The 57671-nt window shown below is 45.1% G+C and carries 50 protein-coding genes (1 of these 50 running past the window's edge); 14 read left to right on the forward strand and 36 right to left on the reverse strand.

Annotated features, from left to right (window positions below):
* Nucleotides 1-315 precede the first annotated feature (315 nt).
* The gene (gene motA / locus FJU10_RS16500) at nucleotides 316-1080 is read left to right on the forward strand and encodes a flagellar motor stator protein MotA (protein ID WP_005232810.1); all 765 of its coding nucleotides are present in this window, start codon (nucleotides 316-318) and stop codon (nucleotides 1078-1080) included.
* A gap of 13 nt (nucleotides 1081-1093) precedes the next feature.
* The gene (locus FJU10_RS16505) at nucleotides 1094-1864 is read left to right on the forward strand and encodes a flagellar motor protein MotB (protein ID WP_077453142.1); all 771 of its coding nucleotides are present in this window, start codon (nucleotides 1094-1096) and stop codon (nucleotides 1862-1864) included.
* A gap of 202 nt (nucleotides 1865-2066) precedes the next feature.
* Here the strand turns inward: FJU10_RS16505 and FJU10_RS16510 are convergent, their stop codons facing one another.
* From FJU10_RS16510 to FJU10_RS16525, 4 genes are all read right to left on the reverse strand, one after another.
* A complete protein-coding gene (locus FJU10_RS16510) occupies nucleotides 2067-2660 on the reverse strand; it encodes a DUF1989 domain-containing protein (protein WP_140966422.1) in 594 nt (197 codons plus the stop codon).
* A gap of 78 nt (nucleotides 2661-2738) precedes the next feature.
* Nucleotides 2739-2933 (reverse strand): hypothetical protein, encoded by a 195-nt coding sequence (locus FJU10_RS16515; protein ID WP_140966423.1) that lies wholly within the window; start codon nucleotides 2931-2933, stop codon nucleotides 2739-2741.
* A gap of 268 nt (nucleotides 2934-3201) precedes the next feature.
* Nucleotides 3202-5247 (reverse strand): methyl-accepting chemotaxis protein, encoded by a 2046-nt coding sequence (locus FJU10_RS16520; RefSeq protein ID WP_074535596.1) that lies wholly within the window; start codon nucleotides 5245-5247, stop codon nucleotides 3202-3204.
* Between the two features lie 283 nt (nucleotides 5248-5530).
* Entirely contained in the window at nucleotides 5531-6340 is an 810-nt protein-coding gene (locus FJU10_RS16525; protein WP_140966424.1) for an aldo/keto reductase family protein, read from the reverse strand.
* Between the two features lie 156 nt (nucleotides 6341-6496).
* On the opposite strand from FJU10_RS16525, the gene FJU10_RS16530 reads away from it, so the two are divergent.
* Nucleotides 6497-6904, forward strand: a complete 408-nt coding sequence (locus FJU10_RS16530; protein ID WP_140966449.1) for a YbaN family protein — start codon at nucleotides 6497-6499, stop codon at nucleotides 6902-6904.
* Nucleotides 6905-6986: 82 nt separating this feature from the next.
* Here FJU10_RS16530 and ppdK read toward each other — a convergent pair whose 3' ends face one another.
* A complete protein-coding gene (gene ppdK, locus FJU10_RS16535) occupies nucleotides 6987-9620 on the reverse strand; it encodes a pyruvate, phosphate dikinase (protein WP_140966425.1) in 2634 nt (877 codons plus the stop codon).
* Between the two features lie 190 nt (nucleotides 9621-9810).
* Here ppdK and FJU10_RS16540 point away from each other — a divergent pair, with 190 nt between their 5' ends.
* Genes FJU10_RS16540 through FJU10_RS16550 form a run of 3 tightly spaced genes read left to right on the forward strand, consistent with a single transcriptional unit; the run spans nucleotide 9811 to nucleotide 13138 of the window.
* Nucleotides 9811-10446, forward strand: a complete 636-nt coding sequence (locus FJU10_RS16540; RefSeq protein WP_077453152.1) for a helix-turn-helix transcriptional regulator — start codon at nucleotides 9811-9813, stop codon at nucleotides 10444-10446.
* Nucleotides 10447-10458: 12 nt separating this feature from the next.
* Nucleotides 10459-11277 (forward strand): pyruvate, water dikinase regulatory protein, encoded by an 819-nt coding sequence (locus FJU10_RS16545; protein ID WP_005226564.1) that lies wholly within the window; start codon nucleotides 10459-10461, stop codon nucleotides 11275-11277.
* On the forward strand, nucleotides 11267-13138 hold the full coding sequence (locus tag FJU10_RS16550; RefSeq protein WP_140966426.1) for a fructose-1,6-bisphosphatase: 1872 nt from the start codon (nucleotides 11267-11269) through the stop codon (nucleotides 13136-13138). The genes FJU10_RS16545 and FJU10_RS16550 overlap by 11 nt, the downstream gene beginning before the upstream one ends.
* A 4-nt stretch (nucleotides 13139-13142) precedes the next feature.
* Here the strand turns inward: FJU10_RS16550 and FJU10_RS16555 are convergent, their stop codons facing one another.
* From FJU10_RS16555 to FJU10_RS16590, 7 genes are all read right to left on the reverse strand, one after another.
* Nucleotides 13143-13583 carry a phosphate-starvation-inducible PsiE family protein gene (locus tag FJU10_RS16555; protein ID WP_140966427.1) on the reverse strand — a complete coding sequence of 147 codons (441 nt, stop codon included), beginning with the start codon at nucleotides 13581-13583 and terminating at the stop codon, nucleotides 13143-13145.
* A 299-nt stretch (nucleotides 13584-13882) separates the two neighbouring features.
* Nucleotides 13883-14449 carry a hypothetical protein gene (locus tag FJU10_RS16560; protein ID WP_086293544.1) on the reverse strand — a complete coding sequence of 189 codons (567 nt, stop codon included), beginning with the start codon at nucleotides 14447-14449 and terminating at the stop codon, nucleotides 13883-13885.
* A gap of 266 nt (nucleotides 14450-14715) precedes the next feature.
* Nucleotides 14716-15219, reverse strand: a complete 504-nt coding sequence (locus FJU10_RS16570; protein WP_008376644.1) for a general stress protein — start codon at nucleotides 15217-15219, stop codon at nucleotides 14716-14718.
* Between the two features lie 241 nt (nucleotides 15220-15460).
* The gene (locus tag FJU10_RS16575) at nucleotides 15461-17569 is read right to left on the reverse strand and encodes an SH3 domain-containing protein (protein ID WP_140966429.1); all 2109 of its coding nucleotides are present in this window, start codon (nucleotides 17567-17569) and stop codon (nucleotides 15461-15463) included.
* A gap of 221 nt (nucleotides 17570-17790) precedes the next feature.
* Nucleotides 17791-19020 carry an OFA family MFS transporter gene (locus FJU10_RS16580; RefSeq protein WP_140966430.1) on the reverse strand — a complete coding sequence of 410 codons (1230 nt, stop codon included), beginning with the start codon at nucleotides 19018-19020 and terminating at the stop codon, nucleotides 17791-17793.
* 90 nt (nucleotides 19021-19110) lie between these two features.
* Nucleotides 19111-21537, reverse strand: a complete 2427-nt coding sequence (locus FJU10_RS16585; RefSeq protein WP_096742030.1) for a flavocytochrome c — start codon at nucleotides 21535-21537, stop codon at nucleotides 19111-19113.
* A gap of 18 nt (nucleotides 21538-21555) precedes the next feature.
* Nucleotides 21556-22161 (reverse strand): NADPH-dependent FMN reductase, encoded by a 606-nt coding sequence (locus FJU10_RS16590; protein ID WP_008376652.1) that lies wholly within the window; start codon nucleotides 22159-22161, stop codon nucleotides 21556-21558.
* 263 nt (nucleotides 22162-22424) lie between these two features.
* On the opposite strand from FJU10_RS16590, the gene FJU10_RS16595 reads away from it, so the two are divergent.
* A complete protein-coding gene (locus FJU10_RS16595) occupies nucleotides 22425-23339 on the forward strand; it encodes a LysR family transcriptional regulator (protein WP_140966431.1) in 915 nt (304 codons plus the stop codon).
* 63 nt (nucleotides 23340-23402) lie between these two features.
* On the opposite strand, the gene FJU10_RS16600 is transcribed toward FJU10_RS16595, so the two are convergent.
* The 3 genes from FJU10_RS16600 to FJU10_RS16610 all read right to left on the reverse strand — a co-directional run bounded on the left by FJU10_RS16600 (nucleotide 23403) and on the right by FJU10_RS16610 (nucleotide 26623).
* Nucleotides 23403-24344 carry an FAD:protein FMN transferase gene (locus FJU10_RS16600; protein ID WP_140966432.1) on the reverse strand — a complete coding sequence of 314 codons (942 nt, stop codon included), beginning with the start codon at nucleotides 24342-24344 and terminating at the stop codon, nucleotides 23403-23405.
* Nucleotides 24345-24480: 136 nt separating this feature from the next.
* On the reverse strand, nucleotides 24481-25689 hold the full coding sequence (locus FJU10_RS16605) for an NAD(P)/FAD-dependent oxidoreductase (protein WP_140966433.1): 1209 nt from the start codon (nucleotides 25687-25689) through the stop codon (nucleotides 24481-24483).
* Nucleotides 25690-25720: 31 nt separating this feature from the next.
* Nucleotides 25721-26623, reverse strand: coding sequence for a prenyltransferase (locus FJU10_RS16610; RefSeq protein WP_086293533.1), 903 nt, complete (start codon nucleotides 26621-26623; stop codon nucleotides 25721-25723).
* A 93-nt stretch (nucleotides 26624-26716) separates the two neighbouring features.
* Here FJU10_RS16610 and FJU10_RS16615 point away from each other — a divergent pair, with 93 nt between their 5' ends.
* Entirely contained in the window at nucleotides 26717-27697 is a 981-nt protein-coding gene (locus tag FJU10_RS16615) for a polyprenyl synthetase family protein (RefSeq protein ID WP_005226544.1), read from the forward strand.
* A 54-nt stretch (nucleotides 27698-27751) separates the two neighbouring features.
* Here FJU10_RS16615 and cydC read toward each other — a convergent pair whose 3' ends face one another.
* From cydC to FJU10_RS16640, 5 genes are all read right to left on the reverse strand, one after another.
* Nucleotides 27752-29509, reverse strand: a complete 1758-nt coding sequence (gene cydC, locus FJU10_RS16620) for a thiol reductant ABC exporter subunit CydC (protein ID WP_140966434.1) — start codon at nucleotides 29507-29509, stop codon at nucleotides 27752-27754.
* Nucleotides 29502-31223, reverse strand: coding sequence for a thiol reductant ABC exporter subunit CydD (cydD, locus tag FJU10_RS16625; protein ID WP_015508716.1), 1722 nt, complete (start codon nucleotides 31221-31223; stop codon nucleotides 29502-29504). The genes cydC and cydD overlap by 8 nt, the downstream gene beginning before the upstream one ends.
* Nucleotides 31220-32239, reverse strand: coding sequence for a cytochrome d ubiquinol oxidase subunit II (gene cydB, locus FJU10_RS16630; protein ID WP_140966435.1), 1020 nt, complete (start codon nucleotides 32237-32239; stop codon nucleotides 31220-31222). Before cydB ends, cydD begins: the two co-directional genes overlap by 4 nt.
* The gene (locus FJU10_RS16635; RefSeq protein ID WP_005226527.1) at nucleotides 32236-33666 is read right to left on the reverse strand and encodes a cytochrome ubiquinol oxidase subunit I; all 1431 of its coding nucleotides are present in this window, start codon (nucleotides 33664-33666) and stop codon (nucleotides 32236-32238) included. Before FJU10_RS16635 ends, cydB begins: the two co-directional genes overlap by 4 nt.
* A 182-nt stretch (nucleotides 33667-33848) precedes the next feature.
* Entirely contained in the window at nucleotides 33849-34814 is a 966-nt protein-coding gene (locus FJU10_RS16640) for a helix-turn-helix domain-containing protein (RefSeq protein WP_140966436.1), read from the reverse strand.
* Nucleotides 34815-34909: 95 nt separating this feature from the next.
* Between FJU10_RS16640 and FJU10_RS16645 the strand changes: the two genes are divergently transcribed.
* From FJU10_RS16645 to FJU10_RS16655, 3 genes are read left to right on the forward strand one after another with little or no spacing between them, the layout of a single operon-like run.
* Entirely contained in the window at nucleotides 34910-35851 is a 942-nt protein-coding gene (locus FJU10_RS16645) for an ATP-binding cassette domain-containing protein (protein WP_140966437.1), read from the forward strand.
* The gene (locus FJU10_RS16650; protein WP_140966438.1) at nucleotides 35848-36600 is read left to right on the forward strand and encodes an ABC transporter permease; all 753 of its coding nucleotides are present in this window, start codon (nucleotides 35848-35850) and stop codon (nucleotides 36598-36600) included. The genes FJU10_RS16645 and FJU10_RS16650 overlap by 4 nt, the downstream gene beginning before the upstream one ends.
* Nucleotides 36601-36660: 60 nt before the next feature.
* Nucleotides 36661-37017, forward strand: coding sequence for an MmcQ/YjbR family DNA-binding protein (locus FJU10_RS16655; RefSeq protein ID WP_140966439.1), 357 nt, complete (start codon nucleotides 36661-36663; stop codon nucleotides 37015-37017).
* Nucleotides 37018-37124: 107 nt separating this feature from the next.
* Here the strand turns inward: FJU10_RS16655 and FJU10_RS16660 are convergent, their stop codons facing one another.
* The 16 genes from FJU10_RS16660 to FJU10_RS16730 form a co-directional block, all read right to left on the reverse strand.
* Entirely contained in the window at nucleotides 37125-38567 is a 1443-nt protein-coding gene (locus tag FJU10_RS16660) for a glycoside hydrolase family 1 protein (RefSeq protein ID WP_005226517.1), read from the reverse strand.
* Nucleotides 38568-38788: 221 nt separating this feature from the next.
* Nucleotides 38789-40102 carry a PTS sugar transporter subunit IIC gene (locus tag FJU10_RS16665; protein WP_074934325.1) on the reverse strand — a complete coding sequence of 438 codons (1314 nt, stop codon included), beginning with the start codon at nucleotides 40100-40102 and terminating at the stop codon, nucleotides 38789-38791.
* A gap of 5 nt (nucleotides 40103-40107) precedes the next feature.
* On the reverse strand, nucleotides 40108-41388 hold the full coding sequence (locus tag FJU10_RS16670) for a DUF4038 domain-containing protein (RefSeq protein ID WP_140966440.1): 1281 nt from the start codon (nucleotides 41386-41388) through the stop codon (nucleotides 40108-40110).
* Nucleotides 41389-41434: 46 nt separating this feature from the next.
* Entirely contained in the window at nucleotides 41435-42292 is an 858-nt protein-coding gene (locus FJU10_RS16675) for an alpha/beta hydrolase (protein ID WP_140966441.1), read from the reverse strand.
* 12 nt (nucleotides 42293-42304) lie between these two features.
* A complete protein-coding gene (locus tag FJU10_RS19495) occupies nucleotides 42305-42820 on the reverse strand; it encodes an FGGY-family carbohydrate kinase (RefSeq protein ID WP_223273108.1) in 516 nt (171 codons plus the stop codon).
* Nucleotides 42799-43752 carry an FGGY family carbohydrate kinase gene (locus tag FJU10_RS16680; RefSeq protein WP_223273109.1) on the reverse strand — a complete coding sequence of 318 codons (954 nt, stop codon included), beginning with the start codon at nucleotides 43750-43752 and terminating at the stop codon, nucleotides 42799-42801. The genes FJU10_RS19495 and FJU10_RS16680 overlap by 22 nt, the downstream gene beginning before the upstream one ends.
* 1 nt (nucleotide 43753) lies before the next feature.
* A complete protein-coding gene (locus FJU10_RS16685) occupies nucleotides 43754-44695 on the reverse strand; it encodes a transketolase family protein (protein ID WP_140966442.1) in 942 nt (313 codons plus the stop codon).
* Entirely contained in the window at nucleotides 44682-45518 is an 837-nt protein-coding gene (locus tag FJU10_RS16690) for a transketolase (RefSeq protein WP_140966443.1), read from the reverse strand. Before FJU10_RS16690 ends, FJU10_RS16685 begins: the two co-directional genes overlap by 14 nt.
* Nucleotides 45509-46927 (reverse strand): L-fucose/L-arabinose isomerase family protein, encoded by a 1419-nt coding sequence (locus tag FJU10_RS16695; protein ID WP_060791682.1) that lies wholly within the window; start codon nucleotides 46925-46927, stop codon nucleotides 45509-45511. Before FJU10_RS16695 ends, FJU10_RS16690 begins: the two co-directional genes overlap by 10 nt.
* A 31-nt stretch (nucleotides 46928-46958) precedes the next feature.
* Nucleotides 46959-47246 carry a PTS cellbiose transporter subunit IIB gene (locus FJU10_RS16700; RefSeq protein ID WP_086293506.1) on the reverse strand — a complete coding sequence of 96 codons (288 nt, stop codon included), beginning with the start codon at nucleotides 47244-47246 and terminating at the stop codon, nucleotides 46959-46961.
* A gap of 157 nt (nucleotides 47247-47403) precedes the next feature.
* Complete coding sequence (locus FJU10_RS16705; RefSeq protein WP_086293504.1) at nucleotides 47404-48411, reverse strand: LacI family DNA-binding transcriptional regulator; 1008 nt, start codon at nucleotides 48409-48411, stop codon at nucleotides 47404-47406.
* A 117-nt stretch (nucleotides 48412-48528) separates the two neighbouring features.
* Nucleotides 48529-50550: a type I pullulanase gene (pulA, locus tag FJU10_RS16710; RefSeq protein WP_140966444.1), complete on the reverse strand. Its 2022-nt coding sequence runs from the start codon at nucleotides 50548-50550 to the stop codon at nucleotides 48529-48531.
* 40 nt (nucleotides 50551-50590) lie between these two features.
* Complete coding sequence (locus tag FJU10_RS16715) at nucleotides 50591-51229, reverse strand: DUF624 domain-containing protein (RefSeq protein ID WP_140966445.1); 639 nt, start codon at nucleotides 51227-51229, stop codon at nucleotides 50591-50593.
* A 6-nt stretch (nucleotides 51230-51235) separates the two neighbouring features.
* Complete coding sequence (locus tag FJU10_RS16720; RefSeq protein ID WP_140966446.1) at nucleotides 51236-52123, reverse strand: carbohydrate ABC transporter permease; 888 nt, start codon at nucleotides 52121-52123, stop codon at nucleotides 51236-51238.
* 16 nt (nucleotides 52124-52139) lie between these two features.
* Nucleotides 52140-53072: an ABC transporter permease gene (locus tag FJU10_RS16725; protein WP_005232878.1), complete on the reverse strand. Its 933-nt coding sequence runs from the start codon at nucleotides 53070-53072 to the stop codon at nucleotides 52140-52142.
* Between the two features lie 148 nt (nucleotides 53073-53220).
* Entirely contained in the window at nucleotides 53221-54891 is a 1671-nt protein-coding gene (locus FJU10_RS16730; RefSeq protein WP_081117616.1) for an extracellular solute-binding protein, read from the reverse strand.
* Nucleotides 54892-55095: 204 nt separating this feature from the next.
* Between FJU10_RS16730 and FJU10_RS16740 the strand changes: the two genes are divergently transcribed.
* The 3 genes in view from FJU10_RS16740 to FJU10_RS19505 are tightly spaced (each overlapping or abutting the next) and all read left to right on the forward strand, a layout consistent with a single transcriptional unit that may run on beyond the window.
* Entirely contained in the window at nucleotides 55096-56601 is a 1506-nt protein-coding gene (locus FJU10_RS16740) for a response regulator transcription factor (protein WP_140966447.1), read from the forward strand.
* Nucleotides 56595-57512: a hypothetical protein gene (locus FJU10_RS19500; RefSeq protein WP_223273110.1), complete on the forward strand. Its 918-nt coding sequence runs from the start codon at nucleotides 56595-56597 to the stop codon at nucleotides 57510-57512. The genes FJU10_RS16740 and FJU10_RS19500 overlap by 7 nt, the downstream gene beginning before the upstream one ends.
* Nucleotides 57488-57671: the beginning of a sensor histidine kinase gene (locus FJU10_RS19505; RefSeq protein ID WP_223273111.1), read on the forward strand. It continues 623 nt past the right edge of the window; 184 of the gene's 807 nt are visible here — the first part of the coding sequence; its start codon is at nucleotides 57488-57490; its stop codon lies off the right edge, out of view. The genes FJU10_RS19500 and FJU10_RS19505 overlap by 25 nt, the downstream gene beginning before the upstream one ends.

Consider the following 57671-nt stretch of genomic DNA (forward strand, 5'->3'; position numbering starts at 1 on the left):
ATAAAAAAACAAGACATTATTCGAAAAATTGATTAAAACATTTTCATTTGTGTTTGATGGTATGACAAAACCCTGAGAAATACTTCACGAAAAAAAAACGGTACCATCTATAAATATTCACAAAAATTGCAAGCTGTACCATTTCAAAGAATTTGAACGAAACTTGTCAAAAAAAGAACAAAAAAAAGAGAAAGCTGAAAATTTGTTTTAGTTATTTTTTGGATTATTTTTTTTGCTATTAAGAATGATTTTAATTCACCGATAAAATAAATGAGGGTTTAAACCCTGGAAATAGAATTTAGGAGGACGCAACAAATGGATTTTTTCTTGCTGATCGGTATTATTTTAGGATTGATATCTGTGGTGGTTGGGATGATTGTAAAAGGTGCCAATGTGGCCGTTTTGATCAATCCGGCAGCCGCGATCATCATTTTCGTTGGTGTGATCGCAGCCGTTATCAATTCATTTCCCAGCAGTGATATCAAAAAAATCCCGAAGATCTTCGGCGTTCTGCTGAAAAATAAAGAATACGACTTAAAAACAACCATCAATACCATCGTTGAATTAGCCAACCAAGCCCGGCGCGATGGCTTGTTATCTCTTGAAGGTGCCATCCAAAACTTAGAAGATCCTTTTTTAAAAAAGGGCTTGGAAATGGTGGTGGATGGCATCGCTGCCGAACAGATCCAAGAAATCATGGAAAATGAGATCTATGGGATCGAAGAACGGCATCGCATCGGCTCGGCTATTTTTAAAACCGCCGGCACGAGTTCCCCGACCTTAGGGGTGTTAGGAGCCGTGATCGGACTGATTGGGGCGCTAGGCAATTTAGAGGATGTAGAAGCACTGGGTCATATGATCTCGGCGGCTTTCGTGGCGACCCTTTACGGTATTTTCTTCGGTTATGTGCTGTTCATTCCCTTTAGTTCACGACTGACCTTAAAATCGGAGCAAGAGGTCCAAATGATGTCGATCATCGTGGAAGGGGTCTTAGCGATCCAAGCCGGACAATCACCGAAAAGCATTGAGAAAAAATTATACAGCTTGATCGATCCGAAAAAACGGCAAGAACAATTATAAAGGGTGAAGCGACATGAAACGAAAAAAGAAACATGAAGAACATGTAGACGAAGCGTGGCTTTTGCCTTACTCGGATATGTTGACCTTACTGCTGGCTTTGTTCATCGTCATGTTTGCCATGGCGAAAGTCGATGATGAGAAGTTCCAAGAAATCCGAAGCGAATTCGGCACCATCCTTTCCAGCCACCACAGCAATGCCTCCGTCATCGGGTCAGTGATCGATATGGGCGAGACCACGCCGCGAAAAAAAGCCGCCACTTCTGCCGAAGCACAAGCGCAAGAAGCAGCAGTTCGGACTCAACTGGAAAATCAACAGCTAGAAAAAATCAGCGACCAGCTGTCACAAGAACTCGCCGCTTCTGGCTTAAAAGACCAGACAGAAGTTCGCTTGGAATCTGATGGCTTGCATATCACGTTAGCTAGCAGTATTTTGTTTGCCTCTGGCAGCGCCGAGATCACGGACACCACTCGTCAGTCACTGGATCTACTCTCGGACTCACTGAAAAAACTAAAAGCTAACAAAATCGTGATCGCCGGGCATACCGATAACGTACCGGAAAAAGGCAATGGCCGCTACCAATCTAACTGGGATCTTAGTTCCGCTCGTGCCATTACCGTTATGGAATACTTCATCAGCAAAGGCGCTGTTTTAGAAAAAAATGCTGCCATTCAAGCCTTTGCCGATACCGAACCGAAAGCCGATAACAACACCCCCCAAGGCCGCTCGGAAAACCGCCGCGTGGAGATGATCATCCAGCGAACCGAAGCGGCAGTTACTCAATGAATGGACTTATTTAAACAAAAAAACGATCCCTTATAAATAATAGGGGATCGTTTTTCCTGAGGTAGCTGGTGCAGCAATCAAACCAAGAACCATTCAGTCCCGACATCCTGCCAATCACTCTAAGAGAATGTCGGCTCTCTTAGAAATATAGCAAAAAGTATACTATTAGCGTAGGCGCTGCACACTCATTACCTATGACCAATCATTCTTCAATGACCAGTTTAATCGGGGTACATTCTCCCCCATTGCAACTACTTTCAGAAACACTGCAAGCGGCAACTGCAAGTAACACATCCATTTCTGCTACTAAGACGATTTTATCTCCCGCTTTTGACAAAGGTGTCTCGACGGAAAGTTTGCCATTAGGTAATATTTTTGTATACATAAAAATATTAAACGGCGTGATTTCATCTCGTTGGTGTCCTAAAACATCCATCAGTGATCGATTGATATTTGCCAAGCAGCTAGGGTGATTTTTCCCAGTATCATAAAAAAAGTCATACATCTCTGGACGGCAACATGGGTGCAACAAGTCATGTTCCTTCACATCATCTTCAACGATCGTAAACATTTTCTTGTACTGATTGGTATAGAGACAATCCCCTGTGCTGACCTTCAAACTTTCATTACAATCAATAGTGACTCCAGCAGACAAGTATTCTTTAGGGTCTGTTGGATTAACCGCAAAAAAATCAACTACTTGTTGTCCTTCTACATCGATAATCTCAATCTTACTACCACTCTTAACCAATACTGCAGCACCACTTTGTGCTTCAATCATATATTCTTCCGCCATTTTTTCCCCTCCTAAACAATGAAAATCCCTTTTCTCTACTTTTCTTAATAGGAACAGTAGTTGTTTCCTAGCCAAATACTACTCCTTGAAAAACAAATTGCAATATCCATAAAAAATGAGGACAATGCTCACCAATGTGGAATGGTCAATAAAAGGAATGTCAAAAACCATTGAAAGCAACCCATTTAAGCCTAAAATGATGATACCCATAACCAATATCAACCAAGAAGCGAGACGAATCAATTGGTATTCTTTTCCAAAGATCTTCAGCAACTATCTTCCCCCTTTTCTCCTCTATCTTTTATGCGCTTTCATAATGATCAACCATACGTCACCTTTTAAAGTTTTTATTTGGCAAAAGATCCCCACTGGTTGCTGCTTTTTTCATTATAACAGATGTTTCACGCCTTGCCCCGCGGTTTTCTGACAAACCTTTTTAGCCCATTTGACGGCTTTTTTTGACTATCTCCATCGAAAAACCCCCATTACCAACGAATTTATTGGTAATGGGGGGGTTAATCAGCTTTCGCTAGACAATCAATTATTTCTCCACTTCAAAACGATTGGTCAATCGCTTCAACTCTTCTGCAATGTCTCTGAGGTCTGCCACATGGTTGGTAAATTCATCCATGGTTGCCAAGACTTCTTCTGCATTTGCGGAAACTTCTTGTGTACCAGCGGCATTTTCTTCCGTTGATGCGGAAATGTTTTCTAAGTTTTCCAGTACACTGTTTTGAATATTTTCGATACGGGCACTGGCTGCTTCAATATGATGGATGCCTTCGATCATATAGCTGCTGCGTTGGAAAACTTCTTTTGAAGACGAGATCGCTTCTTTGATCAAGTTGGTTTGGCGAACGCCACCTTTGACAGACGCCGACGTTTGTTTAACCATTTGACTAGATTGCTCACGAATTTCTTCAATGATCGCTTCGATCTCTTTGGTAGAGGCTTTGCTTTGTTCCGCCAATTTTCGGATCTCAGCAGCCACGACGGCAAAGCCTTTGCCCGACTCGCCAGCACTTGCGGCTTCGATCGATGCATTCAAGGCTAGCAAGTTGGTTTGGTAAGAAATATCGTTGATGACCCCAATGATCGAGTTGATATTTTGGATACTATCATTCATTCCCGTCATATTCGACATCAAGCGCTCCATCTGTGCCAACTCTTGTCGCCAACTGTCATCGACTTGATCCATGATCGTTAAGTTTTCTTGATTGATCTTCGTAGATTCTTGCGACTTGCTGCTCATGCCGCCAACATTTTCTCGTAATTCTTTCACGACTTGCGAAAGGTTTTGCATTTGGGACACGCTGTATTCTGTTTCTTGGGCTTGAGCACCGGTCACTTCAGCAATACCCGTAATGGTTTGAGAGACTTCTTCTGTCGCAATATTGGTTTGTTTTGACAATTCTAATAAAGAATCCGACATTCCTGCGACACTGTTGCTTTCTTTTTGGACTTTTTGGATCAATGCACCCGTGCCTTCGATCATCACATTGTAATTGTCCGCCATTTGCTGGATCTCATTGCCTGCTTTGTCTGGATAAACAACTCGACGTGCCCATTGATCCCATGTCCATTTTTCGCCTTTGGCTCTTTTGGTTTTGCTCATCTTCTCTAGTTTGCCTTCACCGACTTTTCTAAAGTAGCGATTGAAGCAATCGATGATCGCTGCGACTACTTTGATCGCGGCATACGAAACCAGTCCTACAAAGAGCAACATCAAGATCGTAACGATAATCGTGGTGCGGACTAACGCTCCTAATTCTTTGTCTAGATCACTAGCTTTGACTTCAGAATACGCCCAAACATTGGAATCAGCAGACTTGTCATACAACACATCGTTGACTTTATTCGAGTCGCCTAAGCCAACCATGCCTGTCGGGTTTTTAGCTTCTTTGATTTTTTGGAATACTTCTTCTTCTTTGATATTCTTACCGATTTGTTTGGTGTTTTTTGAGGTCACGATGACCCCAGATTCTGAAACTAAGGTGACATTCCCAGTCCGCCCTACGGTAAAGGAAGACAAGATGTTTTGAATGCTTTCATAGGAAACATCGACGCTTAAAACCCCCACTTGATTATGGGAATTTTTGACCCTGATCGAAGCCGACGTCACAAATTGATTCGACACCGTATCTAAATAAGGTGCTGTCCAATACACTTCTCCTTCGGCTTTTACGGCCCCTTTGTACCATGGCCGAATCGTAGGCTTATAATCATCTGGTAAGGGGTTGAAGGTCACATATTCATCATCTTCTGTCCCAAAAGTCACCGCTAAGAAGCTGTTGCTTCCAGCAATCGCTAAAGAAAGATCTGAACGGATGCGCCCCATGCTGAATTCTGTTTTCATCGCTGGCAGTTCAGCCATTGATTTCAATTTGCTTTCCGTCGATCGGCGCAAACTCTTTTCTTCCGCCAAGATCAAATTGACGGCACTTTCTTTGTTCAAATCATTTCGTTCAATCAATAAGTTCTTGGTGGTTAAATAGGAACTTGTCAGCATGACAATGATCGGGATCCCCGCAACCAGCATCAAAGTGATCATCACATAAATTCCTATCGTCTTTTTTCTTTTTTTCACAACTGTGCCACTCCTTCATTTCCATTTTCACACGATCCAATGAAGACTCGTCCATAGACGACCCTTAGTAAGGATAATCGGTTATTTCTTTGAATGATTAAGAGGGTTCATTGGCAGAAACGGCTGCAAGCGCATTTTCTTTTTTGCTAAGTCTTACGGTTGCTGTTGTAACGAATAGAAAAGCTCCTCAGTGATCAAGGAGCGTTGCGACTGCATAAAAATAGCCAGCACGGAAGTTTCCGCACTGGCTGTAGGGTCCCTTTAATAGGACCGCTTCTATTGCCTATAATTCTTTGATGATAGCTTTTTCTTCCGCCGTCAAAGCGAAATCAAAGAGCGCTAAATTTTCGGCTTGATGTTTTTCTGAATGGGATTTCGGAATCACGATCACCCCACGCTCGATTTGGTAACGCAAGACCACTTGGCTCCAGGTTTTTTGATACGCTTCACCGATTTGGGTCAAGGTTTCCCGTGCCGCTTCTGAAATCCGGGAAAGTGGACCCCAGGCTTCTGGCACTACCTGATTGGCTAAGGAATAGGCGATGATCGCATCATTCCACTTGCCTGGATGCGATTCGATCTGATTGACCGCTGGTTTGATCCGACTGTTTGCCAATAAATAGCTAAGTTCTTCTTCTTGGAAATTGGACACCCCGATCGCTTTTAAGACTCCTTTATCGACATAAGCCTCAAGAACCGCCCAGACAGCGGCAATCTCTGCCAAGTTGTCCCACGGATGATGGATCAAATAAAGATCGATCGATTCCGTCTGCAAGGCTGCTAAACTCGCTTCAACAGACGCTTTCACGGCAGCTGCATCTTGCGTATACTCCGGTTTGCCAGGAATCTTAGAAGTCAGGAAAAATTCGCTGCGGTCGATCCCGCTTTCCTTGATGGCTTTGCCTACCACGGCTTCGTTGCGATAAGAAATCGCCGTATCAAAATGCCGATACCCAAGCTTGATGGCAGTCAATAGCTCTGTCGTATCATCATTGATCGCACCTTGGTATTCTCGGTTTTCTTTCCCAAATGTATTCGTCCCACTGCCGATCACTGGAATCTGAATGCCGGTATTCAATTCAATCGTTTCCATGCTGCTTCCCCCTTTGTGTTGTTTCTAGTCTATCAAAAAAGCAGGAGTAAGGGGAAGAAAAACTCTTATTGCCGCTAAAAAACGGGGAAAAGCACAAAACGCATGTTCAAGCTGCCCCTCCTCCGTTATACTGAGGTTAAGACACGAAACACCCAAATAAGGAGGGTTACTTTTGAAAAAACACTGTTTTTTCTTTGTGGATCACTGACATTCGGTTTAGGTACGTTAGGAATCTTTTTGCCTTTCTTACCTACAACGGTCTTTTACTTGCTGACGGCTTATTTCTGGCTGCAGAGTTCCGATACCTCTTATCAACGCTTGGTTCAATCAGAAAATTATCAAAAATACATTGAAAAACCACTCGTACAAAAACAGCTGAGCACTAAGGGAATGGTTCGGATGTTTGCCATGATGCTGGTAGTCTTTGCAATTCCTGCACTATTGATCCCCAATCTGCTGGTACGTTTCGTCCTCGCTGCCATCTACCTCGCCCATGTCATTGGGATCACTTGGTATTTAAAAGGACGCAAACCTGCGATCCAAAAAACGGATCAGCCCCTGTAAGTACGACGCTAAACGAACACGCCGTAATCCACCAAGCAAGCGAACCTTGCTAGTGGACTGCGGTGTATTTTTTTCTCCTATTTTAGCGGGTGCTCACTGACGCCTCTTCGATGATGGGGGCTGATTGGGCGATCGCTAACCAAGCAGCAGGGATCCGGTATGGGGAACAAGAAACATAGTCGATGCCGATCTCTCGCAAAAATGCAATAGAATAGGGATCGCTGCCGACTTCGCCACAAACACCGATCGAGTGCTCTGGCTGACAATCTCTTACGCCAGCGATCGCTTGACGCATCAATGTGCCAACGCCCGCCTGATCTAAGTGCTGGTAAGGATCTTCTTGTAAGATCCCCGACTGCAAATAGGCTTGAATAAAGCTGCCGGCATCATCCCGCGAAAAGCCAAAGGTCATTTGGGTCAAGTCATTGGTACCAAAACTAAAGAACGCCGCATCTTCAGCACACTCCCCAGCAATCAAGCACGCTCTAGGTGTCTCGATCATCATGCCGATCTCGATGCGCAACGGTTGCTGCAGGGTGGCTTCTGCTTGAGCGATCACCTGTGTCAACGTCTCTTTCAACACCTGCAGCTCTGCAGGCAAACTGATCAGGGGCAATAAGATCGCCGCCTCTACCTCGACTCCTTGCTGCCGCAACTCCACAGCCGCTTCACAAATCGCCGCTGTTTGCATTTCATAAATTTCTGGATAGCTCAGTCCTAAGCGGCTGCCGCGATGCCCCATCATGGGATTGACCTCTTGCAGTTCGTCAATTCGCCGCTCGATCTCCGCCAATGATTTTTGACTACGGCGGGCCATCTCAAGACGTTCATGCTCATGGGGCAAGAATTCATGGAGTGGCGGATCTAATAAACGGATCGTGCACTTCTTTCCTTGCGCGGCCTGCAGCATTTCTTGGAAATCGGCTTTTTGATACGCCTTGATCTCAGCCAACGCCTTCAATCGTTCCGCCTTTGTTTCTGCCAAGATGACTTCCCGCATTTTCCACAAACGCGCTTCCCCAAAAAACATATGCTCCGTCCGTGCTAAGCCGATGCCCGCTGCACCAAAGGCCAGCGCAGCCTCAATGTCATTTTTCGTTTCCGCATTTGCGTAAACCTTTAGATCTGCCTGGGCTTGTGCCCACGTCAAAAGCTGATCCAGCAAGACTCGCTCCTGCACACTGGTCATAGGCAGCTGCCCTTGATACAGTTTGCCAGTGCTGCCGTCTACCGAAAGTACGTCACCTTCTTCAATCAGCAGCTCGCCGCAGCGGGCCTGTTTCAAAAATACATCGACACTTAATGCCTCGCATCCTACCACACAACAGACCCCCAGACCACGGGCGACCACCGCCGCATGCGAAGTCATCCCCCCACGAGCGGTAATGATCGCTTCACTCACCACCATACCTTCAATATCTTCAGGTGAGGTTTCCTGCCGCAGCAGCAAGACTTTTTCTCCTGCGCGGCTGGCTTTTTCCGCTGCCTCTGCAGTGAAATAGACATGTCCTGAAGCCGCCCCTGGGCTAGCCGGCAAGCCCTGCGCAAAAGCTTTGGCTTGCTGTAAGGCTTCGGGGGCAAATAACGGGTGCAGCAATTGATCGATCATTTCTGGTGTGATGCGATCTAGTGCCTGTCTGATAGTGATCCGACCTTCTGCGACCATATCCGTTGCGATTTGCGCTGCGGCAGCGGCGGTTCGTTTGCCGTTTCTTGTTTGCAAGACAAACAACTGGCCGTCATCGATGGTAAATTCAATGTCTTGCATGTCTTGATAGTGATCCTCCAAACCCTCAGCCAGTTGCTTTAGTTCCTGATAGATCATGGGATGCTGCTGTGCCAACGCTTGGATCGGTTGTGGTGTACGAATCCCTGCAACCACATCTTCCCCTTGGGCACACACTAGAAATTCGCCGAAAAGTCCCGGTTCCCCGGTTGCTGGATTGCGGGTAAAGGCGACACCCGTCCCACTATTTATCCCACTGTTGCCAAAAACCATTTCTTGAATCGTTACGGCAGTTCCTAGATCGTCAGGGATCCGATGGAGGGAACGGTAGGTCTTTGCCCGTGGGTTGTTCCATGAGCGAAAAACCGCCGTGATGGCTGCCAACAATTGCTGAAACGGGTCTTGCGGAAACGCTTCTTGAGTATGTTCCATATAAATACTTTGAAACACGCGGCAGATCATTTGCCAATCATTGCCGGTCATCATTTGGTCTGACGCATAATTCTGCCGTTTCTTATAATCTGTCAAATAGGCTTCAAAGTGTTCTTTTGCTACACCTTTCACCACATCCCCATACATCTGGATCAAACGGCGGTAACAATCATAAGCAAAGACGGGGTCCCCCGTCTGCTGAGCCAACCCTTGGACGGTTTCATCATTCAACCCAAGGTTTAAGATCGTATCCATCATCCCTGGCATGGAAAACTTGGCCCCACTGCGGACAGAAACCAACAACGGCGACTGCAGTCCGCCAAATGTTTTGTTCCTGCGGACTGCCAATTCTTCGATGGCAGCTTTGACTTGCTTGATGATCGCCTCAGGAAGAACCTGTTCTTCTAAATAGGTCAGGCAAATGGTGGCCGGGACGATAAATCCTTGAGGAACAGGCAAACCCAAATTGGTCATCTCCGCAAGATTTGCCCCTTTCCCGCCTAATAATGCTTTTTGCTCTTTCGTGCCTTCTGAAAACCATACGACTGCTTTTTCCATCATGTTCCTCCTTTTAAATGTTATATACTATTTCGATTAATTAGCAGTATATAGTATGACACATTTAATCGTCAAGCCAAAAAAAGAAAACTTTTAAGGGATTTATCCTTTTTAAAAGAGAAGGATTGCCTTTTCATTCGGAAAATCATATAATCAATAGCATAACACATAAAAGAAAGAAGGTGACACATTGGAATTAAGCCAAAGACAAATGAAAATCATTGAGATCGTCAAAGAGCATCAGCCCATCAGTGGGGAGACCATTGCGAAGCAGTTGGGTTTGAGCCGCGCAACCTTGCGGAATGACTTATCGATTTTAACCATGACCGGTTTATTAGACGCCCGACCGAAAGTCGGCTATTTCTACACAGGACAAACCGTTGAGCCTTTGCTTTTCGAAAAACTCTACCATACCAAAGTTGCAGAAGTCATGATCCCACCGTTGCTGATCTCACAAACGGTCTCCGTTTATGAAGCAGTCACGACTTTGTTTATGTACGATGTCGGTTCCCTCTATGTCAAAAATGACCAAGACGAACTGATCGGGGTACTCTCCCGCAAAGATCTGCTGCGCTTTGCGATCAGCAATGCCGCACCGGAAAAAACACCTGTAGCGATGATCATGACTCGCATGCCAAACATCGTGACCATCACACCGGCAGAAACGATCTTGACGGCTGGTACGTTGTTAGGACGACATGAAGTCGATACCTTGCCTGTGGTCGATCCGCAGGAACCAAAAAAAGTCATCGGCAAAATCACGAAGACACGGCTGATGAATTACTTTATTCAAGCAGGTAATGACAGTGACAACACACACTTTTAGGGGGCAAAAACAATGAAGAACGTTCGAATATATTTGATTTCAGATTCCGTAGGCGAAACGGCACAAAAGCTGATCGCCGCCGTTTCCGCGCAGTTTCCCACGATCGACCTTTCAGATATCCAGCTCTTTCCCTTTACTAATGATGAAGAGAGCTTAGGCGAGATCCTCAAAGATGCCTTGCTAGACAAATCGATCGTCGTTACCACCTTAGTCAATAAAGAATTAGTCGCTTTTGTTGATGCCTTTGCCAAACGGACTGGTTTGCAGTATGTCGATTTTATGTCGCCTTTGACCACGATGCTAGAAAAAACATTCGGTGTAGAAGCCGTCCAAGAGCCTGGTGCCTTGCATCGCTTGAACCAAGCATATTTCAGCCGGGTGGCAGCGATGGAATTTGCCGTAAAATACGACGACGGCAAAGACCCACGGGGATTTCTCGATGCTGACTTTGTCCTCTTAGGGGTTTCGCGAACCTCAAAAACCCCATTGAGCCTATACATGGCAAATCGTGGCTACAAAGTGGCGAATCTGCCTTTGATTCCTGAAGTCGCTTTGCCTGCCGAAGTGCACCAAGTAGACCCACGGAAAATGGTCGGTTTGACTACGAATCCAGAATCCCTTACGGAAATCCGGCGGTCCCGGATGCATTCATTGGGCTTGAAAGAAGAGACCCATTACACCAATTGTGAACGAATCGAAGCAGAATTAGCCTACGCGAATGAATGGTTCAAAAAGCTGAACATTCCGGTGATCGATGTCAGCAAACGCTCCATTGAAGAAAGCGCGATGCTGATTGAAGAACAAGCCAAAGAACAGGCCCATGTTCAATAAAGACGCCTTGGCAAACCTGACCGAGATCATCAACTTGGAAGCCATCCAGCAGCTGCCGAAAGCCACCGAGCACTTTGTCAGCGATCTGCATGGCGAATACGATGCCTTTGACCATATTTTGCGGAATGGCTCTGGTAGTATTCGAGAAAAAGTCGAGACTTTGTTTACCGGCGTCTTGACGAAAGAAGAACAGACCGAACTTTGTTTTGTCATTTATTATCCAGAGGAGCTATTACAAGAACAGGCATGGACCCCTGCCGATTGGCGCTTGAAGATGGCACAGCTAGTGAAAGTTGCCCGCTTTACTTCCAGTAAATACACACGCTCCAAGGTACGCAAAGCATTACCGACTTCTTTTGCTTACATCTTAGAAGAACTGTTGTACCAATATGATGCCGACTTCAACAAAGAAGCTTACTATCAGGCGATTTTTGATAAGATCATCGAATTAGAGGCAGCCTCGCTTTTTTGCCAAGAGCTGGCGTACTTGATTCAACGCTTCGTAGTGGACCATCTCCATGTCTTAGGCGATATCTATGATCGAGGACCGGCGCCAGACAAAATCGTCGATCGCTTGATGACTTTGCCTTCACTGGATATTCAGCTAGGCAACCATGATATCTTGTGGATCGGTAGCTTTTGCGGCTCGCTGCCCTGTTTGGCCAATACGATTCGCATCGCTGCTCGCTACGGCAATCTGGCATTATTACAAGATGGTTATGGGATCGATCTATCAAAAGCACTGGCTTTTAGCCAAAAATATTACACAGAAAATGAAGGCTTTTATCCGCAAAAAACAGTGGATCCTTTATCAAGCCAGCAAAAAAAAGCCGCTATGCTTTTGCAGCAGGCATTTGCCATCATCCAATTCAAAGTCGAAGCAGCCGTGATCCAGCGGCGACCGGCATTTGCGATGGCAGAGCGCTGCTTGTTGCATCGCTTGTCTCAAGATCGGCAACAAATCCAGCTAGACCAGACCTATCCTTTGATCAACGGCTGTTTTCAACTAGTAGATACCGATGATCCTTACCGTTTGACAGCCGAAGAACATGAGGTACTGCAAGATTTGTTGAGCCAATTTCAACGCTCACCCCGCTTAGCTGCGCATATGCGCTTTTTGGTCGAGCATGGCACATTGTACCAGCGCTTCAACGACAACCTGCTGTATCACGGCTGCCTACCTTGTCAGGAAAACGGCGATTTCCTGGCCTTTACTTTCCAGCAGCAGCCCTTAGCAGGCAAAGCGTTGATGGACTTTTTTCAGCAATGTTTGCAGGAAAGCTTTGCCCAACCAGAAAACCAAACAGACCTTGCCACCGATATGATCTGGTATCTTTGGTGTGGCGAAGGTTCTTCCCTCTTCGGCAAAAAAGCCATGAAAACCTTTGAGCGCTACTTTATAGCAGATCGCAACACCCATAAAGAACAAAAAAATGCCTATTATTCTTTAAGGGAAAACGAAGACTTCTGCTGCCGTGTCCTAGCTGCCTTCGGTCTGCCGCCGACAGGCCACATCATCAATGGCCACACCCCTGTCAAAGTGCGTAAAGGCGAGACGCCCATCAAGGCAAATGGTCGTTTATTGGTAATTGATGGCGGACTTTCCCGCTCCTACCAATCCGTCACAGGCATTGCTGGTTACACGCTGTTGTCAAATTCCTTCGGCATGACCTTAGCAGCCCATCAACCCTTTACAGATCGCCAGCAAGCCATCCAGCAGCGACGTGACATCGTCACTCAGAAAAAAATCGTCGTGCGGCAAACGGAAAGAACAACGGTAGGGCAAACAGATATCGGCAAGCGGCTGCAGCAAGAAAGCCGCGTGCTTTTTGAAGAATTAAAAAATCATCCGATCCCTTGACGAGTCATTCGTCAACCAATCGGATGATTTTTTTACAGTCCTTTGGAACTATGAAAGGCTTTGAGTTTTCCAACGCCTGCAGCACAATGATCAAGACCAAGATCGCTAAGGCTAAAAAGAGCGTTTCTAACCCTTTTCCCTGCGCTAAAAGCAACTCCCTTAAAATCGCTGTGATACTGATCAAAATCAAGTAGCGCACCGGAATATGGTGACCTTCTTTTACGTAACGCAATAACATCAAAATAATTTCCAGTAAAATAAACAATGTTGCGATCTCTTCGATCAATAAAGAAAGATCGCTAACTTCATGCAGTGGGATCACATGGACAACGATTTTATAGATCGCTTCCGCCATCACCACCAAAACCAACAGAACCAACAGTCCTAACATAATATCAACCACAACACTAATCAATTTTTCGAAGTGCTTAAAATACTTTCCCATAACACCCCTCCTCGCACTTATTATAGCGAAACTACTAAGAATCACTTTATGATATGCTTGCAAGTGCAGCTTTTTTTATGGAGGCAGTGAATAAAAACGTAAGACGGCTCTTTTCTGTTCCAGCAATCCGCCAACAAAACCTTCCTCTTTGCTATTTTTTGATGTCTCAGAGTGAGAAATCGCGCATCTTTCGTTCACTTGGTGTGTTCATGGCTCTGAACATAAGCAAATAAAAAAGCTAGGCACAAGGCCTAGCTGAAATGGTCCCTTTAAGATGAGATTGATTTTTACAGTCAGGCTCAGTGAGCCCCTTCGACTGTTAGATCAACATTTTCACTCGTATCTTCCGCGGCTTCCTCGTCGCTATTGGAGGTTTCTGAAGACGGCTCAGTCGTTTCACTGCTGGAGCTGCTTGTTGTAGTACTGGTCGAACTCGTACTGGAAGAGCTTGAAGAACTGCTACTAGCGCTACTGCTAGAAGTATCGCTGGTGGTGGTTGATCCGCCACTGGGCGCGGTACTCGAACTGCTTTCGCTACTTGCTGAAGTGCTGACGCTAGGCTCTGTCTCTGCTTCACTTACGGAAACAGACGTGCCTTCATTTGTCGACGCTTCGATCGAGCGACTAGTCGTTGAAGACGGTGTATACGAACTAACACTGGCTTCATAAAAAATCTGACTGGAATCAGAGGTTTCTTCGATACTGCTGCTTGCTGTCTGGTAAGGTGGCTCAGAGGAACTACTGGAAGAATCTCGTACAAAGGGCGCGGCAACAAAGGCATTGGCGTCTTGATTGATCGCCACACTCAAAAAAACCGCAACAAAACAACTGACTAATGCCGACTGCATATTGAACTTGAATTTCATCGCACTCCCCATCCTTTCCCCAAAAAAGTGGTTGGACCTTCCGACAACGATCTATCTCATTCTTATATTATACAAAAAAAAGCAACCGTCAACAAATTAAGTTTTATTTTCAAAGATGACAAAGACATGATTGTCCGTTGCACAAAAAAAGCCCGAGGACAACTGCCGATCACCTGCGGGCCCATCCCTTTACTAAGGGTTGGCAGGTGCGACGGATGCTCGTTCCTCTGGCTTTAATGGTTCCTTTACTTAAGAAATCCTTCTACTTATAAGTTTCGCAGATGATTCGGGTCATGGATCGGTGCTTCAATATCACTGTCTCCCATGCGCGGTGTTGGATGAACGGACTCATCTGGCATCGCTGTTTCACCTGGTAACGGTTGATCGATGATCGGACCAGTATCTGCATCACGATCGGTTATTTTGTCCATCGGCTGATAATCGTAGACGCCGACAACGAGTTTGTCTCGTTCAAGGTCATCACGATAACCATATAACGGATCATGCTCATCATGCCTATGATCGGAATCGCCGAAAGAAAAAGCATCTTTGATTTTTTCCCAAAGCGAACGATCTTCATCCTCACTAGCTGCCTGCTCCACTTCCACATCATCGATGGATTCTAACCCAAATTGATCGATGACTGTTTGATTCGCAAACAGCACGATATCCTCTTTGCCATAGCCTTCGTTTGTCAATTGCTCAATAACCGGTAATACTTCTGTTCGAGTGTCGTAACTGCCAATAATCGTTAGGTTTCTGTTGTGCATGTGAAATCCTCCTTATTTTGTGTACGCTTCGATTGTTCTGGTTCTGAAGCAATTCTTTTAAGACTAGCAATTTCTATTGCTTCTTTCATTCTAACGCAGGGTTCTATGATTGACCAAATAGTTTGATTGCGCTTACGAAAAACAAGTAGTTTCTTGATAAACCGCTAGCAGCTTAGTGAACGCTTGATCCAGCATAAAAAAAACGCGTGAGCCAATGGCTTGCACGCGGTTTTTTTGCTTGTTACTTGGAAACGATCAGTTTTTGTCCGACAAAGATCGTATAGCTGCTGTTGATGTTGTTCCATGATGCGAGTTGACTGATACTGGTGTTGTATTTTTGTGCCAGTGACCATAAGCTGTCACCTGATTTCACCGTATGCGTCTTCGTTGAACTACTGCTGCTGGTATTCGTATTAGAAGCCCCACTGCTAGCAGCTGTTAAGTAGGCACCGCTGACCCAACCTTTCCCAGAAACATAATACCATTTGTTCGTGCCATTGACGGTCGTCCCGGTTTTTGTTGCGGTAACCGTGACGGTTGCCCCTTTGCTTAAAGAACCAGTAATACTGCTGCTGGTAGAAGCATCGGAACGAACATTTAAAATCTCGGTGGTTTTCATTTGCTGATTTGTGGTTGTTGAACCGTTATTATTGGAAGAGCTGCTGGTTGTTGTCAAGTAGGCACCACTGACCCAACCTTTGCCAGAAACGTAGTACCACGTTTTATTGCCTTCCACTGAAGTGCCGTTCTTTTTCGCTGTCACGGTAACGGTCACCCCTTGACCAAGCGTTGTCACGACACGGCTGCTAGTAGAAGCATCGGAGCGAACATTCAATGCGGCCGTCGTTTTCATTTGTTGATTGATGCTTGAACCATTGTCTTCTTTTTCCGCTTCAGAAGCATTATTGTTGGTCACTTCAGTAAGGTAGGCGCCGCTGACCCAACCTTTGCCAGAGACATAGTACCAATTTTTATTGCCGTTGACTGATGTACCGGTTTTCATAGAAGTGGCAGTAAAGGTCGTGCCTTTGCTAAGCGAGCCCACCACTGATCCGCTAGTGGACGCGCTAGAACGAATATTCATCGCTTCCGTCGTCTTCATTTGCTTATTGATCGTCGTACCAGAATTGCTATTGTCAGAACCGGTGTTGCCTGATCCGCTATTGTTGTTTGAAGAGTCGGTCGAAACCTTCGTCAAATACGCGCCGCTGACCCAACCTTTGCCAGAAATCTTATACCACGTGGTGTTGCCATTGACGCTGGTGCCGGTTTTGGTCGCCGTTGCCGTAAACGTCGTATTAGCTGCTAACGAACCAGTAATAGAGGCACTCGTGGAAGCATCGGAACGAATATTCATAGAGGCCGTGGTTTTCATCTGCTGATTGATCGCTGTTTCATCACTGACGATTGTTTCATTGCTATTGCCGCCACCTGTGTTTGAGCTGCCAGTATCATATTGCGTTAAATTATACGTACTGATCAAATTGTTTAATTTGCTGGCATAAGAAGTATCGGTTGCATACCGCCCTTGTAGCCAAGCGGTTGCTTGCGTGTAAGAGGTCGTATTGCTTTTCCATGCACCGCTGTAATAGTAGTTGCCGCTAGAAAAACTCGTGTTGCGCAACACATATGCATTGTCTTCAAAAGACTCTTTTAATGATGGGTATTTCCGAAACTTAGCGCTGATCAAATAATAATTGCCGGAACCATCATCTTCATACGTATCCATTGTCACATATTGGCCATTGTAGCTGCCTTTGATCCCAAACATATTGTTGGCCGTGGTCGTCAAAGTCGAGGCGCCCCAACCAGATTCCAAAATCGCTTGTGCCATCATAACAGAGGCATACAGATCGTTTGCTGCCGCCACTTCCGTTGCATAGCCGCAAATCTGACTGATAAAGGCAGCCGGATCGATCGTTGCCCGTGAAAATAATGCCCGACTAGTCAAATCAGAAAGGGCTGATGGTACTTCATCTGCTTCTAAGACTTCATCACTAGCGACTGTTGTGCTTTCTGTCGTCGCTGTTTCTGATCCCTCAGTAACTGCTTCAGCTCCTGACTCCTCCGTCATTTCCGAAGTTTCTTCGGTCACAACAGGTGCTGTCGTCGATTCTGTGGTTTCCTCAACTGGCGTGCTGTCGGTTTCTGGTGTACTGCTGATTGTTGTTTGTTCAACGACCTTAAGGTCATTGCTAGTTTCTGTCGTTGCCGTTTCAGCCGCATGTCCTAAGGTCGGGATAAACGTTGATCCCGCTACTAAAGTAGTAGCCATCGTAATACTTTTTTGGGTATATTGCGTGCGCTTCAAGCGCTTTTCTAAGCGGCGTCGTTCTTTACGAATTGTCATTTAATCCCTCCGTCGTATTAGCCTTTTTTTATTGTAACACGATTTATTAAAAAATGGGGGGTTAAGATGAAAAAACAGTGAAATCAACGAGATAAATTCTTGCTATGAAACAGTTTTCTCTTTTGCTTCATGTGCCAATACTCTGTTCTAAAAAAAGAAAAAAGAGTGGTTTTGGCACCAAAAAAGCAGCTTTTATCAAAAAGACTGCTTTTGGTGAATTGTTATTTAATAACAGGTGCGGGCTTTTGGGATTTTTTTAGCATCGCATAGCCTATGTTGAGAACAAGCCCAAAAACGGCCAAGAAAATTGCCGTATAGAAGGCTTTTGTATAATCTCCTTGGTTACTTTCTGCGATTGCTGCTGCCACTCTAGGACCAAAGAATGCCGCCGTAGAATAACCAACAAAGACGATTCCATAGTTGACCCCTTGATTGATCGGTCCGTAATTTTCCATAACGATCGATGGGAAAACCCCCATCACGCCCCCGAAGCACAGTCCTAAACCGATGATCCCGACAGTGAAGATCACAGTTGTTTGACCAAGCGTCAATAGGAATAAGGACAATGCCACCACACCATAGATGATCATCAACGTATTCGTCCGACCAATTTTATCAGAAACGGTGCCCCAAAGGACACGACCAAAACAGTTGCTCAATGAGTACAAGCTGACATAAAAAGCAGCGGCAGCCGCCGTCAAACCAAACATACTTTGCCCGATCACTGAGGCGTTAGAAGCAATCATCAAACCTGAAAAAGCCCCTACCCCTAACATAACAATAATCAAGTAAAAAGTTGGTGTCTTCAGCATGTCCAGCCAATTTAGATTGATTTGAGGACCATTTTTTCCTTGATCCGCTGGTTGCCAACCTGCTGGACGGTAATTTTCTGGTGCTTTACGAATAAATAGACTAGCCACCAAGACGATCACGATATAGGCAATTCCTAAAATCCGAAAGGCTGCTAAGACATCTTGTGATTCGATCAAACGATTCGCAATTGGTGCGGCAATAATCGCTGCTCCACCCATGCCTGCTGTGATCAAGCCCGAAGCCAGTCCCCGTTTATCCGGAAATAACCGAATCGTATTGCTTAAACAAGCCGAATAGGCAAAGCCTTGTCCTAAACCAGCAAAAACTCCATAAGTCAGGTACAGCATGGCGGGTGAGTTGACCAAACCCGTCAGGAAGAAGCCCGCTCCGAACAAAACGCCTCCACCAGCGATGACCCATCTAGCGGCTCCTCGGTCTGTCAGCAAACCACCCAAAATCATGGTAATCGGGCCAACTGCGGCATTGATGGTAAAGGCTAGCATGATCTCTTCCATGGACCAACCTTTTAATTGACTAAGAGGTCCTGCAAAAACACTAAAGGCGTAAACAGCGCCCGTACACAGTAATACAGCGGTCGAAGCGATCAGAATCAGCCAACGATTGATTTTTGTTTCCATTTTTTCTCTCCTTTGTTTTAAGCATGTTACTTTATTCACATGTTTTTTCAAAAGCTAGCGCGCGTGACGAGTCACAACGCGCAAGGCTTTTTATTCGAGATGTTCTGCGACTGCTGTCTTTCCAGCAATCCGGCCAAAAGTGAAGATGTCGGTCAATGAGTTGCCACCTAAGCGATTGCCGGCATGGATCCCCCCAGCAACTTCCCCTGCTGCATACAGCCCTTCAATGATTTGATCTTCCTTCGTCAACACGTGGGTTTGCGGGTCGATCTTCAATCCCCCCATCGTGTGGTGAACCGCTGGTTTTCTTGGTGTGGCATAGAAAGGCGCTTTTTCCACTTTCAAGTCGAAGACATCTTTGCCAAACTCTGGGTCTTTCCCAGCATCCACATAGCTGTTGTATTTCGCAACGGTCGCCTCTAAGACGGCTGGATCAACATTGATCTGCTCTGCCAGGCCAGCCAAGGTCTCACTGCGGAACAGCGTACCAGCAGCTACTTGCTTATCGATTTTTTCTTGGCTCGTGTTATAAGCGGTTTTCTTGATCTCTTCATCCGCGATCAAATAGAACAATCCGCCATTATCGATCGCCGCTTGGGTCAATACATCGCGGCTTTCGTACTCATTGACAAAGCGCTCACCCTTTTGATTGACCATCACAAAGTTAGCTGGTGGCACTTGCAGCCCACTGAATAAAGCCCCTGTGTTTGGATCAGATACGGGCATCATTTGCGAAAAGCCCATGCCAACAAGGTCCGCGCCAGCACTTTCCCCTAGCTTGATCCCGTCACCAGTGATCGCTGGTGAATTTGACGTTTTGATATCGTCTTCGATCTCTGTCCAATAGGTATTGTATTGTTTCAACATTTTCGTGTTCGCTCCGAACCCGCCGGAAGCTAAAATCACTGCTTTGGCATGGATCGTGACTTTTTGACCGTTACGGCCTTCCCCGATGATTCCAGTAACCTTGCCATCTTCGATCAATAATTCTTTGACAGGCGTATCGGTTAAGATCGTTCCCCCATGCTCTTTCACGAATTGATGCAAAGCAGAGACAAAGGCATACCCTTCGTTTTTGACTGGTTTATGCCCTCGGCGCCATTTCGCTCCTACTGGCATATCGACATTGTTCATATCAAATTCTACGCCGATTTCTTCTAGCCATTTCACTGAGGCCAATGCTTGATCCGTCAAGATTTTCACTAGCTCGTACTTCCCATAGATCGGTTGACCATTCAAATCTTTGCGTTTTCCGCCTAGATAAGTTTGGATTCTATGCCACAAAGCAGAATCAAACAAGTATTCTTTTTCTGGCGTCGTTTCTGAAAGATACGCAGTGATTTGTGCCTTCAAAGCTTTGAAGTCTGGCAAGTATTCTGCATCGATGTCTTGTTCATCGATCGTCAGCACTTCTTCTAAAGCACTGCGTTCGCCAGGCAATGCGGAGAAGCCGTTTTGCCATTTTGGATCCGCAGCATTCATCGGTCCGCCAGTACGTACGGTATTGCCGCCGATCGCTGGGAATTTTTCTACTAAGATCACGTCTTTATTGGCTTGCAGCACACTGGCAGCTGCACTCAGGCCCGCGCCGCCGCCACCTACGACAACGACATCGGTGGTATACGTTTCATCTTCTGTTTGCAAAGCACTGGCGGCTTTTGGACGTTTGCGCAAGACATCTGGGTTCGCACCAGCCATTTTCACGGCTTTTGCTACCCCATCGACGACACCGTTACTCGTAACGGAAGCACCAGAGATCGCATCGACATTCAAGGTTTGCCCTTCAATAATTTCTTGAGGGATCCGTACGAAAACGACATCAGCGATCCCTTCGGATTCACCAGACGTATCGATATCGATGGCTTCGATCCGTTCTTCGCTCAATTTGACGACCATTGGTAGATCCCCGTTATGTCCTGGTGCTGTGACGGTGTATTCGCCAGGCTCATAAACGACTTCTTCTGGTACGTTCAACAAATTAGCGACTTCCGTAAACCGAACGAACTTGCGGAAACAACTTTCCAAAAAGTCGATCGTTCGTTGATCTTTTAAATTGCCTTGTTCATCAAAGGCTTGATGCGCACGTCCCAACAAGAACTCATTTCCTGGCATAACTGTTGCATTGACACCCGGTGCATCAAGGATTTGGCGCAAATGCAGCTGTGCTCGCGAGGAGCCTTGTACATCGTAGGATGCACCGACGATCATCACCGGTTTGCCATCAAAGGGATGGAGATTGAAGGAGAGCCATTCCAAGACGCTTTTCAATGCGGAAGGAATCGAATGGTTATGCTCTGGTGTCGCAATGATCACCCCATCGGCTGCTAAAATCTTGCTATTTAACCGTTGAATCACTTCACTATTGGTTTGATCTTGTGTTTCATTGAACATTGGGACATCCTTGATTTCCAGCAGTTCAATTTCTGCTAGGGCAGCAAATTCCCGCTGCATAAACGCCACTAATTGGCGATTGGTCGATTTTTTGGCGTTCGTTCCGATTAGGCCGACAAATTTCATGACTAGTTCCTCTCTTTCTTATGCTTGTTCCCACGAAAATTTCTTTGCACGTTCTTTAGCCGTTGAATATTCACTGACCAGACGGTTCGTGATTTCGACAAACAAGACAAATTCATTGAAACAATCTTCTAGTTCGGCAACTTTTTCGTTATCGATCAAGTTTCCTTGTTCATCGAAGGCTTGCATGGAATGCCCTAACAAAAATTCCGCACTCGGCATGATTCGGGCTTTGACTTCAGGAGCATCTAAAATCTGACGCAAGTGGGCTTGGGCTCTCGAAGAACCTAGTGCACCAAGAGAAGCACCCGTGATCATCACTGGTTTATCGATCAAAGGGCGCGTCGTATAAGAAAGCCATTCAATCATGCTTTTTAACACCGCTGGGATCGAGTGATCGTATTCTGGTGTACTGATGATCACCCCATCCGCTGCTTCGATCTTCTCTGACAAGGCTTGGACTGCCGCTGGTGCCGTCCGATCTTCTGGTTCATTAAATGCTGGCAGATCACTGATTTCGCAAAGTTCGATCTCCGCTTGGTCACTAAAATGGCTTTGAATAAATTGCAGTAAGCGACGGTTGGTCGAACGCGTCGAGTTGGTTCCTACGATTCCAATCAATTTCATTATCATCTCTCCTAATTGTGAATAATTTAACATTTAACCATAAATAAAAAGTTTTTGACCATTGGCTTTGATTTCTTTTTTCAATCGTTTCTCAAGTTGGTTTTTACGACCTACTGAGATGAAAGGCTTCTTCCTAAACAAAAAAATCTTCCCCAAGTACCCATTTAGTGTACGACTGAATTCTTTATTTGTGAAATATTTATTTAATTATCTATCGATAACAAATTTGTTATAATAAGAAAAATGACTAGGAGGACCACGCAATGGTACTTAAAGATTCCCATCTGATGTTGCAATACCTCGATACCTTGCTAAAGCATAGCAACTACACCAAAGCCGCCAAAGATCTCTACATTTCACAGCCTTACTTGACGCAAACCGTGAAACGTGCCGAACAAGAGCTGGGAACGCCCATCATCAATCGGCTGCCGGGACATTTTCAACTGACGGAAGCTGGTAAAATCTATTATCAATATCTAGAAACCTTGGAAACAGAATCTGCCAAATTGAAAAGTCGGCTGTCTTGGTATACCGCGACCGAGAAGCGTTCTTTGCGCTTAGGCATCTTGCCGAGCCTTGGCTCTTACCTGCTGCCGCTCTTTTTGCCTGCGTATTATGAACACTACCCCAACGTGCACTTTTTCTTGCGGGAAGACCTGCCCAAGCACAATGAAAAACGCCTGCTGAATGGGCAGCTGGACTTTTTTATCGGACAAAATCCTGAGACGATCGCACCGAATCTAACAGTCCACAGTACCAATCAAGAACGGTATCTAGCGATCATTCCGCCTTGTTCTCCCCTGTATCAACCAAAGAAGCGGTATTTAGCACCTGATTCATTGGCTGTCAAAGACTTGCTGCAAAGTCCGTTGATTTTGACCGCCAGCGGCTCGGCGATTCGGCGCCAAATCGATCAATTGCTGCAAAAATACAAAGTAGAGGCGAATGTTCTCATAGAAAGCAGCAATATTTATACCGCAGCGGCATTGGCAGAAAACAACCTTGGGATTGCGATCGTACCAGAAAGCGTGCTGCAAGCAGCGACCGCGACCCCTTTTAATCTTTATCCGATGCCAGAGGAACTCTTGTCCCTCACCTATTTTATTGCCCATCAAGCCGAACGGGCATTGTCAAACAGCGAAGCTGACTTGATCGAAACCTTTTTGCAACACGTTTAGCTTTCCTTTTTTAACAAAAACAAGCAGCGACCATCTATTTTCCTAGGTAGTCGCTGCTTGTTTTCATTCTGCTGTTGGCGTTTCGATCGAACGGGCTAATTCTTGCGGATAGATCAGTTCTCCTTGTTTGGTAATGACTAATCCAGTAATCCCTTCTAACGGCGCCAGCTCCTGTAAGATGGCTTGTGGCTCTTTGCCGAATAAGCGGGTCGTCCAAATCTCTCCATCAACCGATCTGTCGGAGAGAATCGTGACACTGGCAATGGCTGACTCTAACGGATAGCCCGTTTCTCGATCAAAAATATGATGATAGGTCTTGCCCGCTACCTGATAGGTTCGTTCATAGATCCCTGATGTAACAACTGATTGATTGCGCACCTTCAATGCGGCGACAAAATTCCCTCTCGGTAAGAAAGGGTTTTGGATCCCGATCCGCCAATAGCCATCAGCATGGCTCGGGGCATCGCCGTAAGTCATCACATTGCCTCCAAGATCGATCAAAGCGGCTGTGACACCAACCTGTTTGAAATACGTCATCAACAAATCAGCAAAATATCCTTTTGCCACAGCCCCTAGATCAAGCTTCATGCCGGCAGCTAACCCGACGGTTTGCAACGCTTCATCCAAAACGATTTTGGCAGGATCAGTCTTTGGCAGCAGCTCCGCGATTTTCTCAGGCGTTGGTAGATGGGCATCTTGGAACCCGATCCGCCATTCCTGCACTAAAGGACCGATGGCAATATTTAAGTAGCTATCTTTTGGCAAGCTATAGGTTTTCCCTAGTGCGATTAATTCAAACAATTCCGGTGCGGTGGCGATCGCTCCTTGTCCTGCCTGCTGATTGATCTGCATCAACTCAGACGTCGGGTCATTGGCACTAAATCGCTGTTCAAAGGCCGCAGCTCTTTGAGCAGCTTCCTCTAAGATCACTTCTGGGGTTTCATGCTGCACCCAAATCGTGATCACCGTTCCCATTCCCTGTAACACTCGTTGGCCTTCTGGCATTGTCCTTGCTCCTTTGTCCTCTTCTTTTGGCTATCATAGCAGTTTCTGGGAGAAAAAAGTAGTCTGCGGGATACCCCTGCTGCTTTTTTTGAAAAAAAACTGCGAGGTTTCCCTCGCAGTCTGCTGTTTCTATTGCTCAATGATAAAAGTCGAAGCGACCTTTCGCCAATACTTCTTTGACCCCACCAGTTTGGTACAAGGAACGGTCCATAATGGCTTTTTTCACCACGGAAGCGGGATAGCCTTTGATGCCTATTTTCCCTACTAAGCCAAAGGCATGGGTATTGCCGATAGACGCCACTGAACCTAATGATTCAAAGTGGAAATCTGTTGGTTTTTCCCCATTCATTTGACGTAAGATATTTTTACCCGCATGCTGCCCCATCTTCAAAGCGATTTGAGCCGTTGTTGGATACGGGCGATTGGTCGCTGGGTCCATGACTGCTGAAACATCACCGACAACATAGACGTTACTATGATCAGGGTCTGTTAGGTCTTGATTGACCATCACACGACCCCGACGAGCAGAAAAGTCTGATTCAGCCATCACATGGCTGCCGCTAACGCCTGTGGTCCAAACGATGGTTTGGGCTGATAATTCTGCTGTTGCTCCTGTATCGGCATCATCTTGATAGACAACGACACCTGGTTTGATTGCTTTGATGGGTTTACCAGTCAGGAAGTTCACGCCCCATTTAACGAGATTTTTGATCCCATAATCCGATAGTTTTTCATCAAACATCGGTAATAAACGAGTCACTGCTTCGACACAATACAGTTTGATGTCTTCTGGTTTGACGCCTGCTGCTTTCGCAAAGGTTTTACGGTTTTCCACCAATGAACCTAGCAATTCGATTCCGGTGAAACCAGCACCGCAGACAACGATTTTTAGGTAGTCAGGATTTTGTGTTTCTTTGTATGCCTTCATTTGTTTCAACAAATGATGATAGATGTTTTCTGCGGAGTCGACATCCACCATTTCCAACGCATGCTCCTCGACACCAGGGATCCCAAATGATTCTGATTCAAAGCCTAACGCCACGATCAAATAATCATACGTGCACGTGGATTGATCTTTAAAAACGATCACTTGCTGGTTACGATCGATCGACGCCACTTCCTTTTGAACAAAGCTCGTCTTTTGGGGACGAACAACATCATTGATGGGATAGCAAATGCGGTCTCTGGGTTGCGTACCAGCCGCAACTTCATGAAGATCGGTTGCCTCATAATGATAATCGTTTTTGTCGATCAATGTGATGTGAAACGCTTCTTTTGCTCCTTGCAGTACGTGCAATGCTCGCAATCCAGCATACCCTGCTCCTAAAATGACAACTTCCTTCATGTTTCCTTACTTCCTTTCTTTGCTGTAAAAATTATAAAATCAAACCAATCGCAAAACTCAGCACTTGTACGCATGCTCCGACCGCAAGGATCCGAACGGCACAAATGAAGGTCTCTCTTTTGATTTGTTTTTGCATAAATCGTTTTGTCTGTTGCCAGACAAAGGGCGCCGCGAAAAAGGTCAGAACCAGTGACCAAGGCGCAATGTTGAGGGCAACTGAGGCAATGATCGCAACAAACGCCAAGACGTTCATCGCGATAAATAATTTCAACGCACGGGCTTTACCAAGGTAATGCACCAGCGTATAGCGCTCATTTTTTTCATCCTCTTCCAGATCACAAATGTTGTTTGCCAACATCAAGTTGGCGATCCATAATGTGTTGGGTAATGAGATCAAGAAAATACCGCCAATCGTGGCAACGTTCCATTCAAAGGTTTGATAGGCATTAAGGTAGACACAGATCAATGAGATCATAAAGCCCATCGTAAAGCCAGAAAAGAACTCGCCTAAAGGCAAACTAGAAAGCGGCCGTGGACCAGAGGAATAAAAGATCCCGACTAGGTAACAATACAGCCCCATCCAAAAAAGCGGCCAACCAACCACCATTGCCAAGGCGATTCCCATGGCGGCGGAAACGATGATCATGGAGACCATCAACCAAAAAACCAATTTGACAGACAACTGTTCCCGACCAATGATATTGGTCTTTTCTTTGTAATCATGCCCTTCTGTGGCATGATGGTAATCGTTGTAGTTATCTAAAATATCCACCGCCATATTGAAGATCAGCATGGCAATGAAATACAATAGGACATAGCCAAGATGAATCGTTTGATAATTGTACCAGCTGTAGCAGACACCAATGAAAAATGGCAAAATACTGGCGGTTTTTGCTTTAAATTCGACAAGTTCTAAAAATACAGGTAGCGTCACAACTTCACCTCCTTTAGTGAGTGCATTAAACTAGTCAATCACGCCCCTTTACGCTAGAATAAGGGCTGAATGACTGTTAGAAAGGGTTATACTATGTTTGACTTTTGGATCGATTATCCGACGATCGAACAACGATTGAAAACCGTATGTTCCATCATTGAAGAACACGTTACTGTTCGTAACAAAGAGATACAAGATGTTTTGATCGACTTTACTTATTCAGGTGGAAAAATGCTGCGGCCAGCGCTCTTTTTTTTGTTTGCTGACTTAGGCGATCCCCATTATAAAAAAACCGACCAATTAACAAAAATTGCTGCTTCTCTAGAAATTTTACACATGGCCACTTTGATCCACGACGACATCATTGACGATTCGCCGCTGCGGCGCAGTCAAGTCACTGTTCAAGCCAAATACGGCAAGGATATCGCGGTCTACACGGGTGATCTTTTGTTCACCCAATTTTTTGAGCTTTTGATCGAAAGTATGAATGGCTCCCCGTTTTTAAAAACCAACGCACAAGCCATGAAACGACTCCTTTTAGGTGAACTTGATCAAATGCACACTCGCTACAACATCCATGAATCGATTGACGACTATCTGCAAAGCATCAACGGCAAAACCGCTGAACTGTTTTGGCTCGCTTGTCTCGAAGGCGCTCATTTTGGCGGCCTCGACACAGAAAACCAAGAGCGGGCGGGTGAGATCGGTCGCAACATCGGGATCGCCTTTCAAGTATTCGACGATATTCTCGACTACACCTCTGATAGCGGCACTTTGAAAAAACCGATTCTAGAAGATTTGGCACAAGGAGTCTATACCTTACCGCTGCTATTTGCCAAAGAACAGGCACCTGCAGCATTCGCTCCTTATTTGAATAAAAAAGCAGCACTCTCCTTGGCAGAAGCCCAAGAAGTTGCGGATCTTGTCGTCCGTTACGGTGGTGTCGAAAAAGCGCGTGCTTTCGCGGTCACCTACACGCAAAAAGCCTTAGACGACATCGATCTACTGCCAGAAGCACCTAGCAAAGCCAAAATTCGTTCATTAACTGAACTGCTCTTGCAGCGCAATTACTGAGCCATACAGCAATGAGAAGAAAAGCGTCCATCACTGATTGATGGACGCTCTTTTTTATCGTCGTCCTTGGTCAATGGCCAATAAGTGTTGAAAATGTTTATTTTCTGCTGCCAATTCGGCAGGTGTTCCGCTCATGGTCAACTGACCATCTTCAATAAAAAGCACACGATCCATCATCGAAATTCCTTGCAAGTGGTGGGTGATCCAAATGATCGTTTTGTTCTCCAACACTTTGAAAAAGGTTTCGAGCACGCCTTGTTCCGTGATTGGGTCTAAGCCGACGGTTGGCTCATCCAATAAGATGATCGGAGTGTCTTTTAGCAAGATCCGCGCCAATGCCAAACGATGCCGTTCCCCGCCGGAAAAACGCAAGCCGGCTTCATCCACCATCGTCGCCAAGCCGTTAGGCAAAGCTGCCACCATTTCTTTCAACCCGACTTGCTCCAGTACGCGCCAGACTTCTTCTTCCGAAGCCGACTCATTGCCTAGCCGAATATTATTCAAGACGGTCGTATGGAAAAGATAGGGACTTTGATTGATGACACCGATCAAGTCACTGATCGACTCATTCAATGCCGTCACTGGCACGTCATTTAAGGTGATCGACCCTTGCGTCGGTTGCAGATCGCCTCGCAACAAGGAGGCAAAGGTACTTTTCCCAGAACCGCTGCGACCAAGGATCGCTAGTTTTTGATGCGCAGGAATCGTTAGATCCAACCCATGAAGCACTTCTTTGCCTTCAGGATACTGAAAATGCAAGTCCTTGACTGTGATCGACACGAGGCCCGTCACTTCAGGTACTGACGGTTGCTCCATGGAGACTTGGCGATTTTCTTCTGGCAATGCATTGAAGCGATCGATGGAGTCTTTGTAGCGATTGGTTTCTTGAGCAGCAGACGGTAATGGCGCAAATGCATCAACTAAAGGAAAGACACACAGGACAAAGGCAGCGATCCAGTTGGCTGCTCCTCCGTGGTTACCTGGAAAGCGAATGCTGGTCCAAAGTAGCAATGCGACAGCGATCACCCCAAAGATGCTTTGTAAAAGAAAATCACGCCGGCGATCAAAGGACAGCATCTGTTCATCCACCGCTCGCAACTGCGTTTCCAGTTCCTTATGGGCAGCCACGTACTCGCTGCCTCTTTGAGAGAAGACCCAATCAGAAACCCCTAATACATTATCCGTCAGTGTCGTATACAAGTTGTTTTTCATGTGTTTTTGCTTTTCTTGCCGCGCGCCATTGATGATCACCGACCAAAGTGGCAAGACAAAGACGATGATCCCTAATAGCAGCAGCATCACCAAAGCAAACCACCAAGAAAAATAGCCGAGTCCAATGATTAAGAACGCATACAAGATCCAAGCGATCACAGTAGGAAAGATCGTCCGCAAATACAAGTTTTGAATATGGTTGATATCTTCTGCCAATAAGCCCAAGATATCCCCCGTGCGATGCGCTTGCTTAAAGAAGATCGCATCTTTTTCTACTACGTTGTACAGTTTCAATCGTAAATTAGAAGTCATGCGCAAGACCCAGCTATGACTGGTCAACCGTTCCAAATAGCGAAAGACTGGACGGCCGATCCCAAACGCTCGGGTCAGTACGATGGGGATGTAAACCAATAGAATGTTTTCTGGGATCGATGCCGAGCGGCTGATCAGGTACCCAGAATTAAACATCAGTGCCCCACCACAGAAAAAGGTCAAGAAGCCTAGGAATAAGGCCAGCGCCAAAACGTTTTTGTATTTTGACAAGAAAGGCTTGACCCACGTATCAGTTTTCAATGAGCGCAATAAGCCGATTTTATTCAAGCTGTTCCCTCCTCATTCCATTGACTAGTTCTGTAAAAGCACCTTGCTTTTGCTGCAGTTGTGCCAAGGTTCCTTGTTCCACGATTCTTCCTTGATCCATCACGATGATTTCATCCATTTCTTCCATCCAGTGCAAGCGATGGGTTGCAAAAAAGACTAACCGGTTTTCCATCAGCGGCAGCATCCGTTCCTTTAAGGCCACTTCGGTTTCAATATCCAAATGAGCCGTTGGTTCATCAAACAAAAGAATCTTTCGTTGCTGGTCTAAAAAGGCACGGGCTAACGCGATCCGTTGGGCTTGTCCGCCACTTAGATGCCGTTCCCCTTCTCCTAACATCGTGTCCAACCCTTGTGGCAGCTCCGCCAAAAGCTCAGTCAAGCCTGCCACTTCAATGGCTTTCAGTACGGCTTCTTTGGTAGCTGTCGGCTGATAAAACGCGACATTTTCCTGCAAGGTCAACCGATAGATATAAGGATTTTGCGGAATATAGATCAGCTGTTCTTGCCAGCTTGCTTGGCGAAAGGCCGTGGTTTTGGCCCCTCCAAGAGAGATCTCGCCACTGTCTGGCACGAGAAAGCCACTCAAGGTATTGATCAAGGTAGACTTGCCAGAACCGCTCAGACCGATGATCCCGATCTTTTTGAAGCCAGTCACGTTCAAGTTGATATCCGTCAAAGCCGCTTTTTCCTCGTAGGAAAACGCCAGCTGATCGATCGTTAACTGGGCGTCTTCTTGCCAACGAGGCACCGTTACTGCCGGTACTTGGGCTTCGGGCTGATGCAAGATCTCCGTCACCGCAGTCATCGCATTTTTCCCGTCTAAGGTTGCATGGTAATCACTGGAAAAGTCGCGGATCGGCAAGAAGTATTCTGGTGCTAAAATCAAGATGGTTAACGCTGGAAACAGCAAGATCCCTTCATTGATCAGCCGTAAGCCTAGCAAGACTGCCACGACGGCAATCGATAAGGTCGTGAAAAAGTCTAAGGCGAAGGTCGATAAAATACCGACTTTTAATGAAGCCATCGTCGCTTTCCGAAACCGTTCGCTGGAAGCAAAGATACTTTTGCCATATTTTTTACTGACCCCAAACAATTTCAGCGTGTCAATCCCTCGCAGGGAGTCGATGAAATGATTGGACAGTAATTGAAAGGTTCGGTATTGTTTTTCCGCTTTGCTTTGGGCGGCATAGCCCAAGATGATCATAAAAATGATGATCAAGGGGAACACCAACAGCAAGACCAAGCCGGATTCCCAATCCAGATAAAAAACGAGTGCCAAAATGACCCAAGGAATGATCGACATATTCATGATTTTGGCAAGAATCAATTTCAAGTAGTTTTCGACTTGGTTGATCCCTTCCAAGACCATCGTTGTTACATTTCCCGTCCCTTGCTGTTGTGCGATCTGAGGACCGACCCGAAACAATTTCTCCAACAATTGATCCCGCAAATCGGCGGCTTGCTGGTAACTGTAATCATCGAGTCTTTTGGAACGGAAATAGATAACAGCTTGTCGGGCGATAAACGAACAAAAGAACAGCAGAATCCAGCCCCACTGTTCCTCTAATGGTCGTCCTTCCCATAAGCCAGTGATGGCACGTGCCAATCCATACGCCTGCCCAATAATGAAGAGCGCCTGCAGGAACGAAAGTCCCGCAAGCAGCCCTAAAAGTTGTTTCATTCCTGGGAGCTTCATGATTTGTTTATCAATCATTTATACCCCTCCAACGCCTCCGTATGACTGATCCGTTTACGGAAGATATAGTAACTCCAAGCCGTATAGGCCAAGACGAAAGGCAAGATCGTCAGTGAAAGATAACTCATGATCTTCAATGTGTAGCGGCTTGAAGACGCATCAGCGATCAACAGGTCATAGCTTGAATCGATTGAACTGATCAAGACTCTTGGGAATAACCCTGTGAAGATCAATGCCACCAAAGCGATCAACGTCAAGCCGCTCGCAATGAAAGCCATCATTTCTTTGCCTTTAAAGACGCCGATATTTGCAATCAGTGTCAGTACAACGATCACCAGCAACAAACCAAGCGTTGTCGCAAAATGATTCTCGAAGAAATCCGTTTGGAAGTAAAGCATCACAGCAAAGACGATTAAGCCTGCATATAGGATGCCGTAAAAAATACTTGCATAGTTGCGTGCCCGTGCCCGAATCGGACCTTCCGTTTTCAAAGCGATATAGTTTAATCCGTGCAGGTAGCACAACAAGGTCAACGCGATCCCGCCAACGATTGAAAAGGGATTGACGTAATCCGTAAAGGTTGCGGTCATGTTGCCATCTTCACCCAAAGGCATTCCTTGGATCATGCTGACAAACATCAGACCGAAGAAAAACGGTACGATCGTACTGCCGATCGTCAACGTCCAGTTCCAAATGTTTTTGTGTTCTTTCGGGAAGTTCGCTCGAAACTCAAAGGAAACACCGCGAATGATCAACCCGACTAAGATCAATAACAAAATCAAATAAAACCCGCTGAACAAAGAAGCATACCAGTATGGAAACGAGGCGAACATCGCTCCGCCAGCGGTCAATAGCCACACTTCATTGCCATCCCAGACAGGCCCGATCGTTTTAACAATCTGGTCTTTTTCCTCTTCATTGTGAGCCAATGTCTGCACAGACATCCCCACACCAAAGTCAAACCCTTCTAAGAAGAAGAATCCGGAAAATAAAACCCCAATCAACGTGAACCATAGTAATTGCAGACCGGTCATCCTTCAAACGCCTCCTTATCAAATGGGTCTTCGTACCCTTCTTGGTTGTCTCCTTGGCTGATTTCGCCGAAGGCTTCTTTTTCAGGTCCATGATCCATTTCCCGTTTCACCAGATAGACCATCGTTCCGCCTAAGCCAGAGAACAAGAGGAAGTAAACGATGTTTGAGATCAAGAGTGAGGTCACGGAAACGTTTGGTGACACACTATCTTCGATCGTAAACAAGCCGTAAACCGTCCATGGGTAACGTCCTAACTCCGTGATCAACCAACCAGCTGTATTGGCAATAAATGGGGTGAACAAAGTGATCGCCACTACCCAAAGTAACCAGCGTTTTTCAAAGAGCCACGGTTTCTTCTTACGCGTAAAATACAACCCCAGACCAGAAACCAACAGCATCAAGGCACCAAAACCAGCCATGATCCGGAAGCTCCAAAAGAGTGTGTTGACCGGCGGGTAGTAATTACGGTCGCCGTAGGTTTCAATCAATTGCTGATTGACCGTATCCATCCCATCGATGGAGCCGAAGGGTTCATTGAAGGCTAAGATACTCAACATATATGGAATCGAAATACCGAAGACTTGGTGATGTTCCGCTTCATTCGCCCAAGCAACGACAGTCCAAGCCGCAGGACTCCCGGTATCTTCATAAGTGCCTTCCATTGCGGCAAATTTCATTGGTTGTTCTTCAACCAAGTATTTCATTTGTTCATCCCCGGCTAGCAAGACGGTGAATGAACCGAACAATGCCACCGCAAAACCGATCCGCATTGATTTTTTGAAGAAGTCGCGGTCAATGTCTTTATCTTTCTTCAATAGACGAAAGGCTGATAAGCCAGCAACAATGATTCCGCCCATCGTGATGGCTGCGGTGATCACGTGTAAAAACTCATACCACACTTGTGGATTTGCCAATAATGCACCGAAGTCAGTCATTTCTGCCCGGCCATTGTTCAAGGTATACCCCACTGGATGCTGCATAAAACTATTGGCAGCTAAGATCCAAAACGCCGATAGCATCGAACCAAGCGTCACCAACCAGAAAAAGGTGGCGTGCAGCTTCGGACTGACCCGATCCCATGTAAAGATCCACAGTCCTAAGAACGTCGATTCTAAGAAGAACGCCAACAAAGCCTCCAAAGCCAAGGGCGCACCAAAAATATCCCCGACAAAACGAGAATAGTCTGACCAGTTCATCCCAAATTGAAATTCTTGAATGATCCCTGTCACGACCCCGACAGCAAAACTTAATAGAAAAATATTTCCCCAAAACTTCGTCATCCGGCGATATTTTTCATCTTTTTTGATCACATAAAGTGTCTCCATAATTGCAACGACGACACCAGTTCCGATCGAAAACGGTACAAAGAAAAAGTGAAAAATCGTCGTCATCGCAAACTGGATTCGCGCTAGTGTCACAATATCCATCCTACATCCTCCTATTTCATAAAAAAGTGCATTAAAATAATTCTAAATAAAGAAAAATTCCAACTTCGAATATACTCCTCTAATCAGTAAAAAAGAAGCAAATTGCTTGCATTTACTGATTTTTAATCACTTCCTCTCCGATTCTTAAACATAAGGCGCTTTCATCAGCGGGATATAGCTTTTTAAGGCTCTTCCCAACCGTAACGCGTTCCCTCAGAAAGCAAAGGATCACTCAATAAAATTCCCGGGAAATCCTCCTTTAAAACAAACGTGCTTAATGACTGATACATGGAAAACGTGGTCTTCATCCCTAATCTTTCCAATTGATCTAACGTTTGTTGCATTAAATCCGCCGCTTTTGCCTTATTTTGTTTTAATAGACATGTCCAACCTTCAAAAAACGGCATAAAGACCGCTTGCTCAATGTGTTCTTTTTCATAAACATGATCTCGCCATAAATGAAAGGTCTTTTCCGCATAATCCGCCTCATCAAAAACAGCAAAGACGGAAAACACCGTCTCAAAGGTGTTATAAAGAATATCTTTGTTTCCGGGGATTTTTGCAAAGCGCTCACTCTTTTTGATGGCGATCGTCAAGCAGCGCCAAAGCAAAGTTGGCTCCATCGAAACTGCTACGCGGGCAAACAGCCGCAGCTCATAAACACCCCATGTATCGGTATTCAGCAAGTAATGCTTGGCAGAGTCCAGACAGTAATTGTGTTTCAGGTAAGCCTCCTGGATAGGCACCCCTTTAAAAAGCTCCTCTTTCATCAAGTAGTCAAAACGGATCAGTTGTAAGAAGTGGTCCAGCTCCAAGGAGTAATGCTGTTGAAAGTAGGCGGTCAGCTTTTGATATTTCTTTTTTAATTTAGGTACTTCATCAATGGATTCGATCCCCATCGAACGGACATAGTCAACCATTAGCTTTTGAGCCTCCGAATGATGCTCCCCCGTATGCAGCAGCTGAAATTCAGCAAAACTCACTTCCAATTTATCTAGCAAGCGATGAAATCGTTCGCAGGAAATCGTCGTTTTGCCATTTTCAAATTGCGATAACAAAGACATCGACAATTGTTCATCCACTAATTCCTTCAACAGCAAGCCTTTGCTTTTGCGAAGCTCTTTCACTGTCGCACCATAATTGTTCATTTTTTCACCTTCTTTTTCAATATATTGAAATAAGCAGTTGCTTTTCCCAAAGATCCTTTATAGTTGAATTATCTTATAGAAACGAGGGAAAAGCTATGGATACCCATATAAAAAAGAAAATGCTTCACGTGAAACATTTACAAAAAAGCTTCAAAGACAAAACCGTTTTGAAAGAGGTCACTTTTGACGTCACTCCTGGCGAAGTATTTGTCTTACTAGGATCAAACGGCGCTGGAAAAACCACTTTAGTCAAAATTTTGTCCACTATCCTGCCTTTTGATCAAGGAACCGCGCGGATCGACGGGATCGACTTGACCAAAGATCCAGCAGCGATTCGCGAGAAAATCAGTCTGACGGGGCAATTTTCCGCCGTCGATCAAGAACTGACCGGTCGAGAAAACTTGCTGATGATTGCTGCCTTGCGCCATGTCAAAAACAAACCGTTGATCGTCCAACAGTTGTTAGAGCGTTTTGATTTGGTGGATGCCAGCAACCGACTAGTCAAAAATTATTCTGGTGGCATGCGACGGCGCTTAGACATCGCCATGAGTTTTATCGGCGAGCCTGACCTGCTCTTTTTGGATGAACCGACGACCGGCTTAGACCCACAAAATCGCTTAGCCACATGGCACATGATCAAAGAGATCGCCGCACAAGGACGAACGATTTTTCTGACGACCCAATACCTCGAAGAAGCTGAATTTTTAGCAGATCAAGTCGCCATCTTGCATGAAGGGAAAATCATCTTGCAAGGAACACCAACGGAAGTCAAAGCACTGCATCCTTCACAAACGATGGAAATCAGCGTATTGACGAAAGAACACTTGCGAACCGTGCGTCAGCATCTGTCTGATTTTCCGCTGCAAGTCAACGAGTCCAGTCTCTCTCTGGCATTTCCCGTCAGTCAAGACTTCCAGCATTCCTTCACGCTGTTGCAGGAACTCAATCAACTACCGATCACCATCACCAGTTTTAATCAAAAGAATGCTTCTTTAGAAGATATTTTTCTAACACTTGTCCAAGGAGGAAACCAATGAAAGCAATTATAGAAACCAACACCTTATTCAAGCGCAACCTCTTGCTATCGATTCGCAGTATGGAGACTTTACTAAGTGGAATTTTGACCCCAGCGATTTTAATGATCCTCTTTGTCTATGTTTTTGGGGGAGCCATGAACGTCGGCGATACTTCTTATGTCGATTTTGTCGTTCCCGGTGTTCTCGTCCAATGTATCGCCCAAAGCGCCTCCTCCGTTGGGGTAACGATGACGGAAGATTTGAAATCCGGCATGGTGGAACGGCTGATGACCTTGAATATTTCTAACTCAGCCTTTTTAAACGGCCATGTCTTCGCCGCGACCCTTCGGAGCTTGATCAGTACCTTGGTCGTGTTGATCGTTGCCATGGTCATCGGTTTTCGCCCTCAAGCCACAGTTGCTGGCTGGGGGCTCGCCTTCCTATTGATCTTTTGCTTCACCTTCGCCTTTACTTGGGTCTCAGTTCTGGTTGGTCTCATCGCCAAAAGCCCCGAGACAGCGACCTTGTTTACTGTCTTGATCACTCTGTTGCCCTACTTAAGCTCTGGTTTCGTCCCTACGGAAACCATGCCGCGCCCGTTAGCCATTTTTGCTGAATACCAACCAATGTCGCCGATCATCCATTCTTTGCGCGGGCTTTTGTTAAACTTAAAAGATACCACCTTGATCAGTGCCTTTAGCTGGTGCGGCGGTATCGTAGTGGTGAGCTGGTTCTTGGCACGGATGCTTTATCAGAAACGGTTACGCTAGGTAAAAGGAATCAGTGGTATAATATAAGTAGTTTTCTATTATAAAAAGGCAGGGATACCCATGGATCTTAAAAACCGTCTGATCGCATTCGCTCAGACCTTCAATGATGTTCAGGTCGACCATCCGTTTGCAAAGTTTCCCGAGTACCAAGTCTTGCGACACCGCAAAAACGGCAAATGGTTTGGCTTGCTGATGACTGTAGAAAAGCAGAAATTAGGCCTGGAAGGAACGGGAATGATCGAGATTTTAGATGTCAAAGCAGCGCCCGAAATGGTTTCGATCATCAATCAAAGTCGCGGTTATTTACCCGCTTATCACATGAATAAAAACCATTGGCTCACCGCATTACTAGATGGCTCTGTATCAGAAAAACAACTCCAATCTTTATTACGAGACAGCTATGAACATACCCGTTAAACCCAAATATCACAAAAAACCGATCAACGATGCGCCAGTATAGGAGCACCGTTGATCGGTTTTCTTTTATAACGGATCCTGTGTCATCCGTGAGTCTAACGAAACACTTAGGCCAACTCTTCTCCGTTTGTTGCAATGACTTGTTTGTACCAATCAAAGGATTTTTTCTTGGAACGATCCATCGTGCCGTTGCCTTCGTCATCGAAGTCAACATAGATAAAGCCATAGCGTTTGCTCATTTCGCCTGTTGAAGCACTGACAAGATCGATACAGCCCCATGGCGTGTAACCGATCAAGTCTACGCCATCAGCGATCGCTTCCCCCATTGCTTCAATGTGGCGGCGCAAGTAATCGATACGATAGTCATCTTCGATCTTACCTTCTTCGTTAAAGGTATCAATGGCTCCTAAGCCGTTTTCCACGATAAACAACGGTTTTTGGTAACGATCATACAATTCATTCAACGCAATGCGCAGCCCTTCTGGGTCGATTTGCCAGCCCCATTCACTTGCTTCTAAGAATGGATTGCGGACGCCGCCCAACAAGTTTCCTTGCACTTCATCGGCTTCTTCTGTGGTGATATCCACGGCAGAAGACATGTAGTAGCTGAAGCCAACATAGTCAACAGTATGTTCAGCGATCAAGGCTAAGTCTTCTTCGGTAATCTCAAGATCCTCTTTATTGACGCCGTGTTCTTTGTACAAACGATCCGTAAAAGATGGGTATTTTCCACGTACTTGCACGTCGGCACAGTAGTAGTTGAAGGCTTGATTATGGATCATCGTCGCCACTTGGTTGACCGGGTTCGCATCAATGCTGTAAGTCGTTGCATAAATGATCATACAACCGATCTGTAACTCTGGGTTTAATTCATGGCCGATTTTGACTGCTTTACTGCTGGCAACAAATTGGTTGTGCCACGCTTGAATCACGTTTGTAAAGTCGCTGGCACCCGTGCTATTGACCATTCCTTGACTCAATGCGGAGAAATGGAAAGCAGAGTTAATCTCATTGAAGGTCATCCAGTATTTGACTTTGCTGTGGAACCGTTCCAAGACAACTTTTGCAAAACGTTCATAGAAATCGATCAATGCTCGATTTTTCCAGCCACCGTATTCTTTGGCTAAATGCAAAGGCATTTCATAGTGAGAGATCGTAACCACTGGCTCGATCCCGTACTTCAAACATTCATCGATCAGCGCATCGTAAAATGCCAGTCCAGCTTCGTTTGGTGTCGTTTCATCGCCTTTTGGAAAAATACGTGTCCAAGCGATGGAAAAACGATAGCTCTTGAAGCCCATCTCTGCAAACAACGCAATGTCTTCTTTGAAACGGTCATAATGGTCGATCCCGCGATGATTTGGGTAGGTGTATTTGTCCTCATCGATCGTCCAATCAAACGTATCACTGCCTAAAATCGCTAAACGCTGTTTGCCGCCAGGCATTGCATCCGCCACTGACAAGCCTTTGCCATCGCGATCGAACGCCCCTTCTAATTGATTCGCTGCGGTCGCGCCGCCCCATAAGAAATTTTCTGGAAATTTTGCCATTTGCTCGTTCTCCTTTTGTTTTCTTTTGATAAACCTACCTAGCTGATTACTGAAAAATCCCCGATAAAAAACAAAAAACCTAAATAAGAGCCGCTGCTAAAACGAGAAGAGCGCTTTCTTATTTAGGTCTTGCCTGATCGAGTCAGTAACAATCCACGTGGGTTTTCTTTCTTTAACTATAGCACTAACTCATTGGCTTGTCATCATAAAATCGGTTTCTTTTAAACCGTTTCCCCCGTTGCATCGATACTTTCAGTTTGAACCTCCGCTTGCGCTGCTTCTGCTTCGGTTTTTAATTTTCCTTTATCTAAGACTTTAACAAAAGGAATGTACAGCAAGCAGCCTGCCAAAACGCAAACGACTTGTAGAACTGCAATTTGCCAACCACCAGCGATAAAGCCGTTTAAAAAGATCGGTGTACCAAAAGGAACTTGTACCCCACTAAGTCGTGGAACGATACCACTCCAAATGGCTAGATAAGCAACTAGGGTTTGTACCAGTGGTGTTAAAATAAATGGAATCGCCATAATCGGATTTAAAATCAACGGCAATCCAAAAATAATCGGCTCATTGATCGTAAATAAACTAGGGACAGCACTTAAATTTGCTACTGTTCTGGATTGCTTGGATTTTGCTAATAAAAGCAAAACGATTACTAATGATAATGTTCCTCCGGCACCACCAATACCAGAAAATAAGTTATAGAAGGACTGACTTAAAATATTCGGCAGCTCGGAACGAGCAACACCGCTAGCTAAAGCATCCATATTTTCCACATCCATTGGTAAGTACAAAGCGGTGACAAAGCTACCCACCACCAACGAACCATGGATACCGAAGAACCATAGCACCATTTGGATCAGTACAATAAATAACAACGAACCTACACTAGAAGACAAGCTTTGCAGCGGCATTGCCAAAATTTGATAGATGAAATCTGAGAATGAACCATAAGAAGTAAAACTGAATGCCCAGCTAATGACGATCGCGGTAAACCCAGAAATAATTGCTGGAATCAAACCGGCGAAGGTATCCGTCACAAATTGCGGCACGCCTGCTGGCATTTTGATGGCGATATTTTTTTCTAAAATAAAGCAGTACAAACGAGCAAAGACTAAGCCACAGATCATAGCGGTAAACAAGCCTTGAGCGCCAAGTTTGCTCATGTCGAGGGTCGTTGTTTCCTCTAAGGTAACCATTGGCGTCATCATCAAAAAGGCAAACAGTGAAACGATGCCGGCAGGAACCGCCGATTGCTTAAATTCTGTCGCTAAACGGTGCCCGACAAGAAAGGAAGCGTACACTGAGATAACCCCAACGGTCATACTGTAACCGACGGAAAAATAACCGCCAATATTGATCGAGTTGATAAAATCTGTCCACCCTTGAATCGGCAAAACTGCTAACAACAAGGCGATTGAGCCAATAATGTTGATCGGCAGCGTCGCCATCAACCCGTTTGAAATTGCCTTTAAATACCGATTGTTGGAGATTTTATCTGCAAATACTAACACCTTATCCATATACTTATCCATTTTTTTCACTCCTTTATTTGGATGACGAACAATACATCTTCGTGACAATTGTGGGGATGGAAAACAGTGATACCATCAGTAACTGTCAGTTTTGGTTTCAAGAAACGATTGGTGTTCAAATCGATCAATGTGACGGTCGCTGTAGAAAGATCTCCTTGCAGGCGAACTGTTGTATTGCTTGGCAAGTAAAGCAAGACATCCTTCCTTCCTGCGATGGCTGCCATACGGATCTGTTCATCTGCATCGATCAAGCGCTCTTGGCAAGGCACAAGCTCCTGAATATTTAATAATTCAAATAATTGCTTGATAAAGCCATAGTCATCTGCCCCGGGAAAAGATAAGGCTTCTGGCCAAATCATCGGACGATCAAATGCTTCCCCGATTTCTTCCGCAAAGGTTGCCGTCGGGGTTTGCCAACTCCAGATGCCGTGGGCACCGTACGTGATCCCAGCCGAGCCGCCGGCTAACAGTGATTGCCATGCCGCTTTGCGGACATCCTTTTGACCAAATCGACCATATACATGACGGGCATAGCCCATTTGTTCATAACAAGGTTCTGAGTTGATGATCGGCAGCTGCGGTTCTCGTTGATAAAAACGCTCTGCCAAATAATAAGGCATATTCAAAAAGGCGCTGTTATGACCTGATTGATATAGAAATAAGTCCAAATGTTCGACAATAGGTTCAGGGATTTCTTCAAAACGTCCCTTGATATGAATCGTTTTCAGGGTATTGGGCGAATGCTTTTCAAAGAAAACAAAGGCTTCTAGATACGTATCGATGGTTGGCTGTGTTGGGAAATCCGTATCGCCACCAATAAAGTAGATCGGATGGAAGGCATCAAACGTCTTAATCACTTTTTGATAGTAGGCCTGGCGGCAATCCTCCGGCAACACGTTGCGTTCTTTGTCCAACTGGCTAGCCCACGTGCCGGCGACATAGTTTGACCACAAGACGACCAACGCTAAAGTAAAGCCTTTCTCATCGGCAATTTTACAAAGGCGTTGAGCCCGTTCGAAATAGGCATCCTCCCAAACAGTAAAATCAAAGACGCCCGCATCAAGGGGAAACGGCAAGCAGTCAAATTGACCACGGCTGCGATCCCATTGCGGTAACACATTGATTTGAAGGGTGTTGAATCCCTGCTCTTTGCGTTTGTCTAAGTAGGTGATCCAGTCATTTTCTTGAATACTAGTAAAGGCACTCCAGCAAGTATCGGCTAAATAAAAGAAATGCTGGCCGTCTCGCAATAAGGTGCGTTTGTTTTGGCTCACGGTGATTTTCACGGTGGTGCTCTCCTTTCATCGGCACAAGTTGTGCACTGGCGTTTTTTTAATCAATATAACTACTGAGCCAGCCCTCGCACAGCTCAAACCATTTAGCGACATGAGTATTGAGGTGACTTGGCTTGCGTGCCGTTGTTCGATCTGCTAATGCCAGTCCGTGTTCGCCTTTTTCAAAAATATGCAGTTCAAATGGAATCTCTGCTTCTCTTAATTTGACCGCCAGCTTCAACGAGTGTGCCACATCGACTAAGACGTCTTCCGTCGTATGCCAGAGAAACATCGGAGGTGTCCACTGATCGACATGATGCAAAATGTTCATGGATTGAATGGCTTCTTCCGTCGGTTGTTTACTCCCAAAAAAGCGTTCGTTGGCAGTTAAAGGTGTTTCGATCAGACTAGCGGCAAAGCCTAGCTCATCGATTGGAAAGGCATGCTCTTGATAAACCAATGGGTAGCCAGCGATCGCCAAATTCACTTTCAATAAGTCACTGCTAACGCCCAACGCTTCTGCCAGCTCAGCATCGTGCCAGCGCGTCGCTAACTGCAACGCTAGATGTCCACCTGCTGAAAAACCGCAAACGATGATTTGCTCCTCATCCACCAACCATTCTTGAGCATGCTCGCGAATGATCTTGACGGTTTGGGCGGCTTCCATCAAGGCATTATGGGGAACGTTTTTCACTTGGTCACCGGTGGTGTACCATAAAACAACGCTATTTAGCCCTATACTATTGAATTTCAAGGCAATGACTTCTGCTTCTCGATCACTGGTAAAGGCGTAGCCGCCGCCTGGACAGACGATCACTAGCGGTCGTTTCTTGCCGACATTGTACTCTTTGGATTGGTGCAATAAATAGGTATCCACGTAAGCCGTTTGATTCAGTTGAATTCGTTGAATCTCCATATAGTTCCTCCTTTATCCTTCACTAAAAGCATCTGACTTCTCAATGAACCGTTTCCATTTTTCATATTTCAAACGGATCACGGCCTGTTCGGCTTGCGGAACGATCGTGGTTTGCTGAATAGCTGGTTCATTCATGGTTGGATTGGCAACAAGCATCGTGCCGATGGCTGAAAATTCTTCGACTTCGCTGACGATGACGGGTTTATTGATCAAAGTCGCTAATAAGCTCATCAAGGCGCGGTTTTTCGAAACACCGCCATCGATCATTACCTGATTGATCAGTCGTTCAGCGACTTCTTCCATCACATCGATCACTGCTTTGATTTGAAAAATGATGCTTTCTAAAACGGCTTTCAACAGCTCATGAGTCGTCGTCGTGCGTTTCATGCCGACAAAGCTGGCGGTCATCGTATTATCCCAAAATGGGGCACCCATTCCTTGCAATGCTGGGATAAAATAGATGTCTTCTTGACTGTCACTGGTCAGCACTTCTTGACAGATCTCAGCTACATCTGGCAGCGGAGCCACTTGCTCACTGAACCAGTTGATGGCGTCACCACAGGAACGATGATGCCTTCTAGCGCAAACGCTGTTTCCTGGCTAGTTTGCCAGCCGACCGTCGTCAAAATGCGGCGATCCCGCAACGTCTGCTCCTGCTGCACTTGCATCATGATCGAACAACCGGTGCCCATCGTGATTTTTACATCCCCAAGGCTTTGACAACCTTCCCCGAATAATGCCGCTTGTGAATCGGCTAAGATTCCTTTGATAGGGATTCCGTGATAGTTACCGAAAACCGTATCAGCAGGTTTGATCGCTGGCAAGTCTGCTAAATGGATGCCAAAAAGTTTGACGAGCTCTGCATCCCAACGGCCCTCTTCAATATTGTAAAACAATGTTCGGCAAGCGTTGCTGGCTTCTGTCGCAAATACTTTCCCTTGCGTTAAATTCCACAGGAGCCAACTGTCCATCGTACCGATCGCCAATTCGCCAGTCCCCGACTTTTCCTTGATGGCCGATAATTCTTGGGCCAACCATTTCACTTTGGTGCCAGAAAAATACGGGTCTAAGCGCAAACCGGTCTTTTGATTGATCGTCCTTTCCCAGCCTTGTGCCGTCAATTCTTCACAAATCGCGGCGCTGCGGTTGCATTGCCACACGATCGCATTGTACAGGGGATTGCCAGTCAATCGATCCCAAGCAACGATCGTTTCTCGCTGATTGGTCAATGACAAGGAAACGATTTGATCTGCAGTGATCGCTTGGTCTTGAAACACTTGTGCCAGCAATTCTTGGACATTTTGCCAAATCTCGAGGGGATCATGTTCGACCCACCCGACTTTTGGATAAATTTGGCGATGTTTTTTATCGTAACGCTGCAGGATTTTCCCTTCTTGAAACAGTAAGAGCTTGGTACCGGATGTACTCTGATCTAAAACAAGCTGATAGGTCTTGTCCATCTTAAGCTCCTAGAAAAGCAACCGCTGTTTTCGCTATGGAGGCACCGTCTAATCCATAATGGGCAAACAGTTCTGCCGAAGAACCAGTAATCAAGGCTTCATCCGGAAAAGCAATGATTTTTTGTCGAATGCCCGTTTCTTCTGCCAGTGTTTCCGCCACGGCAGCTCCTAAGCCGTTGTATCGGCTGTGTTCTTCCACAGTGATCACGGTGCCTGTTTCTTTCGCTACTCGTTTGACCGCTTCTGAATCAAAGGGCTTCAAGGAATGAACATTTAAAACGGTAGCAGTGATGCCTTGTTTTTCCAATAGCTCAGCAGCATCCAACGCTTGGCGCACGGTTTCGCCGGTGGCGATCAATGCGACATCTTGACCGCTTCTCAGCTCAATGGCTTTGCCGATCTCAAAAGGATAATCTGCAGAATCATAACAATCTTCAACAGGATTACGACCGAGACGGATATAGGCTGGTTCATTTGATGCCGCTAAGGCTTTAAACATTTGGATCGTTTCAAAGCGATCTGCTGGCAACAGCACTTGCAAATTAGGGATCGCTCGTGCCACTGCGATGTCTTGCAAGGAATGATGACTCATGCCTAATGCCCCATAGCTGACACCGCCGCTGATGCCTACGAGTTTGACATTTTTATTCGAATACGCGACATCGACTTTGATCTGCTCGATACTGCGCATGCTGAGAAAACAAGCAGGGGATGCAACGAAAGGGCGTTTGCCCATATGGGCTAAGCCGGCCGCAATACTGACGATGTTTTGCTCTGCGATCCCTACTTCCACCAATTGTGTCGGTAATTCCTTGGCAAAAGGTGCCAACGAAGCGGAACCACGAGAATCACTGGTCAACACCGTGATCGCAGGATTCTTTTTTCCTTCTTCAATCAATACGTCGCACATCGCTTGGCGATTGGCAATATTATTTTTTCCCATGAGTCAAAACCTCCATTTGCTGATCAAGTTCGGCAATGGCTTGTGCAAGCTCTTCTGCCGTTGGCACTTTATGATGCCATTGCGCTTGATTTTCGGCCGCAGAATAGCCTTTGCCTTTGATGGTTTTGGCAATGATCAGCTTCGGTTGATTGGGCTGATGCGGTTTTTCTAATGCAGCCACCAAGGCAGCCATATCATTGCCATCAACGATATGCACATCCCAACCAAAGGCACGCCATTTTTCATCTAGCGGCTCCACTGCCATCACATCTTCCGAGGCGCCAGTGATCTGCAAGCCGTTGCGATCAATGATGGCGGTCAAATTGTCCAGCTGGTAGTTGGCAGCCGCCATGGCTCCTTCCCATACCGAGCCTTCTGCTGATTCGCCATCTCCCAACAACGTATAGGTTTGATACGTGCGGTGATCCAGTTTGCCTGCCAAGGCGATCCCTACTGCGACAGGTAAGCCGTGACCTAGCGAACCAGTATTCATTTCAACACCAGCTACTTTATTGTTTGGATGACCGATCAGTCGTGAACCAAATTGCGAAAAGGTGGCTAATTCTTCTTTCGGCAAAAAACCTTTGTCCGCTAAAACGGCCCATAGTACTTCTGCCGCATGTCCTTTACTTTGGATATACTGGTCACGATCTTGCTTTTGGGGGTCTTTCGCATCGACATTCATTATCCGATAATACAAGGCCACTAAAATATCGGTACAAGAAAGATCCGAACCAGTATGACCCGTTTTTGCTTGATAGATCAGCTCTAACACGGATTTTCGAATCGTTAAAGCCTTCATTTCCAGCTCGTTTATTTCCATGATTGATCCCCTCTCAAGTATGCTTTGACGTCTTCTTCGATTGGATCATAAAAATCTGGCTGCACACCGATGTATTTGCATGCTTCGTACAAGATCGGCACCACATTTTTTCTGACCGCCGCAACGTGATGAATATAAGGGCCCTCAACGAGTTTGAATTCCAAGCGATTCAAATTCGCAAATTCCAGATAGAGATAGGTCCCTTGATTGTATGGTCCATCAATCCCTTTACCAGTGCCCATCAGCAGTGAGTACTCGCCGTTGTCCCCATCAAAGCGACACAGCGTATACTCGTCTTTGATTGCCCGAAAAGCGACTGATCCTGGATAGTCAAAAACAAAATGTCGTTGCGGCAAGATCGGTTTGGTCTCTGCGGTGGAATAAGCAAAAACCCCTAAGTGCTGCAGCAATTCGCCATTCTCGTTTTCTGGATGGCGGCAGTTGACATCCGCAAAGATTGCTCGGTGTTCCCCCAACGAAGCGGCTTCGACCAACAGTTCCGAGATCGCCCCATGGACATCCGTCTCACAGACAAAAGGTAAGCCTTCTTCTTGTAACAGCGACAAGGAGGCATACGGTAAAATACCGATTTCGTCTTGTAAGGCCGTCCAACACTGGATGACCCCTGCATTGCAGCCGTAGCTTTCACATAAGTTTTGCAAAGCCACTTTGAGGGCTGCCACCATCTCCAAATCTCTCGCCGAAATTTGGACTTCCGTATTGGTTTCAAAATAATCAATGACTGCTTGCAATTTATCTGGCTGCTGTTCTTTGACTTTCTTGATTTCCTGCACCACTTCTTGAATCGGTACTGGTGATAGCGAGATATTGAAACGCTCCAATAGTTCGCCTTCGTTGCAGATCACGGTCCAAAAATCAAAGGGGCGCGGGCCAACTTGCAAGATTCGTGTTTGTTTGAAGGTCTTGACGACATTGCAGACTTTGATAAAGTCTTGCAAGCCGCGGGCAAATTCCGGTGAATCAATATCAGAATTTTTGACATAGGTGAAGGGTACCTTGAAACGGCGTAAGACTTTCCCGATAGCGAAAAGACCGCATTGCGTATCCCGCAAACGTGAACCGTCAGCGGCTGGTGTCTCGTCTTTGGGTCCCCATAGTAAGACGGGAACATCTAGTTTTTTGGCTAAACGAGCGCAGGCATATTCCGTACCAAAGTTTTCATTGGCTAGAAAAAGACCGTCGATCTTTGCTGCTTTGAATTTTTCGGCGATTTTTTCAACCCCTTCATCATCGTATAGTAAGCCGTCTTCATTGATATCTAAAATATCTACATAATCAATGGCGAGTTCGTCCATTTTTTGTCGTGTCAGATTGGCGTACTCAATGGCTGCTTCTGCACTAAACAAATTTCTTCTAGTCGGGGCGAACCCGATGGTTACTTTATCCATAAAACCACCCTTTGCGTTTTAGTATATTTAGCTAAATTTTTATTTCTTCGACGATTCGTGTTACATTTTTGCTCAGAAATTCCTCATCCGTCAGTAAAACGATTTTTTTATCAGGAAAGGCTGTGGCGACTTTCGCTTGATTGAAGCGGGTTTGAGGAGCTAAAATCAAAAAATCATAGTCATTCCCCACCATAAATATTTCTGAAAAAGGCGCGGAATTGACTTGGTAATGCTGATCATCCGCTAGTTGTTCTTTGAGCGCTTTGACGAGCAGTGCGCTGGAGAGCCCAGTTGCACAAAAGAGACCGATCTGTGTCATCTATTCACTTCCTCAAAATGTAACCCCTTACTTTTTACACCTTAAATATAGCACAAGCTAAATATTTTGCAATAGTTTTAGATAAATATTTTTGTTTAATAACTAAAAAAAGGGCAAAACGCTTGCTAAACGTTTTGTCCTTTTTCTTATTTTTATCTTAATTGATGCTTTCACGTTCGACGATCGTCGTGGCGACCAGCATTTTCAGATGGTTTTCATCTTCATTGGTGATTTTCTCGATCAAGCGTCGCACAGCTTGGCGACCAAGGTACACTTTATCTACTTTGACGGTGGTCAGTGGTGGGTTGCAAAATTCCGCCAAAGGAATATCATCGAACCCAACGATGGTCAACGGATGATCGGGAAACACTTCGCGAATGGCTTTCATGGCACCGATGGCGATATTGTCATTGACCGCAAAAAAGGCGCTTGGTAACGGTCGCTGATCGTCACGCAAGGATTCCAAATAGACCTTCATATCTTGATAGGAACCCTCCAGGGTAGGTTCTACTAAGGCTTCCGTCTCTTCATAATGGATCAGATCATGCTCTTGGATCGCTTGGACGAACCCTTGCTTACGTTCACGGAAGTTGTTGATTTGAAAGGTAGAATTGATGATACCGATGTCACGGTGGCCTTTTTCGATCATCTTTTCAACGATCTCATAGGCACTGTCACGATTATTAATGGCGACAAAATCAAAGTCCTGCGAATTAAATACCGTATCTAAAATCACTAAGGGTACTTCCAAATGGCGAAAGACTGCTAAATCTTGTTTTTCCAATTCCGTTCCTAACAATAGCAAACCATCTACTAATTCTGGGCGGATCTTTTCGATCGGATCTTCCTCTGGCGCCAATGTGATATGGGAAATGACCAGTTCATAGCCTAACGCACTGCACTCCATTTCGATTCCTCGGATCAATTCAGAAAAGAAAGGCGTATCCCCTACGACATTTCCTTGTTTGTTCATTATGACAAATTTGATTTTTTGACTTTCCGTTTTTTTAATTTCTCGCTGATCAAAATACCCCATCTCACGAGCGATCTTCAAGATCGCTTGCCGTTTTTGTTCACTGATCCCCTTACGATTGTTGATCGCATTAGAGACTGTTCCGCTGGAAACGCCAGCTTTTCGGGCAATATCAGAGATCACAACTTTCATTTGCTCACCGCTTTCTGCTTCTCATTCTGTTAAAAGTATAGCAAAAGAATTGTTTTTTTACTACCAAAAAAGCTAAAACAAACTAAAAATTTTAGTTTGTTTTAGCTTCTACTTTGATTAGTTACTTTGTTCCGCCAAAATGCAGAAAGACAATGAATCGAGGGTTATCCCTGACGCTGCTACGCCACGAGAAGTGATCCCAGCTCCTTTGGGGTCAGCAACGATGTGCCAAGAAGCATTTTCTGTTGTCGTCGGTAAGTCAAAGGACCAGCTTTCTTCCGTGCTGTTGAGTATAACGAACAAAGAACGCCATGGATGCTGTTTGTCACGATTGGGTACTTGATACGCCAAGCGATTTTCATCCTTTGTCTCATAAAAGACCATGCTTTCAGCCGTTTGGGTCGTGGCATCTCTCAATGGTGCATAGGACTGCCGCAATGCCCACAAGCCCCGATACAGCTCGCGCAATTCTTTGAAGGTTTTGGCACGTGCCCAATCCAGCTGATTGACTGCCAGTGGCGAACGGAAGGAATTTTCATCGCCTTCTTTGGTACGGCCAAATTCTTCCCCTGCTTGGGTCAGCACTGCTCCTTGGCTAGTAAACAAAATGGCTGCTGCTAGTTTGTTGCGGGCTAAAAGCTCAGGATCAAACTCATAATTTCTTTCCTTCGCTGAAGCCTGCATGGTTGCCACCAGTTTGTCCCATAAGGTCAAATTATCATGGACTGACGCATAGGCGATCACTTGGCGGGGCGATTTTGCCCAGCGCTCGGCGCCTTCTTGCCCAGCAACTTTTGTATTTCCTTGAATCGCCGTTGCCAAATTTGCCGCATAAAAGGTTTGCTTGACTTGCGGTTGACCATTCATTCCTTGAATAAACGCGCCGTCTGTTTCTTCAAAGACATCGCCTTTGATACTGTCTCTTAAATCATTACTAAAAACCGCAACGCCTTCTGACAGGGCCCAAACATTGCTTTTATTGGCTGGGATATTCGGCTGAATGATTTGATTACTACCGGCATCCCATGGCTCGCCGTATAAGATCACATGACTGAAGCCGGCATCATCTAGGCGTTGCCGCAACTGGTTCATGGTTTCCACATCGATCAAGCCCATCAAATCAAAACGAAAGCCGTCAATTTTGTATTCTTGCGCCCAATATAAAACTGAATCAATGATAAATTTACGCATCATTTTCCGTTCAGAAGCCACTTCATTGCCGCAAGCAGAACCGTCCGCAAAATTCCCTGCATCATCTTGACGGTAGTAATAATCAGGCACCGTCAAATTAAACCATGATTCTTCCGTGATCGCAGTGTGATTAAAGACCACATCCATCACAACGCCGATGGCTTCTTCGTGCAGCGATTGGATCATTTGCTTGCATTCACGAATCCGCGCCTTGGGATCACTAGGATCAGAAGCGTATCGTCCTTCAGGTACATTGTAATTTTTCGGATCATAGCCCCAGTTGTAGGCAGACGAAGTTTCATCATTGTCAAAATCGAAGATCGGCAGCAGATGAACATAATTGATCCCCAGCTCTTTTAAATAGGCTATGCCAGTTGGTTGACTTTCATCTCCCACCAGATGGGTCTTTTTTTCAGTGAAGGCTAAATATTTTCCGCGATTTTCTGGTGAAATCCCGCTGTTTTCGGCGCCACTGAAATCTTCGACATGTAATTCCCAAATATAGGCATCTGTGATCGACTGCTGACCGACGCCGTGACTTTCCTGCCAACCTTCAGGATCTGTTTCCTTTAAATCAATGATCGCACCGCGGTTTCCGTTGATCCCTACTGCCTTGGCATAAAGATCCACCGCTTCGATTTTCTGCCCACCTCGTTGAAACTCAAAGGTATAAAACAGCTCCTTGACGTTTTCTTCCGTCGTGATTTGCCAACAGTTGTCTTCTTGAACCATTGGCAGTGTCAGCAGACGATCGTCAGACCCAGCGACACCGCTTTGATAAAGCAATACTGAAACGGCCTCTGCCTCTGGTGACCAGCATTTGAACGTGGTTTGCTGTCCTTGAAAAGTCACACCAAGATCATTCCCGTGATACGTATGTTCTTCTAAAAAACCGATCCTGCGATCGATCGCAATCTTTTTTTCTCCATACTGCGTGTTTTGTCCCATCAAAATTCCTCCATTCAACGTTGCTAACTATAAAACCCAGTTACTTTTCTGCTATTTCTACCTTCTCATATTTCTTGAAAATTGCCAACAATAACTGACAGCGTACATACAAAAAACAGCTAAGACCAAAAAAGCAGGCAATGTACATGCTGAAAACCAGCGCATAGGGTGAAAGAAGCATGATGACAATAGGGGCTGCAGTCAGAAGATGAAGACTAAGTATTTTAAACGGGTGCTTTGCGGCGACTTTGATGCTGTTTAAAAGGATCGTTTTGATTCCGCTATCGTAACGTGCGAGTAAGAAAAACGAAACTTGGAAAAATTGAAGCCACATGAACGTACAAATTACTAAGCCTACGGTAAAAAGATCAGGCGTCCCTTTTAGTTGGAAATAATACAACCAATCAGCAGTCAAGAGCCACAAAGAAATAAGCAGACCGAGCCAGATAAGAGTGCTTTTTCGAAAGCTTTGACAAAAGGTCGACCAAAACTGCTGAACAACAGCCGGTGCTTTTCCTTCTATCAGGTCAGTCGCCACTTTTGAGCCAGCAGTGATGGCTGCGCCGATCGTGAAGAGCGGCAAACTAAAAAACAAGAGTAGTACATTCAATAAGAGCAACTGGCTGAATTTCCAAGCGATTCGTGCGAAGAAGTTTTCTGAATGAAAAAAGTGTATCATGTGGGTTTACTCCTTTACTGATCCGACAACGATTCCTTGAACGAAGTATTTTTGTAGAAGCGGATAAATAATCAATAACGGCACCACTGCCACCACGATCTTCGCTGCATTCAAGTTTCGATCAGAGACCGCTAGTAGGCTTTGTAGCTGCTCGGAAGTCAAATTTCCGGCTTGTTGCATTGTTTCAGCAATGTTGACTGATAGTGTTTGGATATAGGTCATTAAAGGATAGTTTTCAGTCTTGGTCATATAGATTAGCCCACTGAAAAAATCATTCCAACTGCCGACAATACTGAATAGAGAAACGGTTGCCAAACACGGCAATGACATTGGGATATAGATTCGTCCCAAAATCTGCAGTGGGTTGGCACCATCGATCCGAGCAGATTCTTCCAATGATTTGGGGATTCCCCGAAAGAAATTAATCACCAAGATCACACTGCCGATAGGGACTGCACTAGGTAAAATCAGGGACCAAATCGTATTCAATAACCCTAGATTGCGAACGACTAAATACGTTGGGATCATGCCGCCGCTGAATAGCATAGCAAAAACCATCACGCCCATGAATAATTTTCTCGTTCGAAATACTTTTTTTGATTTAGACAGCGGGTACGCCATCGTTACGATCATCAAGAGGTTCAACAGCAACGAAACGATCACACGAATGACCGAGATCCCAAAGGAACGCCAAAACTGCTGATCGCTCATGATGCGCTCATAAGCCGCTAAGGTCAGATCCACTGGCCATAGCCCCACAGCATTTGCCGCGACCGCACTGCTGCTGCTTAAAGAAAGTGCCACGACATTCAACATCGGTACTAAACAAGAAAGAGCTAAAACAATGACGATCAAATAAATTACTGCATGCCGTATACTAAATTTTTCTTTCATCTCTTTTTTCCTTTCCTTAAAACATCACTCTGTCAGTCTTCTTCTCCGCAATTTTGTTGGAAGACCAAATCAAGAATAGACCGATCACCGATTTGACCAGACCAACGGCAGTCCCTAAGCTGTAGTCTCTACCGATCAGACCGATTCGGTAGACATAGGTATCGATAATATCGCCGCTTTGATACACAACCGGAGAATACAGGTTATAAATTTGGTCGAAGCCGGCATTCAAGATATTAGGCAGCGACAAAATCGTCATCAGCAAAATAAAAGGCATCATCCCCGGCAGGGTTACGTGCCAGACTTTTTTTGACCAAGAAGCACCATCCATCGTTGCTGCTTCATATAATCCCGGATCGATCGAGGTAATGGCAGCAAGGTACACGATCGAACTGTAACCGAAACTTTTCCAAACATCGGTCCCGATCAGTAAACGAGGAAACAACTGATTACTACCCAAAAAGTTTAATGGTTCTACACCAAAGTTTTGTAAAATCTGATTCACCGTTCCATCAAGACTGAATAAATTGACCACTACTGAAGCCAATATGACCCATGAAAGAAAATGGGGCAAATATACGATGGTCTGAATGGAGCGTTTCATCCACTTTACACGCACTTCATTTAATAGAATCGCAAAAAGAATCGGTACGATCGTATTAAAGATAATTTTCCAAAAAGCGATAAAAATCGTGTTTTTAGTTACTAAGAAAATATCCGGTAAACTGAACAGGTAGCGAAAGTGCTCGAATCCTACAAATTCAGAACCCAATACACCTTTCGCTGGCACATAATCTTGAAATGCCATCAACAACCCAAACATAGGACCATAAGAAAAAATCAAAATAAAAATGATGCCTGGTAAAATCATCCCTAAAAAGAAAAGCTGGTCTCGAGAAAACCACTTTTTCTTTTCTTTTTTGCTTTCTTTTTCAACAGAAAGTTCCATTTACTTACTCCTCCATAAAGTTTTTGCCTCACCAGCCGCTTGATGAAAAAATTCGAACAAAGAAAAGGCACCTGCAGTCGATTTTCCTGCATACAACCTTGCTTTTCTTTGTTCGAAAGTCGAGTGTCAGAACCGCTGGAGTGGCCGCTTAATTATCTGCTCGCTGATCTACTACTTCTTGCATTTCTTCAAGTATGGCTGTCCCACCTTGGCTATTCCAGGTTTCCACGTAGGTGTCGAAATTCTCCAGGGGTTCTTCTCCAGTGATAAACTTAATGAAGGTCTCTTCCTCCAGTTTCCCTACTTGTGCGCCGTTTCGTTCATTGGCTTTGATCGAATCAAAACGCGGTGGTTTCACTTCATTCAAGCGTCCTTGCTCTCTGATACCGCCCATCACATTATTGACGGCTAAATAGCGAGAGGCATAGCGGGTCCAGTCCACCGGATCAGTTTCTTCAGGGCTATCCAGATATTGCTTGATTTTTTCGGCGTTTTCTTTGATGAAGAAGTTGGAGATATCATCGATAGATGTTTCGCCAACCGCCGCCTTGGAAGCTTCTACTGCATCATCAATCTCACTATAGGCTTTTAAGAAAACAACATTCCATGGACGAACCGTCCCATCGACATCCACTTTCGCATAGTCATAAATTTCCGGAAACTCGGTTTCAATATCCTCCGAGTTGGCAACTTCACCATAAATCAGATTGATCATCTCCATGATTTTTTCCGGCTCAGAAAAACCTTTGCGCACCACGATGTATTGCCCAGTGCCGCGGTTAGCCACGGCATTGACCCCTCCATCGCCGTTAGCATTTTCAAGGGCATAAGGAACAAATTCAGCATTTGGATCATTTTGTTTAGCTTGTACTAAGCCCCAGTCAGGCATGTGCCAAGGACCAAAAGCGATCCCCGTCTCTCCATTAACCATCATGGCATGGATATCATCATACGTACGGGTACCAAATTGCGGATCCATGAATCCTTCATCTTGCCAGTCCTTCAGCAGCGTTAGTGCTTCTTTCATTTCTGGCGTATTGGAGCCATAAAACATCTGCCCGTTCTCATCTTGAAGATACGATTTTGGGTAGGCCCCAAACGCATTCATGATGGCTGTTCCGGTATATGCCGTGCCCCCATGATTTGGCGAAGACAACCAGAAGGCCAATGGCAAACCAACCGCTTTTCCGGTATTGGCTAAATCATTTTCTTGAAAAGCAATCGCTGTTTCCTTCAACTCATCCAAAGTGATTGAGCGATTGCCATCTTTATCCAGTTCAATACCCAACTCATCTAGCCAGTCTTGGCGCAACCAGACAAGATTGGGCCCGAAGTCATCGCTAGTAGATGGAATCGCCATCAAGCGATCATCAAACGTGGCTGCTTCTAACTGAATCCCATCAAACGAATCATAGATGTCTTTTAGAAAATCGTCGGCATGCTCCTCAAATACTTCGGTCAAGTCTTCTACTAAATCATTGTTAACTAATTCTTCCAATTCATCTCTTGATCCGACAATCATCGTATCCGGTAGTTCCCCTGAAGCGATCGCTAGCGATACTTGACGATCATAGTCTTCCCCATGGGCTTCAAAGGCACTCTCCAGCTCGATGCCCAAGCGTTCTTGAATCAATCGAGTATATGCGTTATTGCTGTAAGAATCCCCCTCAGGTAGTTTCGAGTTCGGTGCGGTCTGGCGTCCGATCGTAATCACGGTATCCCCATTTTCATTGGTCTTTGCTTCTTCTGAACTGCATCCTGTCATAATAAGTACTGAAGCAACTGCTGTTAACATTGCTGTCCCCCGCCTAAATTTCATTGTTTTCCTCCTCAAACTTTTTTGATATCCTTATTATACGCAATCGCTTCCACAGAAAATATAGCACTTTTTTCAGATTCATAGCACGATTTCCAGAAAAATAAAACGTTTACAAATTCGCTCTGTGCTTTTTTTGTTTATCGCTTACTATAGAAAGAAGAAGCGACTGCGTAATATTCTCTATACGAAAGGACGGCGAAAACCATGTACCGACTGCTGCTTGCTGATGACAGCTACGATCAAAGAGAAGTGATCAAATACTTCTTGAGTCAGCATGAAAAAGAATGGCTGATCGAAGAAGCCAAAAATGGCCGCGAAGCCTGGCAACTTTTTCAGAAACAGCCCTTTGACTTGATAATTACCGACGTAAAGATGCCCTTTATGGATGGACATGCCCTCGTAGCGAGAATCAAAGAAGCAGCTCCTGAAATTCCTGTGATGTTTATCAGCGGCTTTGAAGATTTTCATTATGTAAAAAAAGCCATACAGTTACAAGCGGTTGACTACCTCTTAAAACCAATCGACCCTGGTGATTTTTATGAACAAATAAATAAAATCATTCTTTTTATTGATCAACAAAAGCAACGTGCTTACACAAAAACAATCGCACAAACCCATTACTTGAAAGAGATTTTGAGTAAACTTTTTTATGGCTATCCTTGGCATTCACTGCCGAAGAAAGAGCAATCGATTGCACAAGATTTTTTTAAGACTCATCCCTCTTTTTTTCTCGTTACTTGGCCGCTGGATTCTTGGAATGCGCCGGATTTTGTCCCTTCGCTGTCTGCTGCATTTCCTGAAATGTTCAGTTTGTTTTTAGCTCCAGCACAACTGCTCTTTTTTAACGAACCTTTGCCAAAAAGGGAAATCGAAGAGCGAAAAAACAACTTAACTACCTATTTTTCCGAACAGTTTCAGCAAAAAATAACACTTTTTGACAGCGGGCCAGTTCCCCACCATTCAGGGGTGTATGGCACCTATCATGACTTACTGAGAACCAGTCAGCGGTCTTTTTATCAGCAAAACAAAGGGAAAATCTGCCAGCTGCTTCCGGGAGATCACTACATCGTCAAGAAAGCTCTTTTTGAAAAAACCGTTTCGTATGTGAATCAATACGAAAGTAAAAAAGCACACGCGCTTGTGAAAACAGTTTTCGACTGCTTTGAAACAAATGGACGTGAGGAACCAACCAATACCAAATTTTATTTTGCGACCTTTTATCAAACCATCATCGATCAGTGCACGATCGCCTTTGATGCGGAGCATGGCGCTAATCAGATCGGAAAAATACTGGAAGCGCCAAGTCTACAAATAATTGCGGATATTTTTGATGCCCTCTTCCGTTATATCCATGATGCACTGCTTCAAATCAACGGGAGTCAGTCAAATGACTATGTGCGCCAAGTAAAATCCTATATATTCGCTCATTTTCACCAAGAGTTGAGCTTGGAGCGCTTAGCAAAGGAAGTCAATATCAATCCTAACTACCTAAGCGAATTATTCAGTACTTCTGAAGGCATGGGTATCACCAAGTACATCAAGTCTTACCGTATCAAACAGGCTCAGAAGCGTTTAAAGAACTCGAACTGCAGCATTCGAACTATCTCCAAACAAGTTGGCTTTAATCATTATTCCTATTTTTGCAAAACGTTCCGAGAAATTGTCGGAATGACGCCGGATGCCTATAGAAAGAGAGGTCCCTCTTGTTAAGAAAAGTCCACGATTGTTTTAAAAATTTTCGTTTTCAAAAAAAGATCGCCCTTATTTCGATTCTTTCAAGCATTGTTCCTCTGATCGTTTTGACCTTTGTCGGGGTATCTATCATCCGAGCCTTTATCCAACAGCAGGAAAAAAGTGCTTACTCCGATAATCTCAAAAGTATCAGCTATCAGTTAGAAAGCAAGATCCATACCTATCGGGACAGCCTGCTCTTTTTAGCCAACAATACCGCCTTGACGCAAGAGCTTTCTAGTCAACGCTTCTCAAACTTTGATCAATACAATCTCTTTCAAAATACGATCGTGCCTTTGTTTCACAGTGTTCGTTTTCCGCAAGCAGATATTAAAGGCATCACGCTATACACCACGATCGATCTTTATGATCATGGGCAATACGTCAAAAAAATCACGGCTGATACAGCACTGCCTTTTCTACAAGAAAAACCTTCGACCGAGATTCGAACGTATTTTGACAAAGAACGGGAGGAGCTTTCTTTTTATACCAACCTTTTTTTAAAAGGCCATACCGCAGATTCCTTAAACTACATCGTTTTAACCATCGATCGAGCAGCATTGTTCACGAATCTTGATGCAGTCACTGAGGAGCCGTATGATTTGACGATCCAGTCAGAGACCGGGCAGACGCTTTACCGCATTGATTATTTGACGAAGCAGCAACGTACTCAAAAACAGTGGCTGGTTGGAAACGCAGTTATTGAAGAGGCACCTGTACTGCTGGATAATCATTGGCAAATCGTTTTTGTTAAAACCGCACAGTCATTTTTCAGCAGTTTACTGTATCTAGTTGGTGCAGCACTTATTATCTTTGGTTTTGTATTAATGATATTGGTTTTATCCAGCTGGTGGTTGGCTAAAACGTGGTACAGCCGATCAACTCTTTGACCCAGCAAATGGCCTCTTTATCAATGGATCAATTCAAAATCCAGCACACATATTCTTCAAAAGATGAAGTCGGACAGTTATACACCAATTTTCAAAAAATGCTAGATAAAATCGCTGAGCTGATCAATGAAGTATATGAAGCCGAATTGAAACAAAAAG

The organism is Enterococcus sp. OL5 (genome assembly GCF_006491895.1).
Lineage (GTDB): Bacteria > Bacillota > Bacilli > Lactobacillales > Enterococcaceae > Enterococcus_D > Enterococcus_D innesii.

Excerpts from the sequence above, each read along its gene's own strand:
- motA (WP_005232810.1), top strand. The coding sequence starts at position 316 with ATGGATTTTTTCTTGCTGATCGGTATTATTTTAGGATTGATATCTGTG.
- FJU10_RS16505 (WP_077453142.1), top strand. The coding sequence starts at position 1,094 with ATGAAACGAAAAAAGAAACATGAAGAACATGTAGACGAAGCGTGGCTT.
- FJU10_RS16510 (WP_140966422.1), bottom strand. The coding sequence starts at position 2,660 with ATGGCGGAAGAATATATGATTGAAGCACAAAGTGGTGCTGCAGTATTG.
- FJU10_RS16525 (WP_140966424.1), bottom strand. The coding sequence starts at position 6,340 with ATGGAAACGATTGAATTGAATACCGGCATTCAGATTCCAGTGATCGGC.
- ppdK (WP_140966425.1), bottom strand. The coding sequence starts at position 9,620 with ATGGAAAAAGCAGTCGTATGGTTTTCAGAAGGCACGAAAGAGCAAAAA.
- FJU10_RS16545 (WP_005226564.1), top strand. The coding sequence starts at position 10,459 with ATGAAGAACGTTCGAATATATTTGATTTCAGATTCCGTAGGCGAAACG.
- FJU10_RS16550 (WP_140966426.1), top strand. The coding sequence starts at position 11,267 with ATGTTCAATAAAGACGCCTTGGCAAACCTGACCGAGATCATCAACTTG.
- FJU10_RS16555 (WP_140966427.1), bottom strand. The coding sequence starts at position 13,583 with ATGGGAAAGTATTTTAAGCACTTCGAAAAATTGATTAGTGTTGTGGTT.
- FJU10_RS16560 (WP_086293544.1), bottom strand. The coding sequence starts at position 14,449 with ATGAAATTCAAGTTCAATATGCAGTCGGCATTAGTCAGTTGTTTTGTT.
- FJU10_RS16570 (WP_008376644.1), bottom strand. The coding sequence starts at position 15,219 with ATGCACAACAGAAACCTAACGATTATTGGCAGTTACGACACTCGAACA.
- FJU10_RS16575 (WP_140966429.1), bottom strand. The coding sequence starts at position 17,569 with ATGACAATTCGTAAAGAACGACGCCGCTTAGAAAAGCGCTTGAAGCGC.
- FJU10_RS16580 (WP_140966430.1), bottom strand. The coding sequence starts at position 19,020 with ATGGAAACAAAAATCAATCGTTGGCTGATTCTGATCGCTTCGACCGCT.
- FJU10_RS16585 (WP_096742030.1), bottom strand. The coding sequence starts at position 21,537 with ATGAAATTTGTCGGCCTAATCGGAACGAACGCCAAAAAATCGACCAAT.
- FJU10_RS16590 (WP_008376652.1), bottom strand. The coding sequence starts at position 22,161 with ATGAAATTGATTGGAATCGTAGGAACCAACTCGACGCGTTCGACCAAC.
- FJU10_RS16595 (WP_140966431.1), top strand. The coding sequence starts at position 22,425 with ATGGTACTTAAAGATTCCCATCTGATGTTGCAATACCTCGATACCTTG.
- FJU10_RS16600 (WP_140966432.1), bottom strand. The coding sequence starts at position 24,344 with ATGCCAGAAGGCCAACGAGTGTTACAGGGAATGGGAACGGTGATCACG.
- FJU10_RS16605 (WP_140966433.1), bottom strand. The coding sequence starts at position 25,689 with ATGAAGGAAGTTGTCATTTTAGGAGCAGGGTATGCTGGATTGCGAGCA.
- FJU10_RS16615 (WP_005226544.1), top strand. The coding sequence starts at position 26,717 with ATGTTTGACTTTTGGATCGATTATCCGACGATCGAACAACGATTGAAA.
- cydD (WP_015508716.1), bottom strand. The coding sequence starts at position 31,223 with ATGATTGATAAACAAATCATGAAGCTCCCAGGAATGAAACAACTTTTA.
- cydB (WP_140966435.1), bottom strand. The coding sequence starts at position 32,239 with ATGACCGGTCTGCAATTACTATGGTTCACGTTGATTGGGGTTTTATTT.
- FJU10_RS16635 (WP_005226527.1), bottom strand. The coding sequence starts at position 33,666 with ATGGATATTGTGACACTAGCGCGAATCCAGTTTGCGATGACGACGATT.
- FJU10_RS16640 (WP_140966436.1), bottom strand. The coding sequence starts at position 34,814 with ATGAACAATTATGGTGCGACAGTGAAAGAGCTTCGCAAAAGCAAAGGC.
- FJU10_RS16645 (WP_140966437.1), top strand. The coding sequence starts at position 34,910 with ATGGATACCCATATAAAAAAGAAAATGCTTCACGTGAAACATTTACAA.
- FJU10_RS16650 (WP_140966438.1), top strand. The coding sequence starts at position 35,848 with ATGAAAGCAATTATAGAAACCAACACCTTATTCAAGCGCAACCTCTTG.
- FJU10_RS16655 (WP_140966439.1), top strand. The coding sequence starts at position 36,661 with ATGGATCTTAAAAACCGTCTGATCGCATTCGCTCAGACCTTCAATGAT.
- FJU10_RS16660 (WP_005226517.1), bottom strand. The coding sequence starts at position 38,567 with ATGGCAAAATTTCCAGAAAATTTCTTATGGGGCGGCGCGACCGCAGCG.
- FJU10_RS16665 (WP_074934325.1), bottom strand. The coding sequence starts at position 40,102 with ATGGATAAGTATATGGATAAGGTGTTAGTATTTGCAGATAAAATCTCC.
- FJU10_RS16675 (WP_140966441.1), bottom strand. The coding sequence starts at position 42,292 with ATGGAGATTCAACGAATTCAACTGAATCAAACGGCTTACGTGGATACC.
- FJU10_RS16680 (WP_223273109.1), bottom strand. The coding sequence starts at position 43,752 with ATGGACAAGACCTATCAGCTTGTTTTAGATCAGAGTACATCCGGTACC.
- FJU10_RS16685 (WP_140966442.1), bottom strand. The coding sequence starts at position 44,695 with ATGGGAAAAAATAATATTGCCAATCGCCAAGCGATGTGCGACGTATTG.
- FJU10_RS16690 (WP_140966443.1), bottom strand. The coding sequence starts at position 45,518 with ATGGAAATAAACGAGCTGGAAATGAAGGCTTTAACGATTCGAAAATCC.
- FJU10_RS16695 (WP_060791682.1), bottom strand. The coding sequence starts at position 46,927 with ATGGATAAAGTAACCATCGGGTTCGCCCCGACTAGAAGAAATTTGTTT.
- FJU10_RS16700 (WP_086293506.1), bottom strand. The coding sequence starts at position 47,246 with ATGACACAGATCGGTCTCTTTTGTGCAACTGGGCTCTCCAGCGCACTG.
- FJU10_RS16705 (WP_086293504.1), bottom strand. The coding sequence starts at position 48,411 with ATGAAAGTTGTGATCTCTGATATTGCCCGAAAAGCTGGCGTTTCCAGC.
- pulA (WP_140966444.1), bottom strand. The coding sequence starts at position 50,550 with ATGGGACAAAACACGCAGTATGGAGAAAAAAAGATTGCGATCGATCGC.
- FJU10_RS16715 (WP_140966445.1), bottom strand. The coding sequence starts at position 51,229 with ATGATACACTTTTTTCATTCAGAAAACTTCTTCGCACGAATCGCTTGG.
- FJU10_RS16720 (WP_140966446.1), bottom strand. The coding sequence starts at position 52,123 with ATGAAAGAAAAATTTAGTATACGGCATGCAGTAATTTATTTGATCGTC.
- FJU10_RS16725 (WP_005232878.1), bottom strand. The coding sequence starts at position 53,072 with ATGGAACTTTCTGTTGAAAAAGAAAGCAAAAAAGAAAAGAAAAAGTGG.
- FJU10_RS16730 (WP_081117616.1), bottom strand. The coding sequence starts at position 54,891 with ATGAAATTTAGGCGGGGGACAGCAATGTTAACAGCAGTTGCTTCAGTA.
- FJU10_RS16740 (WP_140966447.1), top strand. The coding sequence starts at position 55,096 with ATGTACCGACTGCTGCTTGCTGATGACAGCTACGATCAAAGAGAAGTG.